The sequence below is a fragment of the Aeromicrobium ginsengisoli genome, assembly GCF_004134905.2.
Classification (GTDB): Bacteria; Actinomycetota; Actinomycetes; order Propionibacteriales; family Nocardioidaceae; genus Aeromicrobium; species Aeromicrobium ginsengisoli.
Map to the genome: position 1 here is coordinate 1,122,423 of NZ_SDPQ02000002.1, position 55,623 is coordinate 1,178,045.

The 55,623-nt window shown below is 68.6% G+C and carries 59 protein-coding genes (2 of these 59 running past the window's edge); 43 read left to right on the forward strand and 16 right to left on the reverse strand.

All coding sequences use genetic code 11. The annotated features are described in order from the left end of the window. From infB to ESP70_RS12300, 4 genes are all read left to right on the forward strand, one after another. Positions 1 to 247, forward strand: the 3' portion of a protein-coding gene (gene infB, locus ESP70_RS12285; protein ID WP_425458392.1) for a translation initiation factor IF-2. 2,462 nt of this gene lie to the left of the window's left edge; only the last 247 of its 2,709 coding nucleotides appear in the window; the start codon falls outside the window, past its left edge; the stop codon is at positions 245 to 247. A 73-nt stretch (positions 248 to 320) separates the two neighbouring features. Continuing rightward, a complete protein-coding gene (gene rbfA / locus ESP70_RS12290) occupies positions 321 to 761 on the forward strand; it encodes a 30S ribosome-binding factor RbfA (protein WP_149689530.1) in 441 nt (146 codons plus the stop codon). Beyond that, entirely contained in the window at positions 754 to 1,632 is an 879-nt protein-coding gene (truB, locus tag ESP70_RS12295) for a tRNA pseudouridine(55) synthase TruB (RefSeq protein ID WP_149689531.1), read from the forward strand. The genes rbfA and truB overlap by 8 nt, the downstream gene beginning before the upstream one ends. A gap of 15 nt (positions 1,633 to 1,647) precedes the next feature. Continuing rightward, positions 1,648 to 2,910 carry a phospholipase D-like domain-containing protein gene (locus tag ESP70_RS12300; protein WP_246162012.1) on the forward strand — a complete coding sequence of 421 codons (1,263 nt, stop codon included), beginning with the start codon at positions 1,648 to 1,650 and terminating at the stop codon, positions 2,908 to 2,910. Here the strand turns inward: ESP70_RS12300 and ESP70_RS12305 are convergent. Further along, positions 2,907 to 3,656 carry an SDR family NAD(P)-dependent oxidoreductase gene (locus tag ESP70_RS12305; protein WP_188110604.1) on the reverse strand — a complete coding sequence of 250 codons (750 nt, stop codon included), beginning with the start codon at positions 3,654 to 3,656 and terminating at the stop codon, positions 2,907 to 2,909. The two genes, ESP70_RS12300 and ESP70_RS12305, sit on opposite strands and share 4 nt — an antisense overlap. 126 nt (positions 3,657 to 3,782) lie before the next feature. On the opposite strand from ESP70_RS12305, the gene ESP70_RS12310 reads away from it, so the two are divergent. Both ESP70_RS12310 and ESP70_RS12315 read left to right on the forward strand, forming a co-directional pair. Then, positions 3,783 to 4,175, forward strand: a complete 393-nt coding sequence (locus ESP70_RS12310; protein WP_149689533.1) for a hypothetical protein — start codon at positions 3,783 to 3,785, stop codon at positions 4,173 to 4,175. After that, positions 4,175 to 5,023 carry a serine/threonine-protein kinase gene (locus ESP70_RS12315; RefSeq protein WP_149689534.1) on the forward strand — a complete coding sequence of 283 codons (849 nt, stop codon included), beginning with the start codon at positions 4,175 to 4,177 and terminating at the stop codon, positions 5,021 to 5,023. Before ESP70_RS12310 ends, ESP70_RS12315 begins: the two co-directional genes overlap by 1 nt. A 7-nt stretch (positions 5,024 to 5,030) precedes the next feature. On the opposite strand, the gene ESP70_RS12320 is transcribed toward ESP70_RS12315, so the two are convergent. The 3 genes from ESP70_RS12320 to ESP70_RS12330 are packed head-to-tail and all read right to left on the reverse strand — an operon-like array spanning position 5,031 to position 7,372. Next, positions 5,031 to 5,690, reverse strand: a complete 660-nt coding sequence (locus ESP70_RS12320) for a response regulator transcription factor (RefSeq protein WP_149689535.1) — start codon at positions 5,688 to 5,690, stop codon at positions 5,031 to 5,033. Beyond that, a complete protein-coding gene (locus ESP70_RS12325) occupies positions 5,687 to 7,087 on the reverse strand; it encodes a sensor histidine kinase (RefSeq protein ID WP_149689536.1) in 1,401 nt (466 codons plus the stop codon). Before ESP70_RS12325 ends, ESP70_RS12320 begins: the two co-directional genes overlap by 4 nt. Before the next feature lie 12 nt (positions 7,088 to 7,099). Then, positions 7,100 to 7,372, reverse strand: a complete 273-nt coding sequence (locus tag ESP70_RS12330) for a hypothetical protein (protein ID WP_149689537.1) — start codon at positions 7,370 to 7,372, stop codon at positions 7,100 to 7,102. Positions 7,373 to 7,483: 111 nt separating this feature from the next. Here ESP70_RS12330 and ESP70_RS12335 point away from each other — a divergent pair, with 111 nt between their 5' ends. Beyond that, positions 7,484 to 8,410 (forward strand): bifunctional riboflavin kinase/FAD synthetase, encoded by a 927-nt coding sequence (locus ESP70_RS12335; protein WP_149689776.1) that lies wholly within the window; start codon positions 7,484 to 7,486, stop codon positions 8,408 to 8,410. Between the two features lie 79 nt (positions 8,411 to 8,489). Continuing rightward, positions 8,490 to 10,703, forward strand: a complete 2,214-nt coding sequence (locus ESP70_RS12340) for a beta-glucosidase family protein (protein ID WP_149689538.1) — start codon at positions 8,490 to 8,492, stop codon at positions 10,701 to 10,703. Here the strand turns inward: ESP70_RS12340 and ESP70_RS12345 are convergent. After that, positions 10,700 to 11,593: an SGNH/GDSL hydrolase family protein gene (locus ESP70_RS12345; protein WP_149689539.1), complete on the reverse strand. Its 894-nt coding sequence runs from the start codon at positions 11,591 to 11,593 to the stop codon at positions 10,700 to 10,702. The genes ESP70_RS12340 and ESP70_RS12345 overlap by 4 nt on opposite strands. Positions 11,594 to 11,828: 235 nt before the next feature. On the opposite strand from ESP70_RS12345, the gene rpsO reads away from it, so the two are divergent. The 4 genes from rpsO (at position 11,829) to dapB (ending at position 16,657) form a co-directional block, all read left to right on the forward strand. Further along, on the forward strand, positions 11,829 to 12,068 hold the full coding sequence (gene rpsO, locus ESP70_RS12350) for a 30S ribosomal protein S15 (RefSeq protein ID WP_425458393.1): 240 nt from the start codon (positions 11,829 to 11,831) through the stop codon (positions 12,066 to 12,068). Positions 12,069 to 12,291: 223 nt separating this feature from the next. Then, positions 12,292 to 14,520 carry a polyribonucleotide nucleotidyltransferase gene (locus ESP70_RS12355; protein ID WP_149689541.1) on the forward strand — a complete coding sequence of 743 codons (2,229 nt, stop codon included), beginning with the start codon at positions 12,292 to 12,294 and terminating at the stop codon, positions 14,518 to 14,520. Between the two features lie 181 nt (positions 14,521 to 14,701). Beyond that, a complete protein-coding gene (gene kynU / locus ESP70_RS12360) occupies positions 14,702 to 15,904 on the forward strand; it encodes a kynureninase (protein ID WP_149689542.1) in 1,203 nt (400 codons plus the stop codon). A 9-nt stretch (positions 15,905 to 15,913) separates the two neighbouring features. Then, positions 15,914 to 16,657, forward strand: a complete 744-nt coding sequence (dapB, locus tag ESP70_RS12365; protein WP_149689543.1) for a 4-hydroxy-tetrahydrodipicolinate reductase — start codon at positions 15,914 to 15,916, stop codon at positions 16,655 to 16,657. Here the strand turns inward: dapB and ESP70_RS12370 are convergent. From ESP70_RS12370 to ESP70_RS12385, 4 genes are all read right to left on the reverse strand, one after another. Beyond that, entirely contained in the window at positions 16,654 to 16,956 is a 303-nt protein-coding gene (locus ESP70_RS12370; RefSeq protein ID WP_149689544.1) for an AzlD domain-containing protein, read from the reverse strand. The genes dapB and ESP70_RS12370 overlap by 4 nt on opposite strands. Continuing rightward, a complete protein-coding gene (locus ESP70_RS12375) occupies positions 16,953 to 17,627 on the reverse strand; it encodes an AzlC family ABC transporter permease (protein ID WP_149689545.1) in 675 nt (224 codons plus the stop codon). The genes ESP70_RS12370 and ESP70_RS12375 overlap by 4 nt, the downstream gene beginning before the upstream one ends. Beyond that, positions 17,624 to 18,154 (reverse strand): GNAT family N-acetyltransferase, encoded by a 531-nt coding sequence (locus tag ESP70_RS12380; protein WP_149689546.1) that lies wholly within the window; start codon positions 18,152 to 18,154, stop codon positions 17,624 to 17,626. Before ESP70_RS12380 ends, ESP70_RS12375 begins: the two co-directional genes overlap by 4 nt. A 79-nt stretch (positions 18,155 to 18,233) precedes the next feature. After that, the gene (locus tag ESP70_RS12385; RefSeq protein ID WP_149689547.1) at positions 18,234 to 18,737 is read right to left on the reverse strand and encodes a hypothetical protein; all 504 of its coding nucleotides are present in this window, start codon (positions 18,735 to 18,737) and stop codon (positions 18,234 to 18,236) included. A gap of 50 nt (positions 18,738 to 18,787) precedes the next feature. Here ESP70_RS12385 and ESP70_RS12390 point away from each other — a divergent pair, with 50 nt between their 5' ends. Both ESP70_RS12390 and ESP70_RS12395 read left to right on the forward strand, forming a co-directional pair. Next, positions 18,788 to 19,582, forward strand: a complete 795-nt coding sequence (locus ESP70_RS12390; protein WP_149689548.1) for a thymidylate synthase — start codon at positions 18,788 to 18,790, stop codon at positions 19,580 to 19,582. Between the two features lie 25 nt (positions 19,583 to 19,607). After that, entirely contained in the window at positions 19,608 to 20,081 is a 474-nt protein-coding gene (locus ESP70_RS12395) for a dihydrofolate reductase (protein ID WP_149689549.1), read from the forward strand. A gap of 10 nt (positions 20,082 to 20,091) precedes the next feature. Here ESP70_RS12395 and ESP70_RS12400 read toward each other — a convergent pair whose 3' ends face one another. Next, positions 20,092 to 20,877, reverse strand: coding sequence for a thioesterase family protein (locus ESP70_RS12400; RefSeq protein ID WP_149689550.1), 786 nt, complete (start codon positions 20,875 to 20,877; stop codon positions 20,092 to 20,094). Between the two features lie 54 nt (positions 20,878 to 20,931). On the opposite strand from ESP70_RS12400, the gene dapA reads away from it, so the two are divergent. The 24 genes from dapA to ESP70_RS12520 all read left to right on the forward strand — a co-directional run bounded on the left by dapA (position 20,932) and on the right by ESP70_RS12520 (position 47,537). Continuing rightward, positions 20,932 to 21,840: a 4-hydroxy-tetrahydrodipicolinate synthase gene (dapA, locus tag ESP70_RS12405; protein WP_149689551.1), complete on the forward strand. Its 909-nt coding sequence runs from the start codon at positions 20,932 to 20,934 to the stop codon at positions 21,838 to 21,840. A gap of 91 nt (positions 21,841 to 21,931) precedes the next feature. Continuing rightward, positions 21,932 to 23,611, forward strand: coding sequence for a ribonuclease J (locus ESP70_RS12410; protein WP_149689552.1), 1,680 nt, complete (start codon positions 21,932 to 21,934; stop codon positions 23,609 to 23,611). 142 nt (positions 23,612 to 23,753) lie between these two features. Continuing rightward, entirely contained in the window at positions 23,754 to 25,313 is a 1,560-nt protein-coding gene (locus ESP70_RS12415) for an MFS transporter (RefSeq protein ID WP_149689553.1), read from the forward strand. Continuing rightward, a complete protein-coding gene (locus tag ESP70_RS12420) occupies positions 25,310 to 27,391 on the forward strand; it encodes a molybdopterin oxidoreductase family protein (protein ID WP_149689554.1) in 2,082 nt (693 codons plus the stop codon). Before ESP70_RS12415 ends, ESP70_RS12420 begins: the two co-directional genes overlap by 4 nt. Beyond that, the gene (locus tag ESP70_RS12425; protein ID WP_149689555.1) at positions 27,388 to 28,860 is read left to right on the forward strand and encodes an FAD-dependent oxidoreductase; all 1,473 of its coding nucleotides are present in this window, start codon (positions 27,388 to 27,390) and stop codon (positions 28,858 to 28,860) included. Before ESP70_RS12420 ends, ESP70_RS12425 begins: the two co-directional genes overlap by 4 nt. Positions 28,861 to 28,906: 46 nt before the next feature. Continuing rightward, a complete protein-coding gene (nirB, locus tag ESP70_RS12430; protein WP_246162013.1) occupies positions 28,907 to 31,486 on the forward strand; it encodes a nitrite reductase large subunit NirB in 2,580 nt (859 codons plus the stop codon). Positions 31,487 to 31,642: 156 nt separating this feature from the next. Next, positions 31,643 to 31,990 (forward strand): nitrite reductase small subunit NirD, encoded by a 348-nt coding sequence (gene nirD / locus ESP70_RS12435; protein ID WP_149689556.1) that lies wholly within the window; start codon positions 31,643 to 31,645, stop codon positions 31,988 to 31,990. Beyond that, on the forward strand, positions 31,987 to 33,105 hold the full coding sequence (locus ESP70_RS12440; RefSeq protein ID WP_149689557.1) for a uroporphyrinogen-III synthase: 1,119 nt from the start codon (positions 31,987 to 31,989) through the stop codon (positions 33,103 to 33,105). The genes nirD and ESP70_RS12440 overlap by 4 nt, the downstream gene beginning before the upstream one ends. Then, positions 33,102 to 33,818 (forward strand): sirohydrochlorin chelatase, encoded by a 717-nt coding sequence (locus tag ESP70_RS12445; protein ID WP_149689558.1) that lies wholly within the window; start codon positions 33,102 to 33,104, stop codon positions 33,816 to 33,818. The genes ESP70_RS12440 and ESP70_RS12445 overlap by 4 nt, the downstream gene beginning before the upstream one ends. 266 nt (positions 33,819 to 34,084) lie before the next feature. After that, the gene (locus ESP70_RS12450) at positions 34,085 to 34,810 is read left to right on the forward strand and encodes a sirohydrochlorin chelatase (protein ID WP_149689559.1); all 726 of its coding nucleotides are present in this window, start codon (positions 34,085 to 34,087) and stop codon (positions 34,808 to 34,810) included. Between the two features lie 60 nt (positions 34,811 to 34,870). Continuing rightward, complete coding sequence (locus ESP70_RS12455) at positions 34,871 to 37,318, forward strand: FtsK/SpoIIIE family DNA translocase (protein ID WP_188110605.1); 2,448 nt, start codon at positions 34,871 to 34,873, stop codon at positions 37,316 to 37,318. A 3-nt stretch (positions 37,319 to 37,321) separates the two neighbouring features. Then, positions 37,322 to 37,759, forward strand: a complete 438-nt coding sequence (locus ESP70_RS12460; protein WP_149689560.1) for a hypothetical protein — start codon at positions 37,322 to 37,324, stop codon at positions 37,757 to 37,759. A 30-nt stretch (positions 37,760 to 37,789) separates the two neighbouring features. Further along, positions 37,790 to 38,413 (forward strand): CDP-alcohol phosphatidyltransferase family protein, encoded by a 624-nt coding sequence (locus tag ESP70_RS20325; protein ID WP_149689561.1) that lies wholly within the window; start codon positions 37,790 to 37,792, stop codon positions 38,411 to 38,413. Then, the gene (locus ESP70_RS20330; RefSeq protein ID WP_246162014.1) at positions 38,410 to 38,898 is read left to right on the forward strand and encodes a CinA family protein; all 489 of its coding nucleotides are present in this window, start codon (positions 38,410 to 38,412) and stop codon (positions 38,896 to 38,898) included. Before ESP70_RS20325 ends, ESP70_RS20330 begins: the two co-directional genes overlap by 4 nt. Before the next feature lie 33 nt (positions 38,899 to 38,931). Further along, positions 38,932 to 39,246 (forward strand): helix-turn-helix domain-containing protein, encoded by a 315-nt coding sequence (locus ESP70_RS12475; protein ID WP_149689563.1) that lies wholly within the window; start codon positions 38,932 to 38,934, stop codon positions 39,244 to 39,246. A 3-nt stretch (positions 39,247 to 39,249) separates the two neighbouring features. Then, on the forward strand, positions 39,250 to 39,444 hold the full coding sequence (locus ESP70_RS12480; RefSeq protein WP_149689564.1) for a DUF3046 domain-containing protein: 195 nt from the start codon (positions 39,250 to 39,252) through the stop codon (positions 39,442 to 39,444). 141 nt (positions 39,445 to 39,585) lie between these two features. Continuing rightward, positions 39,586 to 40,884 (forward strand): ABC transporter substrate-binding protein, encoded by a 1,299-nt coding sequence (locus ESP70_RS12485; RefSeq protein ID WP_149689565.1) that lies wholly within the window; start codon positions 39,586 to 39,588, stop codon positions 40,882 to 40,884. Between the two features lie 126 nt (positions 40,885 to 41,010). Then, positions 41,011 to 41,925 carry a carbohydrate ABC transporter permease gene (locus ESP70_RS12490; protein ID WP_246162015.1) on the forward strand — a complete coding sequence of 305 codons (915 nt, stop codon included), beginning with the start codon at positions 41,011 to 41,013 and terminating at the stop codon, positions 41,923 to 41,925. Then, positions 41,925 to 42,746 (forward strand): carbohydrate ABC transporter permease, encoded by an 822-nt coding sequence (locus ESP70_RS12495; protein ID WP_149689567.1) that lies wholly within the window; start codon positions 41,925 to 41,927, stop codon positions 42,744 to 42,746. Before ESP70_RS12490 ends, ESP70_RS12495 begins: the two co-directional genes overlap by 1 nt. Then, positions 42,743 to 44,104, forward strand: a complete 1,362-nt coding sequence (locus ESP70_RS12500; protein ID WP_149689568.1) for a GH1 family beta-glucosidase — start codon at positions 42,743 to 42,745, stop codon at positions 44,102 to 44,104. The genes ESP70_RS12495 and ESP70_RS12500 overlap by 4 nt, the downstream gene beginning before the upstream one ends. Next, positions 44,101 to 45,165 carry a LacI family DNA-binding transcriptional regulator gene (locus tag ESP70_RS12505; RefSeq protein WP_149689569.1) on the forward strand — a complete coding sequence of 355 codons (1,065 nt, stop codon included), beginning with the start codon at positions 44,101 to 44,103 and terminating at the stop codon, positions 45,163 to 45,165. Before ESP70_RS12500 ends, ESP70_RS12505 begins: the two co-directional genes overlap by 4 nt. A gap of 223 nt (positions 45,166 to 45,388) precedes the next feature. Then, a complete protein-coding gene (gene recA / locus ESP70_RS12510; protein WP_149689570.1) occupies positions 45,389 to 46,465 on the forward strand; it encodes a recombinase RecA in 1,077 nt (358 codons plus the stop codon). A 3-nt stretch (positions 46,466 to 46,468) separates the two neighbouring features. After that, positions 46,469 to 46,987 carry a regulatory protein RecX gene (locus ESP70_RS12515; RefSeq protein ID WP_149689571.1) on the forward strand — a complete coding sequence of 173 codons (519 nt, stop codon included), beginning with the start codon at positions 46,469 to 46,471 and terminating at the stop codon, positions 46,985 to 46,987. A gap of 22 nt (positions 46,988 to 47,009) precedes the next feature. Then, positions 47,010 to 47,537, forward strand: coding sequence for a GNAT family N-acetyltransferase (locus ESP70_RS12520; RefSeq protein ID WP_149689572.1), 528 nt, complete (start codon positions 47,010 to 47,012; stop codon positions 47,535 to 47,537). A 3-nt stretch (positions 47,538 to 47,540) separates the two neighbouring features. On the opposite strand, the gene ESP70_RS12525 is transcribed toward ESP70_RS12520, so the two are convergent. Both ESP70_RS12525 and ESP70_RS12530 read right to left on the reverse strand, forming a co-directional pair. Beyond that, positions 47,541 to 47,954, reverse strand: coding sequence for a VOC family protein (locus tag ESP70_RS12525; protein ID WP_149689573.1), 414 nt, complete (start codon positions 47,952 to 47,954; stop codon positions 47,541 to 47,543). A gap of 2 nt (positions 47,955 to 47,956) precedes the next feature. Continuing rightward, positions 47,957 to 48,505, reverse strand: a complete 549-nt coding sequence (locus ESP70_RS12530) for a PadR family transcriptional regulator (RefSeq protein WP_188110606.1) — start codon at positions 48,503 to 48,505, stop codon at positions 47,957 to 47,959. A 49-nt stretch (positions 48,506 to 48,554) separates the two neighbouring features. Between ESP70_RS12530 and ESP70_RS12535 the strand changes: the two genes are divergently transcribed. After that, complete coding sequence (locus tag ESP70_RS12535; protein WP_149689575.1) at positions 48,555 to 49,640, forward strand: WD40/YVTN/BNR-like repeat-containing protein; 1,086 nt, start codon at positions 48,555 to 48,557, stop codon at positions 49,638 to 49,640. A 46-nt stretch (positions 49,641 to 49,686) separates the two neighbouring features. Beyond that, on the forward strand, positions 49,687 to 50,145 hold the full coding sequence (locus ESP70_RS12540; RefSeq protein ID WP_149689576.1) for a hotdog fold domain-containing protein: 459 nt from the start codon (positions 49,687 to 49,689) through the stop codon (positions 50,143 to 50,145). Here the strand turns inward: ESP70_RS12540 and ESP70_RS12545 are convergent. The 4 genes from ESP70_RS12545 to ESP70_RS12560 all read right to left on the reverse strand — a co-directional run bounded on the left by ESP70_RS12545 (position 50,142) and on the right by ESP70_RS12560 (position 53,372). Then, positions 50,142 to 51,008, reverse strand: a complete 867-nt coding sequence (locus tag ESP70_RS12545) for an amino acid ABC transporter permease (RefSeq protein WP_149689577.1) — start codon at positions 51,006 to 51,008, stop codon at positions 50,142 to 50,144. The two genes, ESP70_RS12540 and ESP70_RS12545, sit on opposite strands and share 4 nt — an antisense overlap. After that, on the reverse strand, positions 51,008 to 51,652 hold the full coding sequence (locus ESP70_RS12550) for an amino acid ABC transporter permease (protein WP_149689578.1): 645 nt from the start codon (positions 51,650 to 51,652) through the stop codon (positions 51,008 to 51,010). The genes ESP70_RS12545 and ESP70_RS12550 overlap by 1 nt, the downstream gene beginning before the upstream one ends. Positions 51,653 to 51,729: 77 nt before the next feature. Then, positions 51,730 to 52,614 (reverse strand): glutamate ABC transporter substrate-binding protein, encoded by an 885-nt coding sequence (locus ESP70_RS12555; RefSeq protein WP_149689579.1) that lies wholly within the window; start codon positions 52,612 to 52,614, stop codon positions 51,730 to 51,732. Between the two features lie 29 nt (positions 52,615 to 52,643). Next, positions 52,644 to 53,372, reverse strand: a complete 729-nt coding sequence (locus ESP70_RS12560; protein ID WP_149689779.1) for an amino acid ABC transporter ATP-binding protein — start codon at positions 53,370 to 53,372, stop codon at positions 52,644 to 52,646. A 152-nt stretch (positions 53,373 to 53,524) separates the two neighbouring features. Here ESP70_RS12560 and ESP70_RS12565 point away from each other — a divergent pair, with 152 nt between their 5' ends. The 3 genes from ESP70_RS12565 to ESP70_RS12575 form a co-directional block, all read left to right on the forward strand. Then, a complete protein-coding gene (locus tag ESP70_RS12565) occupies positions 53,525 to 54,571 on the forward strand; it encodes a lipase family alpha/beta hydrolase (RefSeq protein WP_149689580.1) in 1,047 nt (348 codons plus the stop codon). A 71-nt stretch (positions 54,572 to 54,642) separates the two neighbouring features. After that, a complete protein-coding gene (locus ESP70_RS12570) occupies positions 54,643 to 55,191 on the forward strand; it encodes a hypothetical protein (protein ID WP_149689581.1) in 549 nt (182 codons plus the stop codon). An 83-nt stretch (positions 55,192 to 55,274) separates the two neighbouring features. Further along, positions 55,275 to 55,623: the 5' portion of a GAF and ANTAR domain-containing protein gene (locus ESP70_RS12575; RefSeq protein WP_149689582.1), read on the forward strand. The gene runs 407 nt beyond the window's last position; only the first 349 of its 756 coding nucleotides appear in the window; its start codon is at positions 55,275 to 55,277; the stop codon falls past the right edge of the window.

Genomic DNA, 55,623 nt, shown 5'->3' on the forward strand with positions numbered 1-55,623 from the left:
GATCGGCAACATCGCCGGTTGCATGGTCACGAGCGGCGTGATCCGGCGCAACGCGAAGGCACGTCTGCTTCGCGACGGCTCCGTGGTCGCGGACAACCTCGACTTCTCCAGCCTGCGCCGCGAGAAGGACGATGTGTCCGAGGTCCGCGAAGGCTTCGAGTGCGGTCTCGTGCTCAAGGGCTTCAACGACATCAAGGTCGGCGACATCGTCGAGACGTTCGAGCTGCGCGAGAAGGTTCGCGCGTAAGCGACACCCCCGTCGGACGCCTCCCCCCACGTTCTCGCGTGGGGGAGGCGTCCCACTCAGTTTGGAGAGAATCATGGCTGGACCTCGGATCCACAAGGTCGCGGACCGGATCAAGGTCGTCGTGGCGCAGATGCTCGAGCGCCGGATCAAGGATCCGCGCCTCGGCTTCGTGACGATCACCGACGTACGCATGACCGGTGACGGTCAGCAGGCGTCGGTGTTCTACACCGTGATGGGCGACGAGACGGCTCGCGCCGAGACCGCAGCGGCGCTGCGCAGCGCGACGGGCCTGATCCGCTCCGAGGTCGGCAAGCAGCTCGGCACCCGCATCACGCCGTCGATCGAGTTCTTCCTCGACGCCGTCCCCGAGACGGCCAAGGAGATCGAGGACCTGCTGGCCAAGGTCAAGGAGTCCGACGAGCAGGTCGCGTCCCGCTCGGCGGGTGCGCAGTACGCCGGCGACCCCGATCCGTACAAGAAGAAGGACGAGGACGACGCGGAGCTCGATGACTGACCCCGTCAGTGGGCTCGTCGTCGTCGACAAGCCGGCCGGCTGGACGTCGCATGACGTCGTCGGCCGCATGCGCCGCATCGCCGGCACCAAGAAGGTCGGCCACTCCGGCACGCTCGACCCCATGGCGACCGGCATCCTGGTGCTGGGCATCAACCGTGCCACCCGGCTGCTCGGTCATCTGACGCTCGCCGACAAGGAGTACGTCGCGACGATCCGGCTCGGCCAGGCCACCGTCACCGACGATGCCGAGGGCGAGATCACCTCGTCGACGCCGGCGTCCCACATCGACGAAGCCGCCGTACGCGCGGTGCTGCCGGCCTACACCGGCGACATCCAGCAGGTTCCGTCGTCGGTCTCGGCGATCAAGGTCGACGGTGTGCGCTCGTACGCCCGGGTGCGCGCCGGCGACGAGGTCGAGCTCAAGGCCCGACCGGTCACGGTCTCGGAGTTCGAGTTCGACGGGCTGCGCGTCGAGGGTGATGTGGTGGACGTCGATGTGCGGGTCGTCTGCACGAGTGGCACCTACATCCGTGCCCTGGCGCGCGACATCGGCACCGACCTCGGTGTCGGGGGTCACCTCACGATGCTGCGGCGCACGCGGGTCGGCGCGTTCGCGCTCGACCAGGCGCACACGCTCGAGGAGCTCGAGCAGGAGCTCGTCGTGGTCGGCCTCGACGACGTGGCCCGCGCGAGCTTCCCGTCGTACGACCTCGCGGAGCGCGAAGCGTCGGATGTACGCTTCGGCCGTCCGCTCACCGGCATCGATCTCGGCGCGCCCGGTGCGGTCGCGGTGTTCGCACCGTCGGGCGAGTTCCTCGCGCTCTACGAGCAGCGCGGCGGCGTCGCCAAGCCCGTCGCGGTCTTCGTCTGACCGAGGATCGCTAGGGTGAGGTTCACCATGCGTATGCGTCGGCCGTCGACCCGCGGCATCCTCAAGCGGGCCCTGTTCACGATGCTGTCGGCGCAGTTCCTGATCGTCGTCGCGCTCATGGTGACGACCAAGGTGCGCAAGATGATGCGTGGCAGCAGGGGCAACGACACATTCCCCGTGACCCCGCCTGCGCCCCTCGAGGTCGGGGCCGGCAACACCGCGACGGTCTACACCTACGGCTCCGACCTGTTCGAGGACATGCTCGCGGCGATCGGCAACGCCCGCGACCGCATCCTGTTCGAGACCTACATCATCAAGGCCGACGAGATGGGCCGCCGGTTCAAGCAGGCGCTCATCGATGCGGCCGAGCGCGGCGTCGACGTCTACGTGATCTACGACGGCTTCGCCAACCTGGTCGTCACCCCGAGCTTCCTCACGTTCCCCGCCCCGATCCACGTCCTGCGCTATCCCGTGTTCGCGACCGGCTGGCGGTTCTTCAGCCCGCGGCAGATGGGCCGCGACCACCGCAAGGTGCTGGTCGTCGACGACGAGGTCGGCTACGTCGGCGGCTACAACGTCGGCTCGTTGTACGCCTCGGAGTGGCGCGACACGCACCTCAAGATCGAGGGTCCCTCGGTCTGGGACCTCGACAACGCGTTCGTCGACTTCTGGAACCTGCGCCGCCGCAAGCGGGCCCGCATGCTCAAGGAGCGCGGCGACGCGAGCTGGGAGCCGCAGATCCGCGCGCACCGCAACGTGCCGCGTCAGCTCCTGTTCCCGATCCGCGGCATGTACATCGAGGCGATCGACCGGGCCCGCGACCACATCTACATCACCGCGGCCTACTTCATCCCCGACCGGGACATCCTCGACGGACTGCTCGCCGCGGCGGCTCGTGGCGTACGCGTGCGGATCCTCGTCCCGGAGATCTCCAACCACGTGGTGGCCGACTGGCTCTCGCGGGGGTTCTACTCCCAGCTCCTCGATGGCGGTGTGGAGATCCTGCTCTACCAGGACTGGATGGTGCACGCCAAGACCGCGACGATCGACGGCCGGTGGACGACGATCGGCACGGCCAACATCGACCGCCTGAGCCTGACCGGCAACTACGAGATCAACCTCGAGATCCTCGACGACGCGCTGGCGCAGCACCTGGAGACGGTGTTCGAGACCGATGCCTCAAACGCGCGGGTGCTGACCCGGACCGAGTGGTCCTCGCGGCCGCTCGTCGCCAAGGCGTGCGAGTGGATCCTCGCGCCGCTGCGGCCGCTGCTCTAGACGGGACGCGCCGGGCTGGACCCGTCGAGCACCACGACCTGGCCGCCGGACGACGGATCGGTGATCAACCGGACGATCTCGTCCGTGACCTCGCCGACCGGCACGAGCGGGGGAGCCGAGAGCCGGTCCTCCGGGTCGAGCGCAGCGAGCTCGGCCCGAGCGCGGGGCAGGGCGATCCAGCCCGGCACGACGCAGCTCACCCGCGGGCTCGTCCAGCCGCCGACGGCCGAGGTCAGTCGCACGATGCCGGCCTTGGAGACGGCGTACTCCGGCGAGGCGTACCGGCTGGACTCGATGCCGGCACTCGACGACACCTGGACCACCGCGCCGCCGTCCACGACCGCCGTGCGCGCGAGCTGCAGCAGGCGCATGGGTGCGACCAGGTTGAGCTCGAGGACGCTGAGCCAGTCGTCGGGTGAGGCGTCGGGGTAGTGGCTGGTCAAGCCGCCCCAACCGCCGGCATTGCTGACGACCGAGAACAGCGTGCCCCGCGACGAGGCCAGGTCGACCGCCCAAACGAGGCGATCGGCATCGCGGACGTCGGCGACCACGGCCTCGGCGCTGCCGCCGGTGTGCTGGATGCTCCCCACCAGCTCGCGAGCGGCGGCAGCGTCGGGGTCGAGGACCACGACGTGCGCGCCGTGCGACGCGAGCTCGGACACGACGGCCGCGCCGAGACCCGACGCGCCACCCGTCACGAGGCTCACGGTGTTGCGCAGGACGGTCAGGTCGTGCGTCGTCGGCATGGGATCGACGCTAGGCGCGACCGGGGACAGCCGCCACATGAGAGACCTCTCATGCACGGCTCATGGGCGCCTCACGTCGCGTCGACAGATTGGAGTCATCAGCAACCACCGATCAAGGAGAAGACCATGCACAAGCTCGTACGCACCGGCATCGTGACGCTGGCCGGAACCGTCGTCCTCGGCACCGCGGGAGTCGCGATCGCCGGCGGCGCCCAGGCCAACGACGGCGACAAGGTCGCCAAGCGCGAGGACACCTCGACCTCGTGGGTCCAGTCGACCAACCTCGACGACGACCCCGACGACGACCAGGCCGGCACGGCCGACTCGCCGACGCACCACACCGTCAACACGGCGAACACCGTCAGCACCTCGCCGACGAAGAACACGGCACCGACGACCAACACCCACAACACCGTCAAGACCGTGAACACCGCGCCGACGAAGAACACGGCACCGACGAAGAACACGGCACCGACGAAGAACACGGCGCCGACGGCCAACACGGCGAACACCAACTGATGTCCGACACCTGGGGCCTGGCCGGGGGCGACGCGATCGTCCCCGGCCTCACGGCCGTCAAGCCGGTCGGCGGCGGCACGATGTACGAGGCGTGGCTCGCGTTCGACGAGCGCCTGTACGCACCCGTCGTCGCCAAGGTCGTACGTCCGGGCCAGGTCAGCGACTCAGCGCGGGCCGACCTCCAGCGCGAGGTCGACATGCTGGGACGGCTCAGTCATCCCGGCATCGCGCGACTGTTCGCCTACGACGACGAGGGCGACCGGCCCTACCTGGTGCTGGAGAACATCGACGGGCCGAGCCTGTCGTCCCTGATCTCCAAGCACGGGTACGTGCCGCTGCACCAGCTGCTGCCACTCGGCCTGGAGCTGGCCTCGGCGCTGCACTACCTGCGGGCGATGGACGTCTGCCACCTCGACATCAAGCCGAGCAACGTCATCATGGGCGCCCCGGCCAAGCTCATCGACTTCAGCATCGCGATGGAGGCCAAGGCGGCCGGCGAGCTGACCGATCCGCTCGGCAGCGACGAGTACATGGCACCCGAGCAGTGCCTCCCCGGAGAGCGCGGCACGGTCGGCCACGCCAGCGACATGTGGGGCTTCGGCGCCACGATGTTCCGTGCGGCCGCCGGCTATCGCGCGTTCGAGCGCGAGCCGCGCTGGCTGCAGCTGACCGAGGAGCCGTACGTCCTGCCCGACTTCGTACCGACGGCGCTCGGCGACCTGATCCACGCGTGTCTGTCGAGTGACGCCGCGGACCGTCCGCTGCCCGAGGAGGCTGCCCGCGCCCTCGAGCCCATGCTGGAACGCCTCCCGCAGGCCCGGCTGTCGGGCTTCAAGATCAGCCTCTGACCGCGGTTCAGTCGACGCGGTAGCCCAGGCCGCGCACCGTCGTGACGAGGTCGGCGCCGAGCTTCTTGCGCAGATAGCCGACATAGACGTCGACGACGTTGGAGCCTGGGTCGAAGTCGTAGCCCCACACCTGCGACAGCAGCTGCTCGCGCGACAGGACGAGGCCGCGGTTGCGGATCAGGACCTCCGCGAGCGTCAGCTCACGCGCCGAGAGCTCGACCTCGCGGTCGCCGATGTACGCCCGACGGCGGCGCAGGTCCACGCGGACGTCGCCCACCGACAGCTCGTCGTCAGGCACGGGCTCGCCGGGCGCGCGCAGCCTCAGGCGTACGCGGGCCAGCAGCTCGCCGAACTTGAACGGCTTGGACATGTAGTCGGCGGCTCCGCCCTCGAGCGCCGCGACCGTGTCGGTGACCGAGTCGCGCGCGGTCAGGACGATGACCGGCAGGGCCGGGCGCTCCGCGGTGACGCGCTCGAGGATGCGGAAGCCGTCCATGCCGGGCAGTCCGATGTCGAGCACCATGAGGTCGAACTCGCCGGTGAGCGCGTAGTCGAGCCCCGCGATCCCGTCGCCGACCACCGTGGGCGTGAAGCCCTCGGCCTTGAGCCCCTTGGCCACGAACGAGGCGATCCGGTCCTCGTCCTCAACGATCAGGATGCGGTTCATGGATGGGCTCCCGTCGGCAGGCGGAGCCGGAACGTCGCCCCGGTCTCGGTGTCGTCCAGCGTGACGTCTCCGCCGTGCGCCTCGGCGATGGCTCGTACGATCGACAGCCCGAGGCCGAACCCGTCGTCGTTGTGCTCCCCGCGGGCGAAGCGTTCGAAGATCTCCGTACGCAGCTCCGGCGCGACGCCGGGCCCACTGTCGCGCACCCACAGCTCGAGCTGTCCTTCGTGGTGGCGGGAGCCGATGCCGATCTCGTCGCCGGGCTGCGTGTGCCGGGCGGCGTTGTCGGCGAGCTGCAGCAGGGCCTGGGTGATCCTCTGGCCGTCCAGCGAGGCGTCCCCACGCGTGACGCCGTCGAGCAGCCAGGTGCGATCGGCCAGCGCCCGGGCACGGTCCAGCACCCCGTGCGTCAGCGCCTCGACGTCGGTCGGCTGCACGCGGACGAAGTCGGGGCGGCGTGCCTTGGCCAGCATCAGCAGGTCGTTGACCAGCCGGGACATGCGATCGGTCTCGTCGAGCAGCAGGGTGCGCGTCGCCGCGACATCGTCCGGGTCCGAGGCGTCGAGCACCTCCAGGTGGCCGCGCAGGATCGTGAGCGGGGTGCGCAGCTCATGCCCCGCGTCGTCGAGGAGCTGGCGCTGGGTGACGAACGCCGATTCGAGCCGGTCCAGCATGTCGTTGAACGTGCGCTGCAGGTCCGACAGGTCGTCGTGACCCGTGACCTGGATGCGCCCGCCGAGATCACCGTCGGTGATGCCCCTCGCGGTGTCCCGGAGCTGGCGGACCGGGCTCAGCAGTCGACCGGCGATCCACGAGGCGAGCCCCGCGATGAGGATCACCGACAGCGCGGCCAGCAGCGCGTACGTGACCATGAGCTCGCGCAGGTCGTCGCGGCTGGCGCTGACGTTGTGCGTCACGACGAATGCCGAGGTCGAGCCGCCCTGGGTGACGGGCTGCACCGCGACGCGGTACTCGGATCCGCGCACCGTGACGGAGTCGGTCCCGCCGGTGCGCTCGAGGCGGGCGACGAGGTCACGGAACGGGGGCGAGCCGAGCAGCCGCTTGTCGCCCTCGCCCTGGTACGACGGACCGCCCGACGCACGGAAGGCGTAGAGCGCCTCGTTGGCGTCGGGCAGGTTGCGCTCGAGGAACACCGTGAGCAGCCGGTCGGCGGACGCGAACGGTTTGCGAGTCTGGGGGTCGACCTCCGACTGCAGGGCACGGAACTCGCCGATCTCCTGGGTCAGGCTGGCCTCGATGGCGCGATCGATGCGGCGCGACTCCAGCACGTACAACGTCGATCCGACGGCCAGGAGGGCGAGCGTCGTGAGCAGCGCGACGGTGGCGGTGAGGCGTTGCCGCACCGAAAGGCGCGACAACGCAGTGATTCGGGGCATCAGGCCCAAGGCCTAGTCGTCATCGTCGCCGGGCCCGTCATGATCGTCATCGTCGTCGTCGGGTCCGTCGTCGTCATCGTCGTCGCGCACCTTGGGCGTGATCCTGCCCGAGTCGTCCGTGGGGGTCGCCGTCGGCGTGGAGCTCGGGTCGGGCGCGACCGTGATCGGCGTGGTGTCACGCGGTGCCGGGTCGGCGCCGGCGGAGACCCTCGAGACGATGACCGCGGTCAGCACCAGCGCCACGACAGCCAGGACCGCGGCGGGGAGTCGTCGGCGCAGGTCCATGCCTCCACCCTGCCGCATGCCTCCGCGCGGGTCGATGAGGCGGCGATGAGAGTGTTCTTAGGTTCGGCCCCTGCCGGGCGGCGAGCGGTGGTGTGGCACAGTTTTGTCGTGATGATCTGGCGTGACTTCCGCGGAGCCGCGACGGATCCGCGATCCGAGCCGTCCGCCGTCACGGTCGGCAACTTCGACGGCGTCCACAAAGGTCACCAGCACGTGCTGGCTCGCACCCGTGAGCTGGCCGGTGGCCTGCCCGTCATCGCGGTGACGTTCGTGCCGCACCCGCTGGCGGTCGTACGTCCTGAGCAGGCGCCGACACGACTCACCACGATCGAGCGCCGGGTCGAGCTGCTGCGTGCCGCCGGCGCGGACGAGATCCGCATCCTCAACTTCACCGCCGAAATGGCCTCGTGGTCGCCGCAGGAGTTCGTCGACCGTGTCCTGGTCGAGCAGCTGAGTGCCGCTCTCGTCGCTGTCGGCGACAACTTCCGCTTCGGCGCCAAGGCCAGCGGCGACACGACGTTCCTCCGCGAGGCGGGGGAGCGCGCCGGATTCGCCGTCGACGGGCTCGCCCTCGACGGCGGCGCCGTGCCCTACTCATCGACCATCGTCCGTACGTTCGTCGCCGAAGGGCGACTGGTCGAGGCCGCGGAGGTGCTCGGCCGTCCCCACGAGGTGTCCGGCATCGTCACCAAGGGCGATCAGCGGGGGCGTGAGCTGGGCTTCCCGACGGCCAACGTGCCGGTCGACGACGCCTATGCCGTGCCGCCCGACGGCGTCTACGCGGGCTGGCTCGTGCGCGCGGACGGAGAGCGGCTCCCTGCGGCCATCTCGGTCGGCACCAACCCGACGTTCGACGGCGTCGAGCGACGCGTCGAGTCGTACGTGCTGGACCGCACGGATCTCGACCTCTACGGCGAGGCGATCCGGGTCGAGCTCGTCGACCGGCTGCGGGGCATGGTCAAGTACGAAGGCATCGATCCGCTGATCGCGCAGATGCACCAGGACGTCGAGAAGACGCGTCAGATTCTCCAAACCTGAAACCTGTTCCACCTCGGGCTGAACGCGGGTACGGTGTCCGCATTCTGCGTGCCTGCGCACGCCTGACGTGGGGAGCCCCATGACGACGCGACGCCTGCTCGGCCTGGCCATTGCCGCTGCGACGGTCAGCTCGACCCTCGCCCTGGTCCCGGTCTCGCCGGCCCTCGCCGCAGGCCGCTGCGGCGATCACCCGTGGTGCGACACGTCGTTGAGCCCCAGCAAGCGCGCCGACCTGCTGCTGGCCCAGATGACGCTGAACGAGAAGATCGGCATGCTCGGCGGCGACGACCTGATGGGCGGCGCGTTCAGCAGCCCGACCACCCACACCGGGGTCCAGAAGGGCATACCCCGCCTCGACGTGCCGACGATCTACTACAGCGACGGACCGGTGGGCCCGCGCCAGGGCAAGTCGATCGGGCTGCCGGCCCCGCTGACGCTGGCCGCGACGTTCGACCCCGAGCTGGCGCGCTCGCACGGCACGGTCGCCGCGTCGGAGGCCAAGGCCAAGGGCAACGACGTCATCTACGCCCCGACGGTCAACATCGCCCGAACCCCGCTGGCCGGCCGTACGTTCGAGGGATACGGCGAGGACCCGTGGTTGACGAGCCGCCTCGGCGTCGCCTGGATCGAGGGCGCGCAGGCGACCGGCGTGATCGGCAACGTCAAGCACTTCGCCGCCAACAACCAGGAGGGCATCGACTTCACGGGTGGAGCGCTCAACGAGTACCTGCCGGCCGGGCTCGGCCTCATCGGCACCCGCTACGCCCAGAACTCGATCGTCGACGACCGCACGATGCGCGAGATCTACCTGCCGCAGTTCGAGGCCGCCGTCAAGGAGGCCAAGGTCGGCACGATCATGTGCGCCTACAACCGGGTCAACGGCAAGTACGCCTGCCAGAACCCGACACTGCTCAAGCAGATCCTGCGCGACGAGTGGGGTTTCAAGGGCTACACGATCGCGGACTACCTGGCGATCCACACGACCGACGGCGGCCTCAACAACGGCCTCGACTTCGAGCCCTGGCCGCCGGTCGGCTACCAGCCGCTGCTGGTCAGCGCCACGGTCACGCTCGGCCAGGTCTCGCGGGCCACGATCGACCAGCACGTGCGCGTGATGCTCGAGACGTGGTTCCGCTTCGGCGTGTTCGACCGTGACGCGTACCGCAACGACGATGCGCAGATCGACAAGACGGCCGACGGACTCGCCTCGCAACGCATCGCGGAGCAGTCGACGACGCTGCTGCGCAACAACGGCATCCTGCCGATCTCGTCGTCGGTGAGGTCGATCGTCGTGATCGGCAAGCCGGCCACGCAGTTCGCGGTGGGCGGTGGGTCCGGTGAGGTCGAGCCTTTCGCGAACCACTCCCTTCTCGACGGCATCACGGCCCGCGCGGGATCCGGCGTCACGGTCACCTATGACGACGGCTCCGACAAGGCGCGAGCGAGTGCGGCGGCCAAGGCCGCCGACCTCGCGATCGTCGTGGCCAAGGACCAGTACGGCGAGGGTTCCGACCGCAACTGCCTGACGCTGGAGTGCCCGAGCGTCAACGGCAACCAGGACGCGCTGATCGACGCCGTGGCGACCACCCAGCCCAAGACCGTCGTCGTGCTCGAGTCGGGCGGCGCTGATCTCACACCGTGGCGGTCCAAGATCGCGGCGCTCGTGCAGGCCTGGTATCCCGGTGCGCACGGTGGGCCAGCGCTCGCGAGGGTCTTGTTCGGCGACGTCGACCCCGGCGGCCGGCTGCCCATCACGTTCCCCGACAGCGAGTCGCAGCTGCCGACCGCGGTCAGCACCGCGCGCTATCCCGGCAGCGGTCCGCTGGGCCTGGAGACGCACTACGACGAGGGCGTGTTCGTGGGCTATCGCTGGTACGACGAGAAGAACCTGGCGCCGGCTTACCCGTTCGGCTTCGGGCTGTCCTACACCTCGTTCGAGCTGTCGGGCCTGCAGGTGGAGCCGAGTGGCGGCGGAGCAACCGTGAAGGCGGTCGTCACCAACACCGGCGATCGTACGGGCTATGCGGTGCCACAGCTCTATCTCGGGCTGCCCGACCAGTCGGCGTCCGTGCAGCAGCCGCCGTCGGCGCTCAAGGGGTTCAGCAAGGTGCAGCTCGCGCCGGGGGAGTCGCGCACGGTGTCGTTCCCACTCGACGAGCGCGCCGTGTCGTACTGGGACGCGGCCTCGTCGTCGTGGCAGGTGACGAAGGGCTGCGCCGCGGTCAAGGTCGGCTTCTCGTCGCGTGACCTGCCGCTCGACGGTCACCTGCCCATCGGCGGAGGCACCTGCTAGCGCGCGAGCTCGGCCTCGACCGCGCGCGCGACCGCCTTCATCCCGGCGAGCCGCGGGTGGAACGCGATGCCGTCGGCGTCCTGCACCGTCCGGCCGTTGGTCCAGGCGCGCGCCCCGGCACACGCGTCGTGGCCGCGCGACGCCTGACGCATCGAGACGTAGGGGACACGTCCCCCGCGGGCGGCGTCGGCGAGTGCCTGGTCGAGCGCCGCCTCGGTCGCGGCAACCGCAGCGGCGTCGGTCACCGGGATGCCGATCGTCGGGCAGGTGCCCGAGTCGGGCATGATCCGCAGGTAGCCGACCAGCAGCACGGTCGCCTTCGGCGCCTTGGCGCGTACGTCGTCGAGCACCGTCGCGATGTCACTGACGGTCTGCCGCAGGATCGTGGGAGCCGAGTCCCGGGAGAACGGCGCGCACGCTCCTTGGTCGCCGGTGCAGGCCGAGATGAGCGACGCGAACAGGTTGTCGTCGTTGCCACCGATGCCGACCGTCACGAGGTTCGTGCCGGCCTTGACGGCCGCGAGCTGCGGTCGCTCCTCGACCAGACCTCCGCCGTTCTGCAGCACGTCATGGGTCGTCGCGCCGGCACAGCTGACGTCCGTGAACGATCTCGCGTCGAGCCGCCGCGCGAGCAGCGAGGGCCAGTTGTGGTCGGACCGCAGGCAGAGCTCGCCGCCCTTGCGCAGGTCGGCGAGCCCCGGACCAGCCGTGAACGAGTCACCGATCGCGACGTACGAACGTACGGCCGGCAGATCGGGCGTCGGGCTGGGAGTCGGGCTCGCGGTCGGAGTCGTCCTCGTCGGTGCCGGGTCGTCGGGCGCCGATGAGCACCCGGCGAGCAGCGCCGTCACCACGACGGCGACGCCGGCGATCCGGGCTCTCCACGACATGCCCCGACGCTAGCCGGGGCGTGGTGACCGCCGCTCAGCCCGAGGCGCGTGGCCCCACCGGCGATTCGCCCCGGAAGCAGTGGCGCTGATACTCTTGACGTTGCCGTGTGATCGGCCACGGATCCAGAGTGCCCCGGTGGACAAGCCCGGGCGCGCCGTGCAACAAAACCCTCAGAGGAGAAAAGTGTCGAAGAAGACTGCTGCGCCCACAGTTGCGGGCGTCGCCAAGGAAGACATCATCAAGCAGTACGCGCTCAGTGACGGCGACACCGGATCCCCTGAGGTCCAGATCGCTCTTCTGACGGGTCGCATCTCGCACCTGACGGCGCACCTGCAGGAGCACAAGCACGACCACCACAGCCGTCGTGGCCTGCTGCTCCTCGTCGGACAGCGTCGTCGTCTGCTCAACTACCTGCAGAACAACGACATCGAGCGCTACCGCTCGCTCATCGAGCGTCTCGGTCTGCGCCGCTAGACCCCTGAGGCGGTCACTCCCCGTGGAGTGACCGCCTTCTTCACAACTGCACATCGCATCACCCATGACGAGAGTGCCCAGGCACGACGTGCTCGGTCCTCGGTAGTGGCCCTCGGGATGTTCGCAACGAACGCCCGCAGGCCTCGATCGAAGACCGACAAGGTTCCACCGTCTGGCACCTCTCGTCCCAACAGGCAGGCATACGCCTGCGGAAGGGACTTCCATGTCGGAATCCACACTTCACACCGCTGAGACCGTCATCGACAACGGCAGCTTCGGCACCCGCACCATCCGGTTCGAGACCGGCGTCCTCGCCCAGCAGGCTGCCGGCTCCGTCGCAGCCTTCCTCGACGACGACACGATGCTCCTGTCGGCCACCACGGCCGGCAAGCACCCCAAGGACCACTTCGACTTCTTCCCCTTGACGATCGACGTCGAGGAGCGGATGTACGCCGCCGGCCGCATCCCGGGCTCGTTCTTCCGTCGTGAGGGACGTCCCAGCGAGGACGCGATCCTCACGTGCCGCCTGATCGACCGCCCGCTGCGCCCGACGTTCAAGAAGGGCCTGCGCAACGAGGTCCAGGTCGTCATCACGGTCCTGGCGCTCAACCCCGACACCCCCTACGACGTCCTGGCGATCAACGCGGCCTCCGCGTCGACCCAGATCTCGGGCCTGCCGTTCACCGGTCCCGTCGGCGCCACCCGCGTCGCCCTGATCGACGGCCAGTGGGTCGGCTTCCCGACGCACAGCCAGCTCGAGAACGCCGTGTTCGACATGGTCGTCGCCGGCCGCATCGCGGGTGACGACGTCGCCATCATGATGGTCGAGGCCGAGTCGACCGAGTCGACCTGGGACCTCGTCCAGAGCGGCGTCCAGGCGCCGACCGAGGAGATCGTCGCCGGTGGCCTCGAGGCCGCCAAGGTCTTCATCAAGCAGCTGTGCGAGGCGCAGATCGCGCTCGCCGAGACCGCCGCCAAGCCGGTCCGCGAGTTCCCGATCTTCCTCGACTACGAAGACGACGTCTACGAAGCCGTCGAGGCCGTCGCCAAGGCCGATCTGGCCCAGGCCCTCACGATCGTCAGCAAGGCTGACCGCGAGGAGCGCGAGTCCGAGATCAAGGCCGACGTCATCGACAAGCTCGGCGAGCAGTTCGAGGGCCGCGAGAAGGAGATCGGCGCTGCTGTTCGCTCCGTGACCAAGGCTGTCGTCCGCGAGCGCGTCCTGCGCGACAAGGTCCGCATCGACGGGCGTGGCCTCGAGGACATCCGTGCCCTGAGCGCCGAGGTCGGCATCGTTCCCCGCGTGCACGGTTCGGCACTGTTCCAGCGCGGCGAGACCCAGATCATGGGCATCACGACGCTCAACATGCTGGGCCTCGAGCAGAAGCTCGACACGCTCTCCCCGGAGACGTCGCGCCGCTACATGCACAACTACAACTTCCCGCCCTACTCGACCGGTGAGACCGGCCGGGTCGGTTCGCCGAAGCGCCGCGAGATCGGTCACGGTGCCCTTGCGGGCCGTGCCCTGCTCCCGGTCCTGCCGACGCGCGAGGAGTTCCCCTACGCGATCCGTCAGGTCTCGGAGGCGCTCAGCTCCAACGGCTCCACCTCGATGGGCTCGGTCTGCGCCTCGACGCTCGGCCTGCTCAACGCCGGTGTGCCGCTGCGTGCGCCGGTCGCCGGCATCGCGATGGGCCTCATCTCGGGTGAGATCGACGGCAAGCAGACGTTCGTCACGCTGACCGACATCCTGGGAGCCGAGGACGCCTTCGGCGACATGGACTTCAAGGTCGCCGGAACGCGCGAGTTCGTCACCGCCCTGCAGCTCGACACGAAGCTCGACGGCATCCCCGCCGACGTGCTGGCCGGCGCGCTGACCCAGGCATACGGTGCGCGTGTCGCGATCCTCGACGTCATGGCCGAGGCCATCGACGAGCCCGACGACATGAGCCCCTACGCCCCGCGGATCATCACGATCAAGATCCCCGTGGACAAGATCGGTGAGGTCATCGGCCCCAAGGGCAAGATCATCAACCAGATCCAGGACGAGACGGGCGCCAACATCTCGCTCGAGGACGACGGCACGGTCTACGTCGGTGCGGAGAGCGGCGAAGCTGCCGAAGCCGCCCGCGACGCGATCAACGCCATCGCCAACCCGACGATGCCCGAGGTCGGCGAGCGCTACCTCGGCACCGTCGTCAAGACGGTCGACTTCGGCGCGTTCGTGTCGCTGGCTCCGGGGCGCGACGGCCTGCTGCACATCAGCAAGCTGCGTGAGCTCAACGGCGGCCAGCGCGTCAACAACGTCGAGGACGTCGTCAAGGTCGGCCAGAAGATCCAGGTCGAGATCGCCGAGCTCGGCGACCGTGGCAAGCTCTCGCTGGTCCCGGTCCTCGAGGACAAGGGCGACGAGGCCCCTGTGGTTGAGGAGCCGGTCAGCTCCGACGCCTGACCCGTACGTCTGAGAGGGCCCCGTCGCACTGCGGCGGGGCCCTTCGGCGTACCTGCCCTGGGCGGTGGATCTTCCACCGTTCGCCACTGGGCGGTGGAAGATCCACCGTATGAGTCGCCAGAAGGTGGAGAATCCACCGCTCGAGCGAAGGGGCGATCCAGGACCGTGAGAGCATCAGCCGGTGACGACACCCCCTGACGTCCTGGACGCTGCCGACCCCCTGGCCGCCTTCCGTGACCGTTTCGTGATCGACGACGACCTCGTGGCGTACCTCGACGGCAACTCGCTGGGCCGCCTGCCGCGGGCGACGGTCGATCGCCTCGGCGCCTTCGTGCGCGAGGAGTGGGGGAGCCGGCTGATCCGCGGCTGGGACGATGCGTGGGTCGACCTGCCCGTCACGGTGGGTGACGAGCTCGGCGAGGCGCTCCTGGGGGCCGCCGCCGGGCGGACCGTGATCGCCGACTCGACGTCGGTCAACCTCTACAAGCTGCTGCACGCGGCGATCGGCGCGCGCCCCGATCGCGACGAGATCGTGATCGACGCGACGAACTTCCCGACCGATCGCTACCTCGTCGAGTCCGTCGCCGCTGCGCGCGGACTGACGGTCCGCTGGCTGCGACCGGACCTGGTCGACAACGTCACGGTCGACGCCCTCGCCGACGTGCTCGGGGCGCGTACGGCCGTGGTGGTGCTGAGCCAGGTCGACTACCGCTCCGGCACGCTGGTCGACCTGCCTGCTGTCACCCGGCTCGTGCACGAGCACGGAGCAGTGATCGTGTGGGACCTCTGCCACTCCGTCGGCGTGATGCCGATCGCGCTGGACTCGGCCGACGTCGACTTCGCGGTCGGCTGCACCTACAAGTACCTCAACAGCGGTCCCGGGGCGCCGGCGTTCCTGTACGTCGCCGAGCGGCACCTGTCCGCGGTGACGCAGCCGATCGCGGGCTGGTGGAGCGCGTCGGACCTGTTCGCGATGTCCGAGACGTACGAGGTGGCGCCGACGATCCGGCGGATGCTGAGTGGCACGCCGTCGGTCGCCGGCATCGTCGCGGTGCAGGAGGGCGTACGCCTGATCGCCGAGGCGGGCGTCGACGCGATCCGGGCCAAGTCCGAGGCGCTGACGGCGTACACGGTGGAGCTGCTGGACGATGCCGGACTCGAGATCGTCACACCTCGCGAGCCGGCGTCGCGAGGCAGCCACGTGACGGTGCGGGCGCCGGAGGCGCGGCGCGTCGCCGACGCGATGATCGAGCGCGGCGTCGTGCCGGACTTCCGCGAGCCCGACCTGATCCGGCTGGGGTTGTCGCCGCTGTCGACGTCGTTCGCCGAGGTCGAGGCCGGAGTCCGCATCCTCGTCGACTGCGTCGGCGGCACTCGCCGATAGGCTGGCGCCATGACACGGGTCGCGGTGCTGGGTGCCAAGGGGCGCATGGGTTCGGAGTCCGTTCGGGCGCTCAATGCGGCCGATGGCATCGAGGTCGTGGCCGAGGTCGACGTCGACGACTCGCTCGACCTGCTCGCCGAAGCCGACGCCGAGGTCGCCCTGGACTTCACCCAGCCGGAGGCAGCGCTCAACAACGTGACGTGGTGCGCCGAGCACGGCATCCATGTGGTCGTCGGCACCTCAGGCTTCGACGACGCCAAGATCGACCGCGTACGCGCCCTGCTGGGTGATGCACCCTCGACCGGCGTGCTGATCGTGCCCAACTTCTCGATCGGGGCGGTGCTGATGATGCGCTTCGCCGCCACGGCTGCCCCGTTCTTCGAGTCGATCGAGGTCATCGAGCTGCACCACCCCGCCAAGATCGACGCGCCGTCCGGCACCGCGACGCGGACCGCGGAGATGATCGCCGCGGCACGCGCCGACGCCGGCTCAGCGCCACTGCCCGATGCCACGACGACCGATCCCGACGGTGCGCGCGGTGCGAAGGTCGCGGGCATCCCCGTGCACTCGGTGCGCGCCCGCGGGTTCACGGCATCGCAGGAGGTGTTGTTCGGCGGCGCGGGTGAGACGTTCTCGATCCGCCACGACTCGATCGACCGGGCTTCGTTCATGCCCGGCGTCGTCGCCGCCGTACGCGCCGTGCCGGGGCTTCCCGGGGTGACGGTGGGTCTCGACGCGGTGCTCGGCCTCTAAAGGCGTACGAGCGCCGCGACCAGTGCGGCGGCGACCACGACCGGAAGGAACGGCACGCGCAGCGACAGCAGGACGGCCGCGACGACGAGCCCCAGCAGTCGGGCGTCGATCGTGAGCGAGCCGTCGTCGGCGAACACCTGCACCGCGATCAAGGCGCCCAGCAGCGCGACGGGGATGAGGTCGGCGGCGCGGACCGTGGCGGGATGGTTGAGCACCCGCTCGGGCACCGACAGTCCCGCGTACTTCAGCGCGAAGCAGCCCACGATCATCACGACGATGCCGGCCCACAGTGCCGTCATGCCGACACCTTCGGGCGCCAGAGCATGCCGAGCACGACCGCGGCACCGCCACCGAGGATGATCGGCAGCCCGGCGGCGGTGATGGGGACCAGCCCGAGCGCGACGGCCGCACCGAACACCGCGACGAGGCGCGCGTGCCACGACGTCAGCCGCGGCCACAGCAGCCCGAGGAACGCCGCGCCGACCGCAGCGTCCAGTCCGTACGTCTGGGGGTCGCCGATCTTCTCGCCCGCCACCGCGCCGACATACGTCATGAGGTTCCAGAGGAAGAAGATCGAGATGCCGGTCCAGTAGAAGCCGAGCCGGGTCTGCCGGGTGGTCTCCCGCGTCACCGCCATCGCGGTCGACTCGTCGATCACGAAGTGGGCCGAGCCGAGCCGCTGCGGCCCGTTGAGGTCGAGCTTCTGGGCGAGGCTGACCCCGTAGAACAGGTTGCGGCTGCCCAGGAGGACCGCTGTCAACGCACCGGTCACCGGGTTGCCGCCCGACGCGATGATGCCGATGAAGGCGAACTGCGAGGCGCCAGTGAACACCAGCAACGACAGGACGCAGGTCTGCAGCACGTCGAGCCCGGACGTCGTCGAGATCGCGCCGAACGAGACGCCGTACGCGCCGGTGGCCAGGCCGACTCCGAGCGAGTCGACGATGACGGAGCGGTCGGTTGCCGTCATCCGATCGCGGTGTGCAGCCGGATCTGCTTGAGGGTCTCCCCGGTCTCGGCCGCAAGCTCACGGTGGGCGCCGTCGGGCTCCCAGCCCGACTCCGTGACGAAGCCGCGCAGCACGTCGTCCGTCGAGCCCACCCACCACACAGCGCGGGTGAACGTGTCCGCGGCGAGCGTGTCGACGGCAGCCTGCAGGAGGCGCGAGCCGTGGCCCTCGCGCTGGTGGCCCGGATCGATGACGAACTCACCGATCTCGCCGTCGGCAACCTGGTCGGCGTCGGGGTCGTAGCACGGGTGCACGAGCGCGAACCCGCGTACGTCGGCCCGCTCGAGCGCCACGAGCACCCGCATGCGGGCGTCCTTGGGGGAGGAGATCACCGTGGCCCAGCGTTCGGCGAGCTCACCGTCGGCTTCGAGCTCGTCGGCCGGGACGAGGTCGGCGTAGCTCTCCCGCCACCGGGCGAGCTGCACACGAACGATCGAGGTGGCGTCGTCGGGCCAGGCCAGACGCGCGCTGACATCAGCGTTGGTCACGTCGTCACCCGCATGCGAAAGGCAGGGTACGCGGATGCCGGTGTGATGGCAGCATCATGGTTCGTTCGCTGGCGCTCACTCACGTGTCGAGGAAGCTCTCGACCAGGTGTGACTCCGCGCCTTGGGAGTCGAGCATCGCGGCGGTCATCGAGGTGTTGCGCAGGGTCGGCCAGGTCTCCCAGCCGATCACCGCGAGCCCCGGGAACCCGGCGATGACCAGGGGCCAGCCGCCGTAGTCGCCGGCGAACGTCACGGCGCACGCCGGGATGATCATCGCGAAGAAGCAGTAGAAGAACTTGCGCACGGTCTGCGCCGCGAACACACCGATGGCCTGGTTGCGCAGCTCGTGGACGGGCTCGTCGGGGGACAGGGGTGAGGCCCTCAGCCATACGCGCTCGGCGAAGAACGCGCCGATGGCGATCGGGACGAGGAGCGCGACCGCGAGCCAGGCCGGCGGGTAGTCGGCGTCGGACCCGCCGAAGAGGAAGAACAGCACCACCAGGAAGGCGCCGACCATGCCGATCTGCACCAGGGCGAAGTTGCGGACCTCTTTGGGGGTTGCGTCGTATTCAGCGCTCGGCATGGTCAGAGTTTCGCACACGATCCGTCGGTCGCGATTGATAGTCTGCGGTCATGCGGGCCTACCTCGATCTCGTCCAACGGATCCTCGACGAAGGGGTCGCCAAGGGCGACCGCACGGGCACCGGCACGCGCAGCGTCTTCGGTCACCAGATGAGGTTCGACCTCAGCGAGGGTTTCCCGCTCGTGACCACCAAGAAGGTGCACCTCAAGTCCGTCGTCGCCGAGCTGCTGTGGTTCATCGCGGGCGACACCAACACGGGCTACCTGCGCGACAACGGCGTGACGATCTGGGACGAGTGGGCCGACGACAACGGTGACCTCGGGCCGGTCTACGGCTACCAGTGGCGCTCATGGCCCGCCCCCGACGGCCAGCACATCGACCAGCTCGCGGCCGTCATCGAGCAGATCAAGACCAACCCCGACTCGCGGCGCCACGTCGTGAGCGCGTGGAACGTCGCCGAGCTCGACGCCATGGCGCTGATGCCGTGCCACGCGTTTTTCCAGTTCTACGTCGCCGACGGCAAGCTGTCGTGCCAGATGTATCAACGCTCCGCCGATGTCTTCCTCGGCGTGCCGTTCAACATCGCCTCCTACGCGCTGCTGACGCACATGGTCGCGCAGGTCACCGGGCTCCAGGTCGGCGACTTCGTGCACACGCTCGGCGACGCGCACCTCTACGTCAACCACCTCGACCAGGCCCGCGAGCAGCTGACCCGCGAGCCGCGCGAGCTGCCCGAGCTTTGGCTCGACCCGTCGGTCACCTCGATCGACGGATTCACGCTCGACTCGATCAAGGTCACCGGCTACGACCCGCACCCGGCGATCAAGGCTCCGATCGCCGTATGAGGCGGAGCCGAATGACGACAGCACTGTGACCGTCACGATTGTCGTGGCGATCGGGTCCAACGGGGTCATCGGCAACGACGGCGAGATGCCGTGGCCGCGCACGGGCGACCAGCAACAGTTCAAGGCACTGACGATGGGGCACCCGATCGTCATGGGCCGCACGACGTACGAGTCGATCGGCCGGCCGCTGCCGGGCCGCACGTCGATCGTGCTGACCCGCAACCCCGACTGGCACGCCGAGGGTGTCGAGGTCGCACACACGCTGACCGACGCGCTCGCTCTGGCGCTCGGGCGTGACGACGAGGCGTTCCTGATCGGCGGTGCCCAGGTCTACGCCGAGGCGCTGACCGGAGGACTCGTCGACCGGATGGTCGTGACCCACGTGCACCTGGCACCCGCCGGCGACGCGTGGTTCCCCGACCTCGACTCGTCGGCGTGGACCGAGGTGAGCCGCGAGGTGTACGACGGCTACGACATCGCGACCTACGACCGCACCTGATCGCCGCGACTCAGAGCAGCATGGCGAGCTGGCGGCTCTGGGCGACGAGGTTGCCGGCCTCGTCCCACAGCTCGCAGTCCTCCTCGTGGAAGCCGTTGATGACGTGGCGGGTCGTCAGGCGGGTCGCGATCCAGCCCGGCTCGGGCCTGCGGTGCAGGTGGACCGTGAGCTGCACCGTCATCGACTGAGCTGCGCCGATCTCGAGCACCGGCGGGGCGTACGAGTCGCAGAGGAACGCCAGGGCCGGCAGGTCGATCTCGCGGCCACCGGCGAGGCGCTGCCACAGCTCGAACGTCGGATCGCCGCTTGGCTGGCCGAGGGCCCAGCCCGGTGCCGCGCCCAGCCGGTAGTCGACGCGGTCGAAGATCGTCGACGCCGGCATCGCGTCGGGGAAGTCCTTGGGGTTGATGCAGTCATCGGGGGCCGGCAGGTCCGGGGGAGTGCCGAGCTCGATCGAGCGCCCAGTGCGGGCGCCGAAGCTGGCCAGGAGCTGGGCGATGTGCCGGTCGCCCTCCCACAGCGCCGCCTCGCCGGTCTGCACCCGGCGGCCACGACGCAGCGTGGTCGTGCGCAGCTCGGCCGCGCCGGTCTCGGGCGACGCGAGGTAGGTGACGGCCCCGACCATGGCGTCGTCGGCGGCCATCTCGTCGCCGAGTCCCCGCAGCATCGCCGCCAGGATGTAGCCGCCGTTGGGCTTGCCGAGTGGCGTGTTCCAGCGGTCCGTCAAGGTCAGGTCGCGGATGCCGTCGCCCCGGGGCACGGACGAGGTGTCGATGTCGTAGATGTCGTCGTCCATGCAGTCATCCTGCCGGTCGCCGCCGACACCGGCTCAGGCGGTAGCCTCGTGGGTATGACGTCGCCGCTCGCCAACGAGGCTGCGCCCTTCGGGCGCGTGCTGACCGCCATGGTCACGCCGTTCACCCGCGAGGGTGAGCTCGACCTCGACGACGCGCAGAAGGTCGCGACCTACCTGGTCGACCAAGGCAGCGACGGACTCGTGGTCAGCGGTACGACCGGCGAGTCGCCGACGACCACCGTGGCTGAGGATGGTCAGCTGCTTGCGGCCGTGCTGGAGGCAGTGGGGGACAGGGCCACCGTCGTGGCCGGCGTGGGCACCAACGACACCCGCCACTCCGTCGAGCTGGCCGAGCAGGCCAAGAAGATCGGCGCACACGGGCTGCTGCTCGTGACGCCTTACTACAGCAAGCCCCCGCAGTCCGGCATCCTCTCGCACATCGAGGAGGTCGCACGAGCAGGTGACGACACCCCCGTCATGCTCTACGACATCCCGGGCCGCACCGGCGTCACGATCGCCAACGAGACCTACGCCAAGCTGGCCGACCACCCGCTCGTGATCGCGATGAAGGACGCCCTCGGCGACCTCAACCGCGGTGCCTGGCTGATGCACGAGACCGGCATCAAGATCTACTCCGGCGACGATCCGGTCAACCTCCCGTGGCTCGCCATGGGCGCCAGCGGCGTCGTGAGCGTCGTCTCGCACGCGGCCGCCGGAGCGTACGCCCGGATGGTCGCGGCGGTCGACGCCGGCGACCTGGCCACCGCACGATCCATCAACAACCAGCTGCTTCCCGCCGTCAAGGCGATGATGACCTACACGCAAGGTGCGATCACCTCCAAAGCTGCCCTGCAGCTCCTCGGGGTGCTCGAGCACCGCACGATGCGTTCACCTCTCCTCGAAGCCACCGACGAGGAAGTCGCGATCGTTCGCGACGGCCTCACGGCTTCGGGCCTTCTCTGAAAGCTTCATACATGAGCGAGCGCCAGCGAGCGAACAATGCAGGATTCATGCCGGTACCTCCGTACCGTGCCTTTTCAACGGAGGTTGCGGCATGAGCCACATGCACCTCGAGCTCGATCCGCCCCCCGCACTCCCCGAAGGCGCTCTGCGCGTCATTCCGCTCGGCGGGCTCGGTGAGATCGGCCGCAACATGACGGTCTTCGAGTACGGCGGCAAGCTTCTCGTCGTCGACTGCGGAGTCCTCTTCCCCGAGGAGCACCAGCCCGGCGTCGACCTGATCCTCCCCGACTTCGGGCCGATCCGCGACCGCTTGCAGGACATCGTCGGCATCGTGCTGACCCATGGCCACGAGGACCACATCGGCGGCGTGCCCTACCTGCTGCGCGAGCGCGACAACATCCCGGTCATCGGGTCGCAGCTGACGCTGGCGTTCCTCGAGCCCAAGCTCAAGGAGCACCGGCTCAAGGACGCGCCCAAGTACGTTGTGTCCGAGGGCGACGTGCAGACGTTCGGGCCGTTCGAGCTCGAGTTCGTCGCGGTCAACCACTCGATCCCCGATGCGCTCGCCGTCGCGGTCAAGACCCCTGCTGGCGTCGCGCTGCACACCGGCGACTTCAAGATGGACCAGCTGCCGCTCGACGGCCGCATCACCGACCTGCGGGCGTTCGCACGGCTCGGCGAGCAGGGCGTCGACCTGTTCCTCACCGACTCGACCAATGCCGAGGTGCCGGGGTTCACGACGTCGGAGCGCAACATCACGCCGGCGATCGACGCGGTCTTCGCGAGCAGCACACGTCGCATCATCGTCGCGTCGTTCGCCTCGCACATCCACCGAGTCCAGCAGGTCATCGATGCCGCGGCCAAGCACAACCGCAAGGTCGCCTACGTCGGCCGGTCGATGGTCCGCAACATGCAGATCGCGCGTGAGCTGGGCTACCTGCACGTGCCCGACGGCGTGGTCGTCGACAAGATCGACGCCGCACCGCCGCACGAGATGGTGCTGATGTCGACGGGTTCGCAGGGTGAGCCCATGGCGGCGCTGTCCCGCATGGCCAACAACAGCCACCAGCAGGTCAGCCTCGAGCCGGGCGACACGGTGCTGCTCGCCTCGTCGTTGATCCCCGGCAACGAGAACGCGATCTACCGCGTCATCGACGGACTCACCAAGCTCGGCGCCAACGTCGTCCACAAGGGCAACGCCCTGGTCCACGTCTCGGGTCACGCATCGGCTGGCGAGCTGCTCTACTGCTACAACATCGTCAAGCCCACCAACGTGCTCCCGGTCCACGGCGAGATTCGCCACCTGCACGCCAACGCCAAGCTCGCGACCGCCACGGGCGTGCCCAACGTGCTGCTGGCCGAGGACGGATTCGTCATCGACCTCGTCGACGGCCACGCCTCGATCACGGGCGCCGTCCAGTGTGGCTACGTCTACGTCGACGGCTCGTCGGTCGGCGACCTGACCGATTCTGAGCTCAAGGACCGGCGCGTGCTCGGCGAGGAGGGCTTCATCTCCGTCGTCGTGGTCGTCGACTCGACCAACGGCAAGATCGTCTCCGGCCCCGAGATCCACGCCCGCGGCATCGCCGAGGACGACTCGGCGTTCGACGAGATCCTGCCCAAGATCGTCTCGGCCCTCGAGGAGTCGATGGCCGAGGGCAACCACGACTCGCGCCAGCTCCAGCAGGTCGTACGCCGGGTCCTGGGCTCGTACGTCGGCCGCAAGCTGCGCCGTCGCCCGATGATCCTCCCGGTCGTCATCGAGGCCTAGTTCTCACACCACGGCCTCCGGGACTGTGCGCACAGTGTTACGTCGTTCTCATCGCGAGGTCTGCTGGTCTGAAACACGCGCTGCCTAGTTTCAGGGTTACCAGATCCGGCGAAGTGCCGGGTCCATGACCTCGGAGCGTTCCATGACCAGTGTCGTCAGCAGTCCTCCAGAACAACAGCCGACCCCACCGGCCTCTGCGCGTCGCACCGGCAGGTGGATCGACGACTGGGAGCCCGAGAACCCCGCGTTCTGGGAGTCCACCGGTCGTGCGGTCGCCAAGCGCAACCTGATCTGGTCGATCTTCGGTGAGCACCTCGGCTTCTCGGTCTGGCTGCTCTGGAGCGTCAGCGCCGCCCTGCTGACGCGCGCCGGCTTCGCGTTCACGCCGCAGCAGCTGTTCTGGCTCGTCGCCGTCCCCAACCTCGTGGGCTCCCTGCTCCGCCTGCCCTACACGTTCGCGGTGCCGAAGTTCGGTGGCCGCAACTGGGCCGTGTTCAGCGCCCTGATGCTGGTGCTGCCGACGCTGCTGTTCGCCTACTTCGTGCAGCGTCCCGACACCCCGTTCTGGGTGTTCATCGTGATCGCTGCGACGGCCGGCGTCGGCGGCGGCAACTTCGCCTCCTCGATGGCCAGCATCAACTTCTTCTACCCGACCCGGCTCAAGGGCACGGCGCTCGGCCTCAACGCCGCGGGCGGCAACCTGGGGGTCTCGGTCATCCAGTTCTTCCTGCCGATCATCGTCGGCGGTGCCGGCGCGTTCGGCCTGGTCAAGGCCAGCCAGAGCGGGCTCGTGCTGGAGCGCGCGGGCTATCTCTACGCAGCGCTGGCGGTCGTCGCGGCCCTCACGGCGTACTTCTTCATGAACAACCTCAGCGCGGCCTACTCCAAGCCCCGCGACCAGCTCGCCGTCGTGAAGTACAAGCACACCTGGGTCATGTCGTTCCTCTACGTCGGCACGTTCGGCTCGTTCATCGGCTACTCGGCCGCGATGCCGCTGCTGATCAAGATCAACTTCTTCCGCTCGCCGATCCCGACCGAGTCGATCGGCATCAACTTCGCCTACTACGCGTTCCTCGGTGCCCTCGTCGGCTCGGTCACCCGCCCCATCGGTGGCTGGCTGGCTGACAAGTACGGCGGCGCGCGGGTCACGTTTGCGACGTTCGTGGCGATGATCATCGGCACGCTGACGGTGTTCTACACGCTGACCCAGCTCAGGACCGTCCCGGTCGCCCCGCCGGAGAAGATCGCTGCCTGGACCAAGGACCCGTCCTCGTTCCCCGGCTTCTCGCCCGAGATCGTCTCCGCGGTCAACCACAACTCCGACATCTTCCCGTTCTTCCTCATCGCGTTCCTGTTCGTCTTTGCCGCGACCGGCATCGGCAACGGCTCGACGTACCGGATGATCCCGCTGATCTGGAAGAGCTACGCGCTCAAGGTCGGCGCGGACGGTACGCCCGAGCGTGCAGCCGCCGAGAAGAAGTCGACCAAGGAGGCCTCGGCGGTCATCGGCATCGCCGGAGCGGTGGGCGCCCTGGGCGGATTCCTCATCCCGATCACGTTCAGCTCGCCTTGGGTCGACGACCCGGTCGCAGCAGTCAAGAACGCGTTCATCGTCTTCGCGGTGTTCTACGTGATCTGCCTCGCGGTGACCTGGGCCTTCTACCTCCGACCCAAGTCCTTCATGACGAAAGTCGGCGTGTGACCGACACGCACTGCCCGTACTGCGCCCTGCAGTGCGCCCAGAAGCTCGGCGGCGATCCCATCGCCGCCGAGCCGCGGGCGTTTCCCACCAACGTCGGCGGCATGTGCCAGAAGGGCTGGACCAGCGCCGAGCTCCTGAGGGCACAGGACCGCATCACGACGCCGCTTCGCCGTACTCCAACGGGGTTTGAGCCCGTTGGATGGGACGAGGCACTCGACGACATCGCGGCGCGCGTCCACGCCATCCAGGAGACTGATGGCCCGGACGGTGTCGCGGTGTTCGGCGGCGGAGGACTGACCAACGAGAAGGCCTACCAGCTCGGCAAGTTCGCCCGGCTCGCCCTGCGCACGCGACTCATCGACTACAACGGCCGGTTCTGCATGTCCTCGGCCGCCGCGGCCGCCAACCGTACGCTCGGCGTCGACCGTGGGCTGCCGTTCCCGCTGACCGATCTCAACGACGCCCAGGTCGTCATGCTGTTCGGCAGCAACCTCGCCGACACGATGCCTCCGGCGGTCCAGCACCTCGGTGGAGTGCGCGAGCGCGGCGGGCTCATCGTCGTCGATCCGCGGCTCAGCGCGACCGCCAAGCTCACCGAGGACGGCGCCGGCGAGCACGTGCAGCTCGTGCCCGGCACCGATCTGGTGTTCCTCCTCGGACTGCTGCACATCGTCCACGCCGAGTCGCTCGTCGACGCCGACTACCTCGCCGCCCGCGTCGATGGTGTCGACGCCGTACGCCGCAGCGTCGCCGAGTGGTGGCCAGAGCGGGTCGCCGCCACGACCGGTGTCGCAGAGACGCAGCTGCGCCGTATCGCCCGTACGCTCGCCGATGCGAGCCCGCACCGTGGTGGCGCAGGGGCGTTCCTGCTCACCGGCCGGGGCTCCGAGCAGCACGTCGACGGCACGGACACGGTCACCGCCGTCATCAATCTCGCCCTGTCGCTCGGGCTCGTCGGCGCCGAACGCGGGGGATACGGCGCGATCACGGGCCAGGGCAACGGCCAGGGCGGCCGCGAGCACGGTCAGAAGTCCGATCAGCTCCCCGGCTACCGCATGATCGCCGATCCCGCCGCTCGCGAGCATGTCGCCGGCGTCTGGGGCGTCGACCCCGAGGTCATCCCCGGCCCCGGCGTCCCGGCGATCGAGCTGCTCATGAGCCTCGGCATGCCCGATGGTCCGCGGGCACTGTTCGTGCACGGCAGCAACGTGCTGGTCAGCGCCCCCGACGCCGACGCCATCCGCCGCCGCATCGAGTCGCTCGACCTCGTCGTGGTGTGCGACTTCATCCCGTCCGAGACCGCGATGCTGGCCGACTACATCCTCCCGGTGACCCAGTGGGCCGAGGAGGAAGGCACCATGACCGGCCTCGAGGGGCGGGTGCTGCGCCGCCGCAAGGCTGTCGAGGCGCCGTCGGGCGTACGTTCGGAGCTCGAGATCTTCTCGGCGCTCGCCGCGCGGCTCGACGCACCCGGCGTGTGGGCGACCGAGCCGCGCGAGGTGTACGACGAACTGCGGCGTGCCAGTGCGGGTGGCCGGGCCGACTACGCCGGCATCTCGTACGACCGGCTCGACGCTGGCGAAGCGCTCTACTGGCCGTGCCCGTCGGAGGACCACCCCGGCACGCCGCGGCTGTTCGCCGATTCGTTCCCCACGCCGAGCGGACGCGCGAAGATGATCGCCGTACGCCCGGTGGGTCCCGCCGACGCTCTGCGGTCCGAGGCGCCCGTGTGGCTCGTGACCGGCCGGGTGCTGCAGCATTACCAGTCCGGCGCGCAGACCCGCCGCGTCACGAAGCTCAACGAGTCGATGCCGCGGGCGTACGTCGAGATCCATCCGATGCTGGCCGACCGCATCGGCGTCGAGGGCATCGACGACATCCGGATCACGTCCAAGCGCGGGTCGATGGTCGCCCAGGCGCGCATCAGTCCTGACATCCGCCCGGACACGGTCTTCGTGCCGTTCCACTTCGCGGACGAGGGCATGGTCAACGCCGTCACCAACGCTGCGACGGATCCGGTGTCGGGCATGCCGGAGTTCAAGGTGTGCGCAGTTCAGATCAGGAGGGCAGAAGCATGAAGGTTGTGGTCATCGGTGCCGGAATGGTGGGCAACCGCTTCGTCGACGAGCTGGGGCGCATCGCTCCAGAGGTCGACGTCGACCTGCTCGGCGAGGAGTCGTACGAGCCCTACAACCGCGTCCTGCTGACCGAGCTGGTCGCCGGCCGCGTCGACCTCGCGGGCCTCGCGCTGCCGACGCCGGACGAGGGACGGGTCCGCGTACGTCCGGGAGTCGCCGCGCTCGAGATCGACCGCGAGCGTCAGTGCGTCGTGACGGCGCAGGGCGACTTCGAGTACGACCACCTCGTCCTGGCGACGGGCGCGCGGGGGAGGGTCATCCCGATCCCCGGTCTCCGCGACGGCCTGCCGCGCGGTGCCCACGTGTTGCGCAGCCTCGACGACGCGCGCGACATCTCCGCTGCCGCGCTCAACGTCGACACGGCCGTCGTCATCGGCGGCGGCCCGCTGGGCATCGAGCTCGCCTGCGGCCTGCAGCACCGTGGTGTCGCCGTGACGGTCATGTCGATCATGCCGACGATGCTCGACCGTGACCTCGACGCGTCGGTCGCGCAGGTCGCGGAAGACGCCGCCAAGGACCTCGGCATCGACTTCGTCGGCAACGCGCAGATCGCCTCCGTGGGGGTGACCGACGGCCGGGTCACGGCCGTACGCCTCGCAGACGGCACGTCGTACCCCGCCGGCCTGGTCGTCCTCGCCGCCGGCACCGCGCCCGAGACCAGCCTCGCCGGCGCCGCCGGCCTGGAGACCAACATCGGCATCGTCGTGGGTGATGACCTGCGCACGACGCAGGACCCGCACATCTCGGCGATCGGCGACTGCGCCGAGACGCCCAGCGGCGTCAGCGGACTCGTCGCCCCGGGCTGGGCGCAGGCGCGGGCCCTGGCTCGCAGCCTCGCGCACGACACCGAGCTCGAGCTGCCGCCGATCTCCGGCTCGGCGATGCGGCTCAAGGCCGTCGGCATGAGCGTCGTGACGATGGGCATCCGGGCGTCGACCGCGGCCGAGCGCGACCGGGTCGTGACGCTGTCCGATCCGCGCGAACGCCGCTACGTCGAGCTCGTCGCTCGCGGCGACACGCTCGTCGGCGTCACGTGCGTCGGCGCCCCTGACCTGGCTGCGCACCTCTCGACCCAGTTCGACCGCCCCGGCATGCTGCCGGTCGACCCGATGCACCTGCTGATGGGCAGCGGTTCGATGGGCGTGGTCGAGAGTGCGTCGCCGACCACGATGCCCGCCGCGACGACGGTGTGCCGCTGCAACGGCGTGACCAAGGGCGACCTGGTGCATGCCTGGGACGGTGGCGCCACGACCGTCGAGGCGCTGGCGAGCGCGACACTGGCGACGACCGGCTGCGGAGGCTGCAAGAAGCTCGTCTGCGGCATCGTCGACTGGCTCCAGGAGAGCGACCCGCCCGAGATCTCACAGGCCACTGACGCCACGCGTGAGACAACCGTTCCGTCGCGGTAACACGAAGACCCCAGTTGTGAAATCTGCGATTCCTACCGTGAAAGGCATGATGAACCAGAAGAAGAAGCTTGCCGTCGTCGGCGCCGGAATGGTCGCCCACCGCCTCGTCGAGGCGATGGTCGAGCGGGGTGCCGACGAAGCCTGGGACATCGAGGTCTTCGGTGACGAGACCCGCCCGCCCTATGACCGCGTTGCCCTGACCTCCTTCTTCTCCGACCGCGATCCCGAGGACCTGCTCCTCGGTGACGGCGAGCTCTGGAAGCGGCCCGGCGTACGCCTCTACCGCGGGTCGATCGTGAGCGGCATCGACCGCGAGGCGAAGCAGATCCACGCCCGCAACACGACGTTCGACTACGACCGGCTCGTGCTGGCCACCGGCTCGTACGCCACCGTGCCGCCGGTCGAGGGCTCGGACCTGCCCGGCTGCTTCGTCTATCGCACCGTCGACGACGTCGCCGAGCTCCGTGCCTGGGTGCTCGACCGCGAGGCTGTGCTCGGTCGCAAGGTCAAGGGTGCGGTCGTCGGCGGCGGCCTGCTCGGCCTCGAGGCCGCCGGTGCGCTCACCGCCCTCGGCGCCGACACGACGGTCGTCGAGTTCGCCGACTGGCTCATGCCGCTGCAGGTCGACCAGGCCGGCGGCGGTGCACTGCGCCGGATCATCGAGCAGCTCGGGGTCTCGGTGCGGACGTCCACCGCCACCTCCAAGCTGCGCGCCGGGCGTGACGGCAAGGTCAGCCGCATGCAGTTCGCCGACGGCGACAGGATCCCCGCCGACGTCGTGGTCTTCGCGACCGGCGTACGCCCCCGCGACGAGCTCGCGCGCGAAGCCGGCCTCGAGCTCGGCGAGCGCGGGGGAGTCATCGCCGACGAGGCGTGCCTGACCAGCGACGACTCGATCTTCGCGATCGGCGAGGTTGCGCACATCGCCGGGCGTGTGTGGGGCCTTGTCGGTCCCGGCTACTCGATGGCCGAGGTCGTCGCGGACCGCCTGCTGGGTGGCGACGCGACGTTCGAGGGCGCTGACCTGTCGACCAAGCTCAAGCTGCTGGGTGTCGACGTCGCGAGCTTCGGCGACGCGTTCGCCGCGACCAACGGTTCGCTCGAGGTCGTCTACGCCGACCCGACCGCGGGCGTCTACAAGAAGCTCGTCATGAGCGACGACGCCCAGACCCTGCTCGGCGGCATGCTGGTCGGCGATGCGAGCGCGTACACGAACCTGCGGCCCATGGTTGGCCGGGCGCTGGGCAGCGACCCGACGGCGTGGCTGCTGCCTGAGGGCATGGAGCCGCCGAGCGGCAGCTCGTTGCCCGACGAGGCCAACGTCTGCTCGTGCAACAACGTCACCGCGGGCACGATCCGCGGCGCCGTCACGGACCACCAGTGCACCGACATCGCGGCTGTGAAGCAGTGCACCAAGGCCGGCACGAGCTGTGGCTCGTGCGTCTCCTTGGTCAAGAAGCTCATGGAGACCCAGATGGCCGAGGAGGGCCTCGAGGTCAGCACGGCACTGTGCGAGCACTTCTCGGTGACCCGGGCGCAGCTGTTCGACATCGTCCGGGTCAGCGAGATCTCGACGTTCAGCGAGCTGATCGACAAGCACGGCACCGGCCGCGGCTGCGACATCTGCCGCCCGGTCGTCGCCTCGATCCTGGCGTCGCTCGGCAAGGGGCACGTGCTCGAGGGCGAGAACGCGACGCTGCAGGACACCAACGACCACGTCATGGCCAACCTGCAGAAGGACGGCACCTATTCAGTGGTCCCGCGCATCCCCGGCGGGGAGGTCACACCGGCCGGGCTGATCGCGATCGGTCAGGTCGCCTCCGACTTCGGGCTCTACACCAAGATCACGGGTGGCCAGCGCATCGACCTGTTCGGTGCCCGCATCGAGCAGCTCCCCGAGATCTGGCAGCGGCTCGTCGATGCCGGGTTCGAGTCGGGGCACGCCTATGGCAAGTCCCTGCGGACCGTGAAGTCGTGTGTCGGCCAGTCCTGGTGCCGCTACGGCGTGCAGGACTCGACGACCCTCGCGATCGACCTCGAGCTGCGCTATCGCGGCCTGCGGTCGCCGCACAAGCTCAAGCTCGCGGTGTCGGGCTGTGCCCGGGAGTGCGCCGAGGCGCGCGGCAAGGACGTCGGCATCGTCGCGACCGACAAGGGCTGGAACCTCTACGTCGGCGGCAACGGCGGCTTCACGCCCCGGCACGCGCAGCTGTTCGCGGAGGACCTCAGCACCGAAGAGCTCGTGCAGGCGATCGACCGCTTCCTGATGTACTACATCCGCACCGCCGACCGGCTGCAGCGCACCGCGCCGTGGCTCGAGGCGATCGAGGGCGGCATCGACGCCGTACGCGCTGTGGTGTTCGAGGACAGTCTCGGCATCGCCGCGGATCTCGATGCCGCGATGGCCGCGCACGTCGACACGTACGAGGACGAGTGGGCGGCAACTCTCGCGGACGAGAAGAAACTTCTTCGGTTCGCATCATTCGTTAACGCGCCTGAAACACCCGACCCGGATCTTGTATATGTCGAGGAACGCGGTCAGCGTCGACCCGCCGACGACGAGGAGCGTGCCGTGCTGATCGCGGGCGCCTCGATTCCGGTACGTGACGCGGAGGTGACGGTATGAGCGAGCGCCAGCGAGTGAACAATCTGGCTGTCATACCGGCGCCTTCGTATCGTGGGTCTTCTTCGGAGGTGACGGTATGAGCGAGCGCCAGCGAGTGAACAATCTGGCTGTCATACCGGCGCCTTCGTATCGTGGGTCTTCTTCGGAGGTGACGGTATGACCGCATGGGAGCGGGTGTGCGAGCTCGATGCGCTGGTGCCGGACCGTGGGGCCGCGGCGCTCATCGGCGGCCACCAGGTGGCGCTGTTCCGCCTGAGCGACACAGGTGAGGTCCACGCGGTCGACCACCTCGACCCGTTCAGCCAGGCCAACGTCATGGCTCGTGGCCTGGTCGGCAGCCGCAAGGGTGTGCCGACGGTCGCCTCACCGATGCACAAGCAGTCGTTCGACCTCCGCACGGGCAAGTGCCTCGACGATCCCGAGGTCTCGCTCCAGGTCTGGCCTGCGCGCGTGACGGATGGCTGGGTCGAGATCCAGGTCGACGCCCGGAGCAGCGCGGCGTGACCGCACTCGGGCCGGTGCTCGCCGGTACCCAGATCTTGGTGACCGCTCAGCGCCGCGCCGCCGACCTCTCGCTGGCCCTCGGCCGCCGCGGTGCTGACGTCACGATCGCGGCATCCCTCGGCGTCGAGTCGCACATCGACGAGGACACCCTGCTCGCCCAGACCCGTCAGATGATCGCGACCGGCACCGACATCGTCGTCGTGACGACCGGCATCGGCTTCCGCGGCTGGCTCGACACGGCCGAGGCCGCCGGAATGGGGCACGAGCTCATCGAGGCACTGGAGTCCGTACGCCTCATCGCCCGCGGGCCCAAGGCGCGCGGCGCGTTGCAGGCCGCCGGGTTGGTGCCCGACTGGGTGGCCGAGTCGGAGACATCGGCGGAGATCGCCGAGTTCCTGGCCACCGAGGGCGTCAAGGGGCTGTCGATCGCGGTGCAGCACCACGGTGCCGGCGACGACGGCCTCGAGCAGCGGCTGCGCGCGGCCGGCGGCCGGCCGTTCGGCCTCGTCGTCTACCGCTGGGGCGCACCGCCGGATCCTTCTGCTGTCGAACGCTCCGTGCGCGACGCCGCCGCCGGGTCGTACGACTCGGTCGTCTTCACGTCTGCTCCCGGAGCCGCCGCGTGGCTCGCTGCTGTCAACGACGCGGGCGTCGACGACGAGCTGCTGCGTCTCGAGAAGGACCGTCGCCTCGTGCTCGCAGCCGTCGGCCCCGTCACCGCCGATCCGCTGCGCGCAGCCGGCTTCGACCCGCTCCTGCCCGACCGGGCCAGGCTCGGCGCGCTCGTACGGTCGCTCGTGATGTACCTCGGCGACGCGTCCGAGAACGTGGCGACCCCCGCGGGCCTGCTCCGCGTACGTGCGACAGCCGCGACCCTCAACCACGAGGTCCTCCCGGTCTCGCCCAGCGGCCTCGCGATCCTGCGGGCGCTCGCCAGCGAGCCGGGTTCGGTGCGGTCGCGTGAAGAGCTGCTCGCGGTGCTGCCGGGTGACTCCGGCGACCCGCACTCGGCCGAGGTCGCCGTCGCGCGCCTGCGTGAAGCCATCGGACAGCCCATCGTCCAGACCGTCGTCAAGCGCGGCTATCGCCTCGCGATCGCCGAGCCGACGCCATGACGATCACGCTCGTCGCGACGAGCCACGGCACCGACGTACCCGCGGCCCGCACCTCGATCACCGCGCTCGTCGATGCGGTCCGTGAGCTGTCGCCGCACCTGGACGTACGCGAAGCCTTCGTCGACGTGCAGGACCCGCCGGTGGCCCGCGTCGTGGACGACGTCGACGGTCTCGCCGTGGTCGTGCCGTTGCTCCTGGCACCTGGATTCCACGTCCACGTCGACATCCAGCAGGCCGTCGACAGGCCTTATGCCGTCGCCTCGAGCACGCTCGGTCCCGATCCGCGGCTGACCGGCGTGATGCTCGGGCGCCTCGCCGAAGCGGGCGTGACGAAGAACGACATCGTCGTGCTGGGTGCCGCCGGATCGACCGATGCACGGGCGCGTCAGAGCGTCGACGCGGCCGCCCGTATGCTCGGCGCCGCGTGGGGCTCGCCGGTGCCCGTTGGCTACGTCGGAGGCACTGGTACGCCGATCGACGAGATCGTGCGCGACGTGTCGGGCGCTGGTCGCCGCGTCGTCGTGGCGAGCTACCTCATGGCGCCCGGGTTCTTCTACGACAAGCTGCTCGCGTGCGGCGCCGAGGTCGTGACCCGCCCGCTGCTCGACGGGCTCGACGTGGACCCCGACATGGTCTCATTGGTGCTCGACAGGTTCGCCGAGGCTGTGGGAGTGCTCGACTGGGCATCCGCGTCGTCCCCCAGCCGTGTGTGAGACCAGATGTAACCAAACCTCGCCCCCGCGTTAACCGTTGCGAAACAGGTGCGCCAGAGAGTGGAGGTGCTGGTGGGGGAACCCTCGTTGACGATCGTGAGGTGTGAAGGCATGAAGCGCTTTGACACCTCGGGGTCGCTCGGAGGCAGCCCCCAGGCCGCAGATTCGGGAGCCTCCGCCGTTCACGCAACGGCGGAGGCGCACCGACTCCGGTCGCCAACCGCGGACATCTCGGGCTCCTCGGTCGGCCTGCACAGGTGCCAGCCGTGAACCGCACGCTGATCCTGTGCGCTCACGGTGCGGAAAGCTCGCGCGGACGCGGGGCCCTGGCCGGCCTCGTGAACGCCGTGCGACGTGAGGCGCAGGACCTCGACGTCGTCGACGCGTTCGTCGACGTGCAGCAGCCGACGATCGCGGAGATCGTCGCAGAGACCTCAGGTCCCCGCGCGATCGTGCCGCTCATGCTGTCGTACGACAAGCCGGTCAGCGTCGACATCGTCCAGGCCTCCCACCTCGATCCGGCCGTGACGGTGACCCCGCCGCTCGGACCTGACTGGGTGCTGGCGGAGGTCGGCGTCCGCCGGTTGTTCGAGGCCGGAGCTCGCTCGCACGACACGATCGTGCTCGCCGCCGACACCACGACTGACGACCGGGCCATCGCCGACATCGGCAAGGCCGCCCGGCTGCTCAGCGCGGTGTGGGGCGGGCGCGTGCATGTCGGGACGCTCGGGGGCCCCGACACGCCACTCGCCGACGCCGTGGACGTCGCACGGGCGTACGGCCAGCGCGTCGTGGTGTCGACCTACTTGCTGACCCCCGGCGACGTGCACGACCACATCGCCGCCGCAGGCGCTGACGTCGTCACCGAGCCGCTGCTCGACGGCGGTCCGCCGGATGCGCGCATCGTGAGTCTGGTGCTGGCACGGGCTCGTTCTCGCGGAGCGTGGATGCCCACGGGCGGAGATCCCGGCCCACGACTGGCGCATCAGTAGTCCCACGCATCACACGCGAGCCTGCACCGAAACCTTCGACCTGTGCTTTAACCTTTGTCCATGGCGACCCGAACGTCTTCCCCGCCGCGCAAGCGGCCGTCCGGCAGCCAGGCCCGCAAGAAGACCGCAACGAAGCGCAAGCCGCAGGCACGCAAGCCTGCAGCCCGCCGACCCGCGGCTCGCACGGGACCTGGTCCGATTGCTGCTGTCTTCAACGCGCTCCTGCGCGCCTCGACGGCCATGTGGCTCGGCCTCGCCGGGCTGGTCGGCGCGATCGCGCGCAGCATCGGTCACAGCGCCAAGGACCTCGATCCGGAGCAGCGCCGTGACGGCGTCGGCTTCGGCATCCTCGGTCTAGCGGTCGTCGTCGCCGGCTCCGTGTGGTCCGACATGCCCGGCACGATCGGCAGTGCCGTTCGCGATGTCACCGCCGGTGCGGTCGGCGTGCTGGCGTGGGCCGTCCCGATCCTGCTCGTCGTCGTCGCGTGGCGCACCCTGCGCCACCCCGATCGCAACGGCCCCGCAGGTCGTCAGGTCATCGGCTGGGCCGCCATCAGCGGCGGCATCCTGGGTCTCGTGCACATCTCGCACGACGTGCCGCGTCCCGGCGACCCCGATCCCGACGCGATGCGCGAAGCCGGGGGAGCCATCGGCTTCCTGTTCTCCGCGATCCCGATGGACCTGCTCAAGAGCGCCTACGTCGTGTCGCCGATCCTGGTCCTCGTCGTGATCTTCGGTCTGCTGGTCGTCACCAACACCCCCGTCTACGCCGTACCTGCGCGTCTGCGCGAGGTCCGCGACAAGGCTCTCGGACGCAGCAAGGACGAGACCCCGGCCGAGGAGCCCAAGAAGCGCAAGCACCCCCGCACGGCCGTCGTCAGCGACGACGAGCCCTACGAGAACCCGCTGGTCGACGGCCCCGACGAGGACCGTCAGGTGCCCGCCCGCGTGTTCGACGAGGTGGACGACGACACGGGTCCGGTCGAGCGACCGCCGATCGAGCCGATCCCGGCACGCGCCGAGCAGCTCGCGCTGTCCGGCGACGTCGTCTACTCGTTGCCCGACAGCACGATGCTGCGCGAGGGCTCGCCGCACAAGGCGCGCTCCAAGGCGTCCGACGAGGTCGTCGAGCGACTCACCGAGGTGCTCGAGCAGTTCCAGATCGACGCGACCGTCACGGGCTACACGCGTGGCCCGACGGTGACCCGTTACGAGGTCGAGCTCGGCCCCGCGGTCAAGGTCGAGAAGGTCACGGCGCTGTCCAAGAACATCTCCTACGCCGTGGCGTCCAACGAGGTCCGCATCCTGTCGCCGATCCCGGGCAAGTCGGCGATCGGCGTCGAGATCCCCAACGTCGACAAGGAGATGGTGTCGCTCGGCGACGTCCTCCGTTCGGCCAAGGCACGCAGCGACCACCACCCGATGGTCATCGGGCTCGGCAAGGACGTCGAGGGCGGATACGTCGTGGCCAACCTCGCGAAGATGCCGCACCTCCTGGTCGCCGGCGCCACCGGCTCGGGCAAGTCGTCGTTCGTCAACTCGATGATCGCCTCGATCCTCATGCGTTCGACGCCTGAAGAGGTCCGCATGATCATGGTCGACCCCAAGCGGGTCGAGCTCACGGCCTACGAGGGCGTGCCGCACCTCATCACGCCGATCATCACGAGCCCCAAGAAGGCTGCCGAGGCGCTCCAGTGGGTCGTCCGCGAGATGGACATGCGCTACGACGACCTGGCCAACTTCGGCTTCCGGCACATCGACGACTTCAACAAGGCCGTCCGGGCCGGCAAGGTACGCCTGCCGGCCGGCAGCGAGCGCGTGCTGGCGCCCTATCCGTACCTGCTGGTCGTGGTGGACGAGCTCGCCGACCTCATGATGGTTGCTCCGCGAGACGTCGAGGACTCGATCGTCCGCATCACCCAGCTCGCCCGCGCCGCCGGCATCCACCTGGTGCTGGCCACCCAGCGCCCGTCCGTCGATGTCGTGACGGGCCTGATCAAGGCCAACGTGCCGAGCCGGCTGGCGTTCGCCACGTCCTCGGTCACCGACAGCCGCGTCATCCTCGACCAGCCCGGAGCCGAGAAGCTCGTGGGCCAGGGCGATGGCCTGTTCCTGCCCATGGGCGCCAACAAGTCGATGCGCATGCAGGGTGCCTGGATCACCGAGGCCGAGATCCACACGATCGTCGAGCACTGCAAGACGCAGCTGCAGCCGATCTACCGTGAGGACGTCACGGCGCCTCAGGCGGCCAAGCGCGAGCTCGACGACGACATCGGCGACGACCTCGACCTCGTGCTCCAGGCGATCGAGCTGTGCGTCACGACGCAGTTCGGCTCGACCTCGATGCTGCAACGCAAGCTCCGGGTGGGCTTTGCCAAGGCCGGTCGCCTGATGGACATCCTCGAGAGCCGAGGCATCGTCGGTCCCAGCGAGGGTTCCAAGGCGCGCGACGTGCTGGTCAAGGCCGACGACCTCGAGCAGGTCCTCGCCAGCATCCGAAACGGCTGAGCCATGCCCGAACCCTTCGAGATCCACCGGCGTACCAGCCTCTACCTCGTGCTCGCGGCGGCCTGCTTCGCGGTGGCGGCCGGCTACGGCTGGCGGGCGTACGACCACGAGGAGCCGCTGCTGTGGGCCCTCACGGCCGTGTTCGCCGTGCTGGGGCTGATCCACCTGCGTGGCCTGCGCGACGCGCGTACGCCGCTGTTCGTCGCCGACGACCACGGCGTGCGCATGCGGGCCCGCGAGGGCTGGGTCGGCCTCCTCTGGAGCGAGATGGGGGAGATCCGCATCGAGCGGCGCATCGGCGTCCGCTACGACCCGCGGGTCAAGGTCGTCAGTCGCGACGGCACCAAGTTCTACACCTCGCCGCTCGGGCTTGCGACGAACGTCTCACCCGGCGAGGCCGAGGTCCAGTTGGCGCGACGCCGCTCGGCTGCCGCATACTGAGGCTTTGGTTCAAGCCACCGAGAGGGACTCATGGCAGCGGCGCAAGAGCCGAGCAACCTGAACATCGCGAACGCACTGACGGTGCTCCGCATCCTCGGCGTCCCGGTCTTCGGCTGGCTGCTGCTGAAGGACGGCGGCGAGTCGGTCGACTACCGCATCGCTGCATGGGTCACGTTCGGGCTGCTCATGGTCACCGACAAGATCGACGGCGACCTGGCCCGCAAGCACAACCTCATCACCAACTTCGGCAAGCTGGCCGATCCGATCGCCGACAAGGCACTGACCGGCATGGCATTCGTCGGCATCTCGATCATCCACCCGATCTTCTGGCCCGTCGCGATCATCATCCTGGTGCGCGAGTGGGGCATCACGCTGATGCGCTTCGTCGTCAAGAAGCACGGCGTCATGCCGGCCGGTCAGGGCGGCAAGATCAAGACCGTCCTGCAGGCCGCGGCGATCGGCGGCTACCTGTTGCCGTTCGACCTCTGGAACAACGCGCCGAGCGACTGGAAGGACACCCCGAGCGACATCATGATCTGGGTGACCAACGTCGTCATGGCGGCGGCACTCGCGATCACCCTGACCACGGCCGTCCAGTACGTACGCGATGCCCGGACGTTGCGGCGCGAGTCCAAGGCCGCGGCGGGTCAGTGACGCTGGCGGCCGACGTCGTCGACGCGTTGAGGTCGGCGCAGGCAACGGTCGCGACGGCGGAGTCGCTCACGGGCGGCCTGCTCTGTGCGACGCTCGTCAGCGTCAGTGGCGCCTCAGACGTCGTACGTGGCGGTGTCGTGGCGTACGCACCCGAGCTCAAGACCGAGCTCCTCGGCGTCGATGCCGGCGTGATCGCCGAGCACGGCACGGTGACGTCGGACGTGGCGCTCCAGATGGCGATCGGCGCCCGCGAACGTCTCGGTGCGACCTACGGGCTGTCGACCACCGGCGTCGCGGGCCCCGGACCTGCTGAGGGCAAACCGGCCGGCACCGTACACATCGGCATCGCCGGACCCGACGGTGCCCTGACGAGGCAGCTCGAACTCGCGGGGGACCGCGACACGATCCGGCGAGACACGGTCGATACCCTGTTGTCATGGCTGGTCGCTAGGCTGGGGGAAGAATCTCGATCCGATCGGGGTTGAAGCACATATGGCACGCCAGGACGGAGGGACCCGATGACCGCGATGCGTCAGCTCGTCGGTGAGGTGCTCCGCGCGCGCCGCATGTCCCAGGGCCTCACGCTGCGTGACGTCTCGGGCAAGGCCCGGGTCAGTCTCGGCTACATCTCCGAGGTCGAGCGCGGCCAGAAGGAAGCCAGCTCCGAGCTGCTCGCAGCCCTCGCCGCCGCCCTCGAGGTGCCGCTGTCCAAGGTGCTGCTCGACGTCAGCTCGCTCCTCGAAGTCGAGGAGGCCGCCGAGGCCCAGATCGCGAGCATCTCGTCGATCGCCTCAACCGATTCCTTGGGTGACGTCTCCGCGTCGGCTGCTTGACCTTTGAAGCACAGCGAGTTCTGGCTCCGGATGGAGCAGCAGTTCGGTCATGGCTATGCCCGGGTGTGGGCCGACAGCCACGTGATGGCTGAGCTCGACGGACGCACCGCGAGCGAGGCCCTCGACCAGGGCGAGAGCCCCAAGACCGTGTGGCGCGCGGTCCACGCGAACCTCCAGCTGCCCGCCTCAGAGCGCTGATCCTCGGCGGGACACCGCCTATTTTGTCATTTCAGACAACAAATTTGGGAACGCTCCCAAAATTCCATTGACTTCGCCCTGTGACCTACCTCATACTCCCATGGAAGCGCTCCCACCGAGGGAGCCGGAGGAAGGTACGACGTGAATCGCACACAGCGCATCGCCGCCGCCGCGGCCTCAGCCCTCGTGGTGGGCGTGCTCGCCGCCGGCTGCGGAGGATCCGGATCCGACAGCGAAGGCTCGGGCGGGAAGGACGTGACCCTGCGGGTCAACCTGTTCGGTCAGTTCGGCTACAAGGACCTGTACAAGCAGTTCGAAGCCGACCACCCGGGCGTCAAGATCGTGGAGACCGCCGAAGGCGACCTCGGCAAGTACAACACCAAGCTCAGCCAGCAGATCGCGGCCAACGCATCGGCCGGCGACGTCGTCGCGATCGAGGAGGGCCAGACGGTCAACTTCCTGCAGATCCCCGACAAGTTCGTCAACCTCCAGGACCACGGCTACAACGAGATCAAGGACCAGTACCTGCCCTATGTCGCCAACGCCGCGACGACGGCTGACGGCAAGACGACGATCGGTCTCGGCACGGATGTCGGCGGACTCGCGATGTGCTACCGGCGCGACCTGTTCGAGAAGGCCGGACTGCCGACCGACCGCGACGAGGTCGCCAAGCTGTGGCCGACGTGGGACGACTTCATCGCCACCGGCGAGAAGTTCCAGGCCGGGATCAAGAACGACAAGATCCACTTCATCGACGCGGCCACCAACGTCTACAACTCGATCCTGATGCAGGGTGGCGACGAGACGTACTTCGACCGCGACAACAAGCTGGTCGTCGAGTCCAACCCGGCCGTCAAGAACGCGTGGGACCTGGCCAACACGATGATCGACGACAAGCTGACGGCCAAGCTCGCAGCGTTCTCTGATGAGTGGAACGCCGGCTTCAAGAACGGCTCGTTCGCGACCATCGCCTGCCCGGCCTGGATGACCGGCTACATCAAGGGTCAGGCCGGCGACAGCTTCGCCGGCAAGTGGGACATCGCGACGGTGCCCGGCGGCGGTGGCAACTGGGGTGGATCCTGGCTGGCTGTGCCCAAGACCAGCAAGCACCAGAAGGAAGCCATCGAGCTGATCAAGTTCCTGTCGAGCGAGAAGGGCCAGATGGGTGCCTTCAAGAGCGAGGGTCGACTGCCGTCCCTGCCGGCCCTGTACGACACGCCGGAGCTCAAGGACGCCAAGAACGCCTACTTCAACGATGCTCCGATCGGCCAGCTGTTCGTGGCCGGTGCGAAGAACCTGAAGCCGGTCTACCTCGGCGCCAAGAACGTCCCGGTGCGTGACGCGTTCGAGAACGTCCTCCGCGCTGTGGAGAGCGGCGATCGTTCGCAGTCGGACGGATGGGAAGCAGCGGTCAAGGCCGCCGAGAAGGCAGCCAAGTAGGCTCCGGCCGGCGCCTCACCCACGGGCGAGGCGCCGGCTGAGCACCGCCATCCGTACGACCCATGTCTCCGGTGCTTGCGCCTGTCCTCCAGCGGGCGCAGGCACCGGACCACCAGGAGAGCTCACTTGAGGATTCGCGATCGGTTCGCCAAGACCGAGGCCCGCGTCGCCCCGTACGCATTCGTGTCACCGTTCTTCATCATCTTCGCAATCTTCGGGTTGTTCCCGCTGATCTACACCGCCTGGGTCTCCCTGCACGACTGGAGCCTCCTGGCCGGCGACCAGGGATTCGTCGGCCTCGACAACTACCGCGAGCTGATGCACGACGCGGACTTCTGGCGTGCGCTGACCAACACCGTCGGCATCTTCTTGATGGCCACGATTCCCCAGCTGATCCTCGCCACCGTGCTGGCCCAGGTGCTCAACAGCAGGCTGCGCGGCCGTACGTTCTGGCGCATGGGAGTGCTGCTCCCCAACGTGACCTCTGTGGCGGCGGTCGGCATCATCTTCGGCCTGATCTTCGCCCGTGACTACGGCATCGTGAACTGGGCCCTCGGCCACGTCGGCCTCGACAACCCGATCGACTGGCAGGGCCACCGCTGGTCGTCCTGGCTCGCGATCTCGGTCATGGTCGACTGGCGCTGGACCGGCTACAACGCCTTGATCCTGCTGGCGTCGTTGCAGTCCGTGCCCAAGGAGCTCTACGAGGCCGCCCGCATCGACGGCGCCTCGGCATGGCGCCAGTTCTGGTCGATCACGGTGCCGATGCTCCGGCCGACCATCATCTTCGTCACGATCGTCGCCACGATCGGCGGCATCCAGCTGTTCACCGAGCCGCTCCTGTTCGGCTCGGGGGTCAACGCGATCGCCGGTGGCACGACCGGCCAGTTCCAGACCGTCGCGATGTATCTCGTGCAGCAGGCCTTCACGGGCCAGCGCTTCGGGTACGCGTCGACAGTCGCGTGGGTCTTGTTCCTGCTCATCGCGGTCTTCGCGGCCATCAACGTGGTGCTCCTGCGCCGGATCAAGTCGGTGAACTGATGAAGACCAAGAACCCGCTGCTCTACGTGGGCCTGATTGCCACGTTGATCTTCTCGGCCGGCCCCCTCTACTTCATGCTCGTCATGGCGTCGCGGGCCAACGACGAGATCGTCTCGCTCCCGCCGCCGTTGTGGCTCGGCGGCAACCTGTTCTCCAACATCGACCGGGTGTTCGCCAACGAGGACGTCCTGTTCGGCCAGGCGCTGCTCAACAGCCTGCTCGTCGCCACAGTCGCCACCGTGTGTGTCGTCGTGACCTCGTCCCTGGCCGGCTTCGCGTTCGCCAAGCTCAAGTTCCGCGGCCGCAACGCGATGCTGCTGTTCGTCATCGGCACGATGATGGTCCCGGTGCAGCTGGGCCTCATCCCGCTCTACATGCTGATGACGAAGCTCGGTCTCAACGGCGGTCTCGAGTCGGTGACCCTGCCGTTCATCGTCGCCGGCTTCGGCGTCTTCATGATGCGACAGTTCGCCGAGCAGGCGATCCCCGACGAGATGATCGAGGCGGCCCGTGTTGACGGCGCGTCGACGTTCCGCATCTTCTTCAGCATCGTGTTCCCGGCCCTCAGGCCCGCCGCTGCCGTGCTCGGTCTCCTGACCTTCATGGAGCGCTGGAACGACTTCCTGTGGCCGTTCCTCACGCTCGACGCCGAGCACCCCACGGTGCAGGTGGCGCTCTCGCGCCTGTCGAGCGGCTACTACTCCGACCAGTCGCTCATCATGGCCGGCACCCTCGTGGGCACCCTGCCGCTGGTCGTGGTCTTCATCGTGTTCGGTCGCCAGATCATCGGCGGCATCATGGAAGGTGGACTCAAGGCATGACTCTCGACCTCTCGGCATTCCCCGCCGACTTCCTCTGGGGCGCGGCGACGTCGTCCTACCAGATCGAGGGCGCCGTCGACGAGGACGGCCGCACGCCGTCCATCTGGGACACGTTCGCGGCGACGCCCGGCCGGGTCGACAAGGGCGACACCGGTGCGGTCGCGGTCGACCACTACCACCGCTACCCGGAGGACATCGAGCTGATGTCGGACCTCGGTCTCAACGCGTACCGGTTCTCGGTGGCGTGGCCGCGGGTCCAGCCGGACGGGCTCGGCACGGGCAACGCGCCGGGCATCGCGTTCTACGACCGGCTGGTCGACGGGCTCCTCGCGAAGGGCATCACGCCGTGGACGACGCTGTATCACTGGGACCTGCCCGAGGCTCTGGAGCAGGCCGGCGGCTGGCCCGTACGCGACACCGCCGAGCGGTTCGCCGACTACACCGCGATCATCGCCGAGGCTCTCGGCGACCGGGTCAAGCACTGGATCACGCTCAACGAGCCCTGGTGTGCGGCGTTCCTGGGCTACGCCAGCGGCATCCACGCCCCCGGACGTACGAACCCGGCTGACGCGGTCGCGGCATCGCACCACCTGATGCTCGGTCACGGGCTCGCGGTGCAGCGCCTGCGCGAGATCGTGCCGGACGCCGAGGTCGGCTGCACCGTCAACCTCTACCCAGTCACGCCGCTCGACGACTCGGGTCGTCACGATGACGCCGTGCGACGCATCGACGGGCTGATGAACCGCTGGTTCCTCGACCCGTTGCTCAAGGGCAGCTACCCCAAGGACGTGCTGCACGACATGTCGGCCGTCACCGATGCCGCATTCATCCTCGACGGCGACACCGAGGTCATTGCGCAGCCGCTCGACTTCCTCGGCGTCAACTACTACACGCGGCACGTCGTCGGCGCCGGCCTGTGGCCCGGCAGCTCGGATGTGAGGTTCCACCTCAACAACGGTCTCGAGACCACTGACACCGGCTGGGACATCGACCCACAAGGGCTGGTCGACATCCTGAGCCAGGTGCAGCGCGACTACCCGGCGATCCCGATCTACCTCACCGAGAACGGTGCGGCGTTCGACGACGTGGCGGTCGACGGGGTGGTGCACGACGACAACCGGATCGAGTTCCTCGAGTCGCACCTCACGTCGCTCGCCACGCTGCGCCAACAGGGCGTCGACATCCGCGGCTACTTCGCCTGGTCGCTGCTCGACAACTACGAGTGGTCCGAGGGCTACGCCAAGCGGTTCGGCATCGTGCACGTCGACTACGAGACGCAGAAACGTACGCCGAAGGACAGCGCTCATTGGTACGCCGACGTCATCAAGCGCCACCGAACAGCGACAATGGCGACATGAGCCTCGACAGCGAGGGCGGACAGCCGACCCTCGAGCAGGTCGCGGCCCGGGCGGGGGTGGGTCGCGGCACGGCTTCGCGCGTCATCAACGGGTCGCCGCAGGTCAGCGCTCGCACCCGTGAAGTCGTGATGAAGGCCGTCGAGGAGCTCGGCTACGTCCCCAACCAGGCGGCGCGCACGCTCGTCACCCGGCGCACGGGCACGGTCGCGCTCGTCATCGCGGAGTCCGAGGAGCGCATCTTCGGCGAGCCGTTCTTCGCCGGCGTCGTCCGGGGGATCTCGGCGGCGCTCAACGACGCGTCGCGGCAGCTCGTGCTGTCGTTGGTGCACACCAACGACCAGGCGCAGCGGCTCGGCAGCTATCTCACCCGCCAGCACGTCGACGGAGTCCTGCTGCTGTCGCTGCACGACGACGAGGCGTTCCCCGTCGACCTCGACGCGCGGCGGCTGCCGGTCGTGCTGGGTGGCCGGTCGGCGCACTGGGCCGGCTCTTTCGTCGACGTGGACAACGTCGACGGCGGGCGCCAGGCCGTGAACCACCTGATCAAGAGCGGCAGACGTACGATCGCCACGATCTCGGGTCCGCGCGCCATGGCGTCGGGCCGCGACCGCCTCGAAGGCTACGCAGCGGCGCTCCGCGACGCTGGGCTGCCGTACGACGAGGAGCTCGTCGTCGAGGGCAGCTTCAGCGAGCTGAGCGGCCGGACCGGCATGGAGGAGCTGCTGGCGCGTCGGCCGGACATCGACGGCGTCTTCGCAGCCAGCGACCTGATGGCGATGGGTGCGATGCGTGCTCTGCGCGCGCACGACCGACGGGTGCCCGAGGACGTCGGGGTGATCGGGTTCGACGGCACCAAGGCGTCGGAGACGACCGAGCCACCGCTGTCGACGGTTCGTCAGCCGCTGGTCGAGCTGGGCCGGGGGATGGCCGAGATGCTGCTGCGGCACATCGAGGCGGCCGATCAGACGGTCGAGACCGAGATCCTGCCGATCGAGCTGATCGTCCGCGAGAGCACGGTCGTGGGGCTTCCGCCAACCGTCCCCGAGGAATGCTGCTCGTAGGGATTCGTTCGGCCGACTCCGCTCCCTGGTGCGCCTCTCCTGTAGCTAGGGAGGTCGGCGTGTCGCTACCGATGATCGAACAGACGTTCGGGTAATCTCGTGCACAGGTTGGACGTTCGAAGGACGACATCCACAGGCGGGTCGACGAGGCCCACATATGTCTGAGGGTCCTTCTAGCGTCGTCGATAGCCCGCCGCCCACGAACAGAAACGGAAAGCCCACCATGGCCCAGCCCAACAGCTCCCTCGCCACCGACAAGGACAAGGACAAGTCCCTCGAGAACGCGATGGCCCAGATCGACCGCGCCCACGGCAAGGGTGCCGTCATGCGACTGGGCGACCAGGCCCGCGCACCGATCGAGGTCATCCCGACCGGCGCCACGACGCTCGACATCGCGCTCGGCATCGGCGGCCTCCCGCGCGGCCGTGTGGTCGAGATCTACGGTCCGGAGTCCTCGGGCAAGACGACGGTCGCCCTGCACGCGGTGGCCAACGCCCAGAAGGCCGGCGGGGTCGCGGCCTTCATCGACGCCGAGCACGCGCTCGACCCGGAGTACGCCAAGCGGCTCGGTGTCGACACCGACGCATTGCTGATCTCCCAGCCCGACAGCGGTGAGCAGGCGCTCGAGATCGCCGACATGCTGATCCGCTCCGGTGCGCTCGACATCATCGTGATCGACTCGGTGGCCGCACTCGTGCCCCGCGCCGAGATCGACGGCGAGATGGGCGACAGTCACGTCGGTCTGCAGGCTCGTCTGATGAGCCAGGCGCTCCGCAAGATGACTGGTGCCATCAACGGCTCGGGCACGACCGCGATCTTCATCAACCAGCTCCGCGAGAAGATCGGCGTCATGTTCGGCTCGCCCGAGACCACGACGGGCGGCAAGGCGCTCAAGTTCTACGCCTCGGTCCGCCTCGACGTGCGACGCATCGAGACGCTCAAGGACGGCACCGACATGGTCGGCAACCGCACCCGCATCAAGGTCGTCAAGAACAAGCTCGCCCCGCCGTTCAAGCAGGCCGAGTTCGACATCATGTATGGCACGGGCATCAGCCGTGAGGGCAGCCTGATCGACGTCGGCGTGGAGGCCGGGTTCGTCCGCAAGGCCGGCGCCTGGTTCACCTACGAGGGCGATCAGCTGGGTCAGGGCAAGGAGAAGGCGCGCCAGTTCCTGCGCGACAACCCCGACCTGGCCGAGGAGCTCGAGAAGCGGATCATGGAGCATCACGGCATCGGCGCACAGGCCGACAAGCCCGCGCTCGAGGTCGTCGAGGAACCCCCGACCGACATCGAGTTCTGACCCATGCCGCGCACACCGGTCGAGGAGATGACTCCGGAGGAGCTCACGAGCTTCGCCAAGGAGATCGTGGTGCGCAAGCTCAGCGAACGGGCGCACAGCCGAAGCGACCTCGCTCAGGCACTTGCCAAGAAGCAGGTGCCTGAGGGGGTCGCCGAGGCGACGCTCGACAAGTTCGAGACCGCCGGGCTGATCGACGACGAGGAGTTCGCCCGTTCGTGGGTGCAGGCCCGCCAGCGCGGCAAGGGACTGTCCTCGCGGGCACTCGCGATGGAGCTGCGCCGCAAGGGCGTCGACGACGAGATCTCCAAGGAGGTCCTGTCCGAGATCGACCCCGAGGCGGAGGTCCAGGCGGCGCATCGGTTGGTCCAGACCAAGCTCCGGTCGATGTCGCGCTTCGACGACACGACCAAGATCCGCAGGCTCACCGGCATGCTGGCCCGCAAGGGCTACTCGCCGCAGCTGGCGTTCGACGTCGTGCGTCAAGAACTCGGTGCCGAGGCGCAAGCCCTCGACAGCTTGTAGGTCAGTTCCTACGCTCTGAGCCATGCGCGAGTTCGAGTTCCGGCGTCTCGTCGACGCCGACCTCTCCGACCTCGTGCGGTGGATGTCCGCCGAGCATGCCCAGCCGTGGTTCTGCGACGAGCCGCGGTCGGTCGACGGAGCCCGCCGGATCTACGCCAAGGAGCTGGCCGGCACCAGTGCCACGCGCATGTGGATCGTCGAGCTCGACGGGCGACCAATCGGCTACCTGCAGGACTACCCGGTCAAGGCCTACGACGACTACGCCGTTCGCGTGCAGGATCTCGAGGCGATCGCGTTCGACTACCTGATCGGCGAGCCGGATCTCGTCGATCGAGGCATCGGCACCCGCATGATCGCGGCCTACTGCCGCGACGTCCTGTGCCGGGACTATCCCGAGGCACCGAGGTTCGTCGCGAGTCCTGATGTGCGCAACAAGAGGTCGATCCGCGTCCTGGAGAAGTGCGGGTTCGTGCCGGGACTGTGGATCCAGCCCGAGTCCGTCACCTACCCGGAGATCGTCTGCACGGCCCCACGCACGCTGTTCGACTAGGCGCTACGCGAGGCGTTCCACGAACGTCAGCAGGTTGCCATCGAGGTCGAGCGTGTCGACCTCGCGCGTTCCCCACGTCGTGGCCTTCGCGCCACTCCCGTGTGTGTAGTGCAGGACACCGGCCGCCTGCATCTCGGCGAACACCTCGTCGGCCGAGTCCACATCGATCCGGCAGCTTGCCGTTCCGGCGAGGAAGTCCTCGGCGCCGCTGACGATCGGACGTTCGGCCAGATCGGGCCTGACCCGCCAACCGGTGTCGCCCGCCAGCCACAGGTGCACCTGGGCGTCGTCGCGTTCGAGCCGGGCGAACCCCTCATCGGCGTGGATGACGTCGAAGCCGTAGCGCGTCTCGTAGAACGCGATGGCTGCGGGCATGTCTCGGACCGGCAGCGCTGGAACAGTCCGCGAGAAGCCCATGGTCAGAGCGTACGGCGCAGCTTCTCGACGATCTCGATCTCGGCGTCGTAGTAGGCGAGGCCCCAGTCGGCGACACGGGCCGGATAGGCGACCGCCTCCCGGTCACCGAGCATCTCGCGTACGGCCTCGAGCTCCTTGCGCCGGTCAGCGACGGCCGAGACGTAGCCGTCGAGCATGGCGTCGACCTCGCCGGGTCCCATCAGGCTGCCCAGCATGAGTCGCAGTGCGATGGGGTGCTTGAGGTTGGGGAACTCGTGCTTCGAGGTGTGCAGCCATGTGGTGAGGGCCTCGCGGCCGGCGGCGGTGATGCGGAAACGTCGCGTCGTGCGCTTGCCGGTGGTGTCGTCGATGGCGTCGACGAAGTCGTGGCGGCTGAGCCGATCGAGCTCGGTGTAGATCTGGCTGGTGGCGGGGGAGACCCAGTAGAACCGCAGCGTGCGGTCCGCGCGCTGCTTGAGCTCGTAGCCCGTCAGGCCGTTCTCCGACGTCTCGCTGTCGAAGACCAACAGACCCAGCAGGGCGTACGACGTCGTTGACAGGCTGCTGGTCACAGATCTAGCGTACTGTTCCAATTAGGAACACGTAGGGAGGCGGAGCGAGATGTCCGACACGGTCCTACTGGCAGGAACCCGCAAGGGACTCTTCATCGGCCGCGCCGACGCCGACCGATCTTCGTGGTCGTGGGACAAGCCGCTGTTCCCCATGGAGGAGATCTACTCCGCTGCGATCGACACCCGGGGTGGCGCGCCACGGCTGCTGGCCGGTGCGACGAGCCCGCACTGGGGCCCGCAGGTGTTCCGCTCCGACGACCTCGGGCGTACGTGGGACGAGACCAAGGGCGGCGCCGTCAGATTCCCCGCGGACACCGGCGCTGCGCTCGAGCGCGTGTGGCAGCTGCGACCCGCGCCCGACGGCCAGGACGACCTGGTCTATGCGGGCACCGAGCCCTCAGCGCTGTTCCGGTCGAACGATCGGGGCGAGACGTTCGAGATCGTCCGCAGCCTCTGGGACCACCCGCACCGGCCCAACTGGCAGCCCGGGGGAGGTGGCCAGGCGATCCACACCGTCGTGCCACATCCGACCGATCCCGACGTCGTGACGATCGCGATGTCGACCGGCGGGGTCTATCGCACCGAGGACGGGGGAGCCGGCTGGACGCCCTACAACCGCGGCATCGGTGCGGAGTTCATCCCTGGCGAGACGCCGGAGTACGGCCAGTGCGTCCACAAGGTGGCGATCGACGCGGGCGACCCGGACCGGCTGTACGCCCAGAACCACGGCGGTGTCTTCCGTTCCGACGACGCCGGCCGCTCCTGGCAGTCGATCGCCGACGGGCTGCCCGCCGACTTCGGCTTCCCGATCGTCGCCCACCCGCACCGGCCCGGCACGATCTTCGTGTTTCCCCTCGTGGCCGCCATCGAGCGGTTCCCGCCGTCGGGCAAACCTGCGGTGTGGCGCTCCGACGACGCCGGCGAGACGTGGCAGGAGACCGGACCGGGGCTCCCCGCCGAGGCGCACACCGCCGTGCTGCGCGATGCGTTCGTGTCGGACCAGGCCGATCCGCTCGGCCTCTACCTCGGCACGCGGCACGGCGCGATCTGGGCCAGCAACGACGAGGGCGGCACATGGGCGGAGATCCGCAACAACCTCCCCGACGTGCTGTGCGTACGCGCTGCCGTGATCTGAGACTCGTACGGGTTCAACCAACGTTACTCACTGGTAACGTCGAGGCATGCCTTCGACATTCGACCTGTACAAGAAGTTCGCGGCGCTGCCCCAGGGCAAGCGGCTGTTCTCGATCGCCTATGGCCAGAAGGCGCCCTACTTCTCGTCGATCCACCTCGAGGTGCAGGAGATGAAGCCGCACCTGGGTCAGGTCAAGATCCCCAAGCGCCGCTCGGTCAAGAACCACATCGGCACGATCCACGCGATCGCGGCGTGCAACGGTCTCGAGGCGGCGATGGGCCTGCTGGCAGAGGCGACCTGCCCGCCCGACATGCGCTGGCTGCCCAAGGGCATGGAGGTCAGTTATCTCGCCAAGTCGACGACGGCGCTGACCTGCACGGCCGAGAGCACCGAGACTGACTGGGCCAACGGCCCCGACGTGCCGATCAAGGTCAAGGCCGTCACGACCGACGGCACCGTGACGGTCGAGGGCACGATCCACCTCTGGGTGACGCCCAAGCGTTAGGGCCCAGGCGCCCCCGCGGCGCCTCCTCCGGGCTGGCGCTGGACGACGCCACCGACGATGTCGAGCTTGTGCTCGCCGGCGAAGCGCCGCTGTGCCTTGGTCGCCAGCCAGCTCAGCATGAGGTTGACCAGGATGTAGATCGCCGCGATCACCACGGCAGTCTGGATCGTGTTGCGGAACGTGCCGAAGATGATCTTGCCCTCGTACGTCAGACCGGGCGCCAGGATGGCGTAGCCCAGGCTGGTGTCCTTGAGCGCCACGATCGTCTGGCTGATGAACGCCGGCAGCATGATCTTGATGGCCTGGGGGACCAGGATGAGCCGCATGACCATGGTCTTGCGCATGCCCAGGGCGTACGCCGCCTCGGACTGCCCGCGATCGACCGCGTTGATGCCGGCGCGGAAGATCTCGGCGAACACGGCTCCGTTGTAGAGCACGAGGCCGATGACCAGCGCCCAGTACGCATGAGGACCCGGTTCGGGGCCGATGAAGAACCACGTCGAGATGATCAGCATGAGCAGCGGGACGGCGCGGAAGAACTCCACGACGGTCCACGCCGGCCACCTGAGCACGCGGTGCTCGGAGAGCTTGGCGACGCCGAAGACGACGCCCCAGACCAGGGCGCCGGCAATGGCCACCACTGCCGCGAGCAACGTCTTGCCCAGACCCTTGACGAGGAGCTCGACGATGTTGGGCGTGACGAACGGTTCCCAGTACGTGTAGGCGAACTGGTCCTTGCGCCAGAGCTGCCAGATGACGAGCCCGACGATGCCGGCCAGGATGACGGACGAGATGGCGGTGTAGACGCGGTGCCGCGACCGGGTCCGGGGACCCGGCGCGTCGAACAGGACGGACGCGGCCATCAGGCAACCCTCCAACGGCGCTCGAGGAGTGTGGCGCCGAGGGAGATCGCCTCGACGATGATGACGTATCCCAGGGCGATGCCGCCGAAGATCCACCACAGCTGGGACGGGTGATCGTTGAGCAGGCCCTTCATGCGCGCAGTGGCGTCGAGCAGGCCGAAGATCGAGACCAGCGAGGTGTTCTTGACCATCGCGATCAGGACGCTCGCGAGCGGCGGGACGACGGCACGGAACGACTGGGGCAACACGACGGCTGTCATCGACTGGCCGAACGTCAGCCCGAGCGAACGCGCTGCCTCGGCCTGGCCGATCGGGATCGAGTTGACGCCCGCCCGCAGTGCCTCACACACGAACGGTGAGGTGTAGAGCGTCAGAGCGAGGACGTTCATGTTGAAGTAGCTCATCTGCACGCCGAGCTTGGGCAGCCCGAAGACCACCAGCAGCAGCAGGACAAGGAGGGGGTTGTTGCGAAAGATCGTGACGTAGAGCGCGCCGGCCTTGTTGAGCACGCCGATCGGTCCGACTCGCATGGCTGCGAGCACGGTGCCGAAGAGCAACGACAGGATGCTGACGACGACCACGAGCAACAGGGTCAGCCCGAAGGCTCTCAGCAGGATGTCGGCGTTGTCGATGAGGACTTGCATCGAGCGTCACCACGCCCTTTCTCATGGGAGGTCGGCCGGGGCCGCCAACAGGCGGGCCCCGGCCGACATGACTCAGGTCAGGCGCAGGCGTCCATCTTCGGCGGCTCCGGCGTGTCAGCGCCGGACTTGCCGAGGGTGGCTTCGAACGCCTTGGCCCAGTCGCCGTTGTCCATGGCTTCCTGGACCGTGTCGGTCAGGAACTGGCAGAGCTCGGGCTTGTCCTTGGAGTAGCCCATGCCGATGCGCTCCTCGGAGAACGGGTCGCCGACGACTTCGAGCTCGTCGGGGTTCTGTGCCGCATAGCCGAGCAGGATCGAGCCGTCGGTCGTCATGGAGTCGATCGCACCGTCCAGCACCTGGTCGCGGCACTGGGAGTACGTCTCGAAGCCGCGCACCTTGGCGCCCTTGGCCTCGACCTGCGCGAGCGACGTGGAGCCGGTGACCGAACAGACCTCCTTGCCCTTGACGTCGTCGACGCTCTTGATGTCGCTGCCCTTCTTGACGAGGAGCTGCTGACCGGTGAGGAAGTAGGGGCCGGCCTGGCCGACGACCTTGCGGCGGTCGTCGGTGATGGAGTACGACGCGAAGACGAAGTCGACCGTGCCCTTCTGCAGGAACGGCTCGCGGTTGTCGGAGATCGTCTCGACCCACTGGATGTCATCAGCCTTGATGCCGAGCTTGGCGGCGACGAGCTTGGCCATCTCGACGTCGAATCCGGACGGCTGGTCCTGACCCGCGGTCTTGAAGCCCAGGCCCGGCTGGTCGTACTTGACGCCGATCTTGACCTTGCCGGCATCGGCGATGGCCTTCATCGCGGTGCCGTCCTCGAACTTGCTGGCGGCGCTGTCGTCGACCTTGTTGTCGACCGGGTTGTCGTCGCTCTCGCCGGCGCTGCCACAGGCAGACACGGCGAGCACGGCGGTGGCAGCGATCGCTGCCCACTTGAGCCTTCGGATGAACATGTGTTTCCTTCCCCTAGTGATGCGGTGAATCAGTGCGTGAGGATCTTGGCCAGGAAGTCCTTGGCCCGGTCCGACTTCGGGTTCGTGAAGAACTCGTCGGGTGTGTTCTCCTCGACGATGCGTCCGTCGGCCATGAACAGCACGCGGTCTGCGGCCGTGCGTGCGAAGCCCATCTCGTGGGTGACGACGATCATCGTCATGCCGCCCTTGGCCAGGTCGACCATGGTGTCGAGGACTTCCTTGATCATCTCGGGATCCAGGGCGGACGTCGGCTCGTCGAAGAGCATGACCTTGGGGTCCATCGCGAGTGCGCGGGCAATGGCGACCCGCTGCTGCTGGCCGCCGGACAGCTGCGACGGGACCTTGGACGCCTGCGAGTCGATGCCGACCCGCTCGAGCAGCTCCATGCCGCGCTTGTCGGCCTCGGCCTTGGACTTCTTGCGGACCTTGATCGGGCCGAGCGTGACGTTCTCGAGGACGGTCTTGTGCGCGAACAGGTTGAACGACTGGAACACCATGCCCACATCGGACCGCAGTCCCGCGAGCTCCTTGCCCTCCTCGGGCAGCACGTTGCCGTCGACCCTGATCTCGCCTTCCTGGATCGTCTCGAGCCGGTTGATGGCCCGGCAGAGAGTCGATTTGCCCGATCCGGAAGGGCCGATCACGACGACGACTTCGCCCCGAGCGACGTCGAGCTCGATGTCCTGGAGGACGTGAAGATCGCCGAACCACTTCTGTACGCCATGCATCGAAACCATGGGTGTCTGATCAACCATGCGGATCAACCTAGCCCGAAAGAACTAGTTCAGCAGAACTAGTTGCACCGCGAATCCAACCGCCCGGACGGCGGCGACGTAACGGGCGTCACACGCGCTCGTTGGATCTTCCGACCTATGAGGGGGACCCGACGATGCGCCGTCCGATCATCGCCACCATCATCTGCGCCGTGGCGATTGCCGCCGGCAGCGTCACCGCACCCGCGACGGCGGCCGAGCCGTACGCCCCGGTGGACCGTCCAGGGCCCAAGCTCAGCGTGCCGACCGCGACACTCAAGGCAGCTTTGCAGTGCAGCGGTGACTTCGCGCACTCCACGCTGCAGCCGGTGCTGCTCAACCCGGCCACCGGTGTGACGGTCGACGAGAACTTCTCGTGGAACTACGAACGCGCGTTCACCGCCCAGAAGCGGCCGTGGTGCGCCATCGACATGCCGGCTCACACGCTCGGTGACATCCAGGTCGCGGGGGAGTACCTCGTCTACGCGATCCGGACGATGCGCGCGAAGTCGACGCGTGACATCGCCGTGATGGGCCACAGCCAGGGCGGCATGTCGATGCGCTGGGCGCTGCGCTTCTGGCCCGACACCCGGTCGAAGGTCGACGACGTCATCGGCCTGGCCGCGTCGAACCACGGCACGACCGTGCTGCCGACGTGCATCGTCCAGGTGACCACGTGCCTGCCGGCGGTCTGGCAGCAGCAGGACGATGCCGCGTTCATCAAGGCGCTCAACAGCCGGGCCGAGACGTTCAAGGGCATCTCCTACACCCAGATCTACACGCGTACCGACGAGGTCGTGCAGCCCAACAGCACCAACGCGACCGCGTCGTCCGCCCTGCGCACGGGCGAGGGTGCGATCACCAACGTCGCGACACAGGACGTCTGCCCGCTGGATCTCTACGAGCACCTGCTGGTCGGCACGATCGACGCCACGGCATACGCACTGGCGATGGATGCGCTCGACCACAGCGGGCCGGCGAAGGTCTCGCGGATCAGCCGCTCGGTCTGCCTGCAGCTCTATCAACCAGGGGTCAACCCGCTCAACGTGCAGATGTACCTCAAGGTGCTGGCTGCGGCTCCGGGCCTGGCCAATGTGCCGCTCCCGTACGTCAGCCTCGTCGGCGTCAAGCCTGTGCCGGCGGAGCCTAAGCTGCGCTGCTACGTCTACGCAGCCGGCTGCTAGCCGGTCGGCGCGAACAGGTTTGGCGCCGGCGTACCGCGGGTATGTAGTGGGTCCCGACCTGAGGAGCATCGATGACCCGCGACACCGTATCCCGCTCACTGCACGACCTTGGACTCGCCGCTTGGTTCGGCGGCACGCTGGCCAACGCCGTCGCGCTCAACCCGGCCGCCTCGGCCGCCCACGGCGACTCCGACACCGGGGCTGTGGCCAACGTCGGCTGGGACCGCTGGACCCCTGTCAACGCCGCTGCGATCGGCGCGCACGTCGTCGGCAGCATCGGCCAGATCCAGGGCAACATGGGCCGCCTGCACGCTCAGAAGGGCGTCGCATCGATGGCGCTTCTCAAGACCGCCCTGACCGCTGGAGCGCTGGGCGTCACGGCATACAGCCGGGTTCTCGGGCGCAAGGTCTCCGAGCAGGCCCGCGTGCCCGCCGCGTCAGGCACCGAGCCCGCGGCCGCGACGCCGCCTGATGTCGCGGCGGCACAGCGCCAGCTCAGGCTCTTGCAGTGGGCCGTGCCGGCCGTCACCGGCGCCTTGGTCGTCATCAGTGCATTCGCCGGTGAGCAGGAGCGGGCGTCGGAGGTTCACAAGGGTCTGGTGCAGCGGATCGTCGGCTGACTCACGTTCCTCCGCCGGCGCACCCGTGCGGGCCTATGCTGGTGAGGTGCACTGCGGTCGCGGCGCGCTGACGGAGGTGCAGCATGCCGATCGACGATCCAGAGGTGTTCGCGAGTCTCGCCGAATCCTTGGCCGACGTTGAAGGTGTCAGCGAGACGATCGACCAGATCGTGGCGTTTGCGGTCGAGGCGATCGACACCACGTACGGCGGCATCACCCTCGTGAAGTCGGGTGGGCGGGCCTACTCCACGGTCGGAGCCACTCACGAGTCGGTGATCGAGGCCGACCGGATCCAGTACGAGCTGCGGCAGGGACCCTGCGTCGACGCTGCCGCGGAGTCCAAGATCGTCGTGTCGTCGTACCTCGCCACTGACGAGCGGTGGCCGGAGTGGGGTCCGAAGGCCAGCGCGCTGGGGTTCAACAGTGTCCTGT

Bases quoted from the DNA above. Each gene is read 5' to 3' on its own strand.
- rbfA (WP_149689530.1), top strand. From the start codon at position 321: ATGGCTGGACCTCGGATCCACAAGGTCGCGGACCGGATCAAGGTCGTC.
- truB (WP_149689531.1), top strand. From the start codon at position 754: ATGACTGACCCCGTCAGTGGGCTCGTCGTCGTCGACAAGCCGGCCGGC.
- ESP70_RS12305 (WP_188110604.1), bottom strand. From the start codon at position 3,656: ATGCCGACGACGCACGACCTGACCGTCCTGCGCAACACCGTGAGCCTC.
- ESP70_RS12310 (WP_149689533.1), top strand. From the start codon at position 3,783: ATGCACAAGCTCGTACGCACCGGCATCGTGACGCTGGCCGGAACCGTC.
- ESP70_RS12315 (WP_149689534.1), top strand. From the start codon at position 4,175: ATGTCCGACACCTGGGGCCTGGCCGGGGGCGACGCGATCGTCCCCGGC.
- ESP70_RS12320 (WP_149689535.1), bottom strand. From the start codon at position 5,690: ATGAACCGCATCCTGATCGTTGAGGACGAGGACCGGATCGCCTCGTTC.
- ESP70_RS12325 (WP_149689536.1), bottom strand. From the start codon at position 7,087: ATGCCCCGAATCACTGCGTTGTCGCGCCTTTCGGTGCGGCAACGCCTC.
- ESP70_RS12330 (WP_149689537.1), bottom strand. From the start codon at position 7,372: ATGGACCTGCGCCGACGACTCCCCGCCGCGGTCCTGGCTGTCGTGGCG.
- ESP70_RS12335 (WP_149689776.1), top strand. From the start codon at position 7,484: ATGATCTGGCGTGACTTCCGCGGAGCCGCGACGGATCCGCGATCCGAG.
- ESP70_RS12340 (WP_149689538.1), top strand. From the start codon at position 8,490: ATGACGACGCGACGCCTGCTCGGCCTGGCCATTGCCGCTGCGACGGTC.
- ESP70_RS12345 (WP_149689539.1), bottom strand. From the start codon at position 11,593: ATGTCGTGGAGAGCCCGGATCGCCGGCGTCGCCGTCGTGGTGACGGCG.
- ESP70_RS12355 (WP_149689541.1), top strand. From the start codon at position 12,292: ATGTCGGAATCCACACTTCACACCGCTGAGACCGTCATCGACAACGGC.
- dapB (WP_149689543.1), top strand. From the start codon at position 15,914: ATGACACGGGTCGCGGTGCTGGGTGCCAAGGGGCGCATGGGTTCGGAG.
- ESP70_RS12370 (WP_149689544.1), bottom strand. From the start codon at position 16,956: ATGACGGCACTGTGGGCCGGCATCGTCGTGATGATCGTGGGCTGCTTC.
- ESP70_RS12375 (WP_149689545.1), bottom strand. From the start codon at position 17,627: ATGACGGCAACCGACCGCTCCGTCATCGTCGACTCGCTCGGAGTCGGC.
- ESP70_RS12385 (WP_149689547.1), bottom strand. From the start codon at position 18,737: ATGCCGAGCGCTGAATACGACGCAACCCCCAAAGAGGTCCGCAACTTC.
- ESP70_RS12390 (WP_149689548.1), top strand. From the start codon at position 18,788: ATGCGGGCCTACCTCGATCTCGTCCAACGGATCCTCGACGAAGGGGTC.
- ESP70_RS12400 (WP_149689550.1), bottom strand. From the start codon at position 20,877: ATGGACGACGACATCTACGACATCGACACCTCGTCCGTGCCCCGGGGC.
- dapA (WP_149689551.1), top strand. From the start codon at position 20,932: ATGACGTCGCCGCTCGCCAACGAGGCTGCGCCCTTCGGGCGCGTGCTG.
- ESP70_RS12410 (WP_149689552.1), top strand. From the start codon at position 21,932: ATGAGCCACATGCACCTCGAGCTCGATCCGCCCCCCGCACTCCCCGAA.
- ESP70_RS12415 (WP_149689553.1), top strand. From the start codon at position 23,754: ATGACCAGTGTCGTCAGCAGTCCTCCAGAACAACAGCCGACCCCACCG.
- ESP70_RS12425 (WP_149689555.1), top strand. From the start codon at position 27,388: ATGAAGGTTGTGGTCATCGGTGCCGGAATGGTGGGCAACCGCTTCGTC.
- nirB (WP_246162013.1), top strand. From the start codon at position 28,907: ATGATGAACCAGAAGAAGAAGCTTGCCGTCGTCGGCGCCGGAATGGTC.
- nirD (WP_149689556.1), top strand. From the start codon at position 31,643: ATGACCGCATGGGAGCGGGTGTGCGAGCTCGATGCGCTGGTGCCGGAC.
- ESP70_RS12445 (WP_149689558.1), top strand. From the start codon at position 33,102: ATGACGATCACGCTCGTCGCGACGAGCCACGGCACCGACGTACCCGCG.
- ESP70_RS12455 (WP_188110605.1), top strand. From the start codon at position 34,871: ATGGCGACCCGAACGTCTTCCCCGCCGCGCAAGCGGCCGTCCGGCAGC.
- ESP70_RS12460 (WP_149689560.1), top strand. From the start codon at position 37,322: ATGCCCGAACCCTTCGAGATCCACCGGCGTACCAGCCTCTACCTCGTG.
- ESP70_RS20325 (WP_149689561.1), top strand. From the start codon at position 37,790: ATGGCAGCGGCGCAAGAGCCGAGCAACCTGAACATCGCGAACGCACTG.
- ESP70_RS12475 (WP_149689563.1), top strand. From the start codon at position 38,932: ATGACCGCGATGCGTCAGCTCGTCGGTGAGGTGCTCCGCGCGCGCCGC.
- ESP70_RS12495 (WP_149689567.1), top strand. From the start codon at position 41,925: ATGAAGACCAAGAACCCGCTGCTCTACGTGGGCCTGATTGCCACGTTG.
- ESP70_RS12500 (WP_149689568.1), top strand. From the start codon at position 42,743: ATGACTCTCGACCTCTCGGCATTCCCCGCCGACTTCCTCTGGGGCGCG.
- ESP70_RS12505 (WP_149689569.1), top strand. From the start codon at position 44,101: ATGAGCCTCGACAGCGAGGGCGGACAGCCGACCCTCGAGCAGGTCGCG.
- recA (WP_149689570.1), top strand. From the start codon at position 45,389: ATGGCCCAGCCCAACAGCTCCCTCGCCACCGACAAGGACAAGGACAAG.
- ESP70_RS12515 (WP_149689571.1), top strand. From the start codon at position 46,469: ATGCCGCGCACACCGGTCGAGGAGATGACTCCGGAGGAGCTCACGAGC.
- ESP70_RS12520 (WP_149689572.1), top strand. From the start codon at position 47,010: ATGCGCGAGTTCGAGTTCCGGCGTCTCGTCGACGCCGACCTCTCCGAC.
- ESP70_RS12525 (WP_149689573.1), bottom strand. From the start codon at position 47,954: ATGGGCTTCTCGCGGACTGTTCCAGCGCTGCCGGTCCGAGACATGCCC.
- ESP70_RS12535 (WP_149689575.1), top strand. From the start codon at position 48,555: ATGTCCGACACGGTCCTACTGGCAGGAACCCGCAAGGGACTCTTCATC.
- ESP70_RS12540 (WP_149689576.1), top strand. From the start codon at position 49,687: ATGCCTTCGACATTCGACCTGTACAAGAAGTTCGCGGCGCTGCCCCAG.
- ESP70_RS12545 (WP_149689577.1), bottom strand. From the start codon at position 51,008: ATGGCCGCGTCCGTCCTGTTCGACGCGCCGGGTCCCCGGACCCGGTCG.
- ESP70_RS12550 (WP_149689578.1), bottom strand. From the start codon at position 51,652: ATGCAAGTCCTCATCGACAACGCCGACATCCTGCTGAGAGCCTTCGGG.
- ESP70_RS12555 (WP_149689579.1), bottom strand. From the start codon at position 52,614: ATGTTCATCCGAAGGCTCAAGTGGGCAGCGATCGCTGCCACCGCCGTG.
- ESP70_RS12560 (WP_149689779.1), bottom strand. From the start codon at position 53,372: ATGGTTTCGATGCATGGCGTACAGAAGTGGTTCGGCGATCTTCACGTC.
- ESP70_RS12565 (WP_149689580.1), top strand. From the start codon at position 53,525: ATGCGCCGTCCGATCATCGCCACCATCATCTGCGCCGTGGCGATTGCC.
- ESP70_RS12570 (WP_149689581.1), top strand. From the start codon at position 54,643: ATGACCCGCGACACCGTATCCCGCTCACTGCACGACCTTGGACTCGCC.